We start from the raw sequence: 46,471 nt of genomic DNA on the forward strand, positions 1-46,471 counted from the left end.
GCGAGGAGGTTCTCAAAAAGGCCGAGTTCACGGAGAGATTCAGCTACGGTTATCCGCCTAACAACTCTGCCGACTGGGCTTGGATACAGCACATGCTCGCGAGCGCGAAAGAGAACGGCAGAATAGGGATAGTCATAGACAACGGGGCACTCTTCAGGGGCGGGAAGGAGAAAAAGATAAGGGCGAAGGTTCTCAACGAGGATCTCCTTGAAGCGGTAATTCTCCTCCCCGAAAAGCTGTTCTACAACACCGGAGCACCGGGGGCAATAATGATCTTCAACAGGGCGAAGCCGGAGGAGAGGAAGGGAAAAGTCCTCTTCATCAACGCCTCGCGGGAGTACGAGCAACACCCTGAGGTCAGGAAGCTCAACCGCCTCGGGGAGAAGCACATCGAGAAGATAGTTGAAGCTTACAGGGGGTTCAAGGAAATTGAAGGCTTTTCAAGGGTTAGGAGTACAGAGGAGATAAAGGAGAACGACTACAACCTCAACGTGACGCTGTACGTCTTCCCGATGGAGGAAGAGGAGGAGATTGACGTTAAAGCCGAGTGGGAGGAGCTGAGGAAGATTAACGAGGAGCTTGCTAAGGTAGATGAGAAGATTGAGGGGTATTTGAGGGAGCTGGGGTATTGAGGTGATATTATGGAAACTATTAATGCTCCTCTCGCCTCTTTCTTTGAACTCTCTGACTCGGATATTGTTGTTATCTTGGACACAAACATTCTACTTGACATCTTAGAGAAGAGAAACAAAAAAGTCACTGATTTCTATAAAAAATGCCTTCTCCCCTTTAACAAAAAAGGAATAATCACCCTCGGAACCACTATCTATAACATCGCCGAAGTTTTAGACAAAGAACTCGAACTTAACTTTCAAATGGAGCTTCTCAAGAGACGGCTGACTGCTGATGAAATCATAAGGACTTCAAGGAACAGGCAACAGCTATCCCGAGAAATTAATAACATGAACGAGGAACTTAGGGAGAAGTTCTATAAAAAAATTAACAATAAGCTTAGGACAATATTGAGAAATACGAAGATTTTTGGGTTAGATGAGATTACTCCAGATGACTACGCGATTTTACACGACTTAATATTAAATGGTCATCTTCAATCACAAGATGCCATGATAGTACTTACTACATACAAAGCAAGAGAGTACAGCTCCATTTCGTCATTGATAACAAAAGATGGCTATTTAGTGGATTCACCCCTAGTAAACCGCTATATTGAAGTGTACCACCCACTTCGTAATAAGGACGTGGAATCGTTCTTGGAGGCTATTTCAACTATTAAGGCGGATCAGCAGACACTAAAGATGGTCGAGAAAATAAAAAGATCCCTGGAGGTTTTAAAATGACAAGATTCAAGAAAACTCCAATCGGTGAGATTCCCGAGGATTGGGAGGTTGTAGAGCTAGGAGATCTCTTGGATTTGAAAAATGGAAAAAGACCGATATTTTCAGAAAAAGGCTCAATTCCGGTGTATGGAGCAAATGGAATTATGGGATACACTGATACTCCCCTTGTTAAAAAGGGCAAAGTCCTGATAATTGGACGTGTAGGAGCCTCTGGTGAAGTACATCTTGCAGAAGGACCCGTGTGGATAAGTGACAATGCAATGTATTCTAGTAAAATAGAGAGTAAACTTGTTGATATTGAATATCTTGGGGCACTGCTAAAGTATATCAACCTCCAAAAACTAGCAACAAAAAATGTTCACCCATTAATAACAAAAAAGATTTTAATGCCCTTTAAAATCCCCCTCCCACCTCTCCCCGAGCAGAGGAAAATCGCCGAGATACTCAGAACGGTTGATGAGGCCATCGAGAAGACCGACGAGGCAATAGAGCGGACGGAGCGCCTAAAGAAGGGCCTGATGCAGAGGCTCTTGACCAGGGGTATCAAGCACGAGCGGTTCAAGAAGACCGAGCTGGGCGAGATTCCAGAGGAGTGGCAAGTGGTAAGGCTTGAGGAAGTAGCTGAAAGAAGAAATGAAACAGTAAAACCGGATAGTATAGAAGAAGTTCCTTTTGTTGGTCTAGAGCACATTGAACCAGGAAGAATTAAACTGTCTCAATGGGGAAGCTCAAGAAATGTTAAAAGTTTAAAGTCAAAATTTCATTGTGGAGACATTCTTTATGGTAAACTGAGGCCCTATCTAGATAAGGCAGTCATTGCAGAGTTTAATGGTATTTGCTCAACTGATATTATTGTGATAAGAACAAAGAGTAGCAAAACTATACCCGAATATCTAATTTGGATCATACATTCTAAAAGGTTCATTGAATACGCTAAAAAGACCATGAAGGGCGTTAATCACCCAAGAACTTCTTGGAACTCAATTAAACAATTTCAACTCCCCCTCCCACCCCTTGAGGAGCAAAAACAAATCGCCGAAATCCTCTCGACCGTTGATAAGAAGCTCGAACTCCTGAGGCAGAGAAGGGAGAAGCTTGAGCGCGTTAAGCGCGGGCTGATGAAAGATTTACTGACGGGAAGGAGGAGGGTAAAACATTACGGTGACCAAAAAATTTAAATATACTACATGGAAAGGTTATATCAGTCCCGGTGGGTTTCCTCCTCTTGATGACAAAAGGCATGCTGCCCCCAGCAATAGTTACAGCATTGGTGGAGGTGACAGACATGGTTTTCAAAGTTACAGAGAACGTCCCGAAAGTGGGGGCGGCCCTCCTCCGGGTTGTGGGGGCGTAGGGACCAATGCTTTCGAGGGGGAAACCCAGGGCTACAGCCCGGGAGGGCTGTCCCTAGGAGGGCGTGGTGATAGGGGTTCGAATCCCCCCGCCCCCACGAAAAAGTTTTAGGGGAAAAATTTATTTTTCAGGACCCCCATTCAGTTAATTTTAAGCTCAATAAATTCAATGATTTCTCAACCTCTTCTATAATACGTTGTCTGGTCTGCACAATCAAATGCCTAAACCCCTCCAAAACCTTAAATTTCTCAAGAATAAAATTCCTTACGGTGAGATGAATATAGACTACAAAAAGCTAAGGGGCGTATACTATGAGTTCCTTTGATATTGAACATCATCCTGCACTTAAGCCTTTGTGGGACTTTGTGCAAAATATTGAAGAAGTTGTCTCTTCATCAGATATTGGTATAAGTTCCTCATCTACACTTAAAATAATGAGTCAGTTTGAGATACTTAAGGAAATTGTTGAACTCGAACTAAAGGGTGAGCCAGGGGGTCAAGTAAATACTGAAATTCTAAACGAGATAGAGATTATTAAGGGGAGACTTGAGGCTATCCTTTCCATAGCTGAGGATAAGCATGATCTCCACTTAAAAGCCATTGAATGTGAGCACCTGAGAGAGCTTCTAAGATTTACAATAGTGCTTATAATAATGTTAGCGGGCCTAATTGGTGGTATTAAATTGATCTTTGGGTGATCCCATGCCTGCTCAAACCCCCGAATACCTCCAGTGCGAGAAGCCCATCCTCGAGCGGTTAAAGGAAAAAGGCTGGACTTACAGGAGGGGCATTGAGGTCCTCGAAGATGAAAACGAGCCCCTTCTAATCTCAAGGTTAAAGAATGCGATAGTGAGGATAAACGGAGTTAGCGAGAGGGAAGCGGAGGAGGCAATCAACCTCCTTAAAGCTACTCCTTTCGGCGTTGAAGGTTCCCGCAGGGTTCTCGACTACCTTAAGAACGGTGTTCCCGTGAAGGATGAGGAAACCGCTCAACCGAAAAGGCTGATGCTCATTGATTATGAAAACCTCGGAAACAATGAGTTCCTCGTTGCCAATCAGGTCGGCTATCCGTTTAAGACCAAGATACCCGACATAGTTCTCTATGTTAACGGCATCCCGCTGGTCATAATCGAGTGCAAAAAGCTCAACGTGAGCTGGAAAAAAGCATACGAGCAGATTAAAAGCTATGAGAAGGAGATGCCCGAGCTCTTCAAGTACGTACAGATCGGCGTTGCGGTTGGGGATAAACCCGTCTATTTCCCAATAGTGCCGTGGCTCAGCAGTGTTCCAATCTATGAATGGAAAGGGAAAAGCTTTGATGATCTGGACAACCTGGTTGAGCTTTTAAAACCTGAGACCATCCTTGACGTCCTCCGTTACTTCACATTCTACCGCGAGAGCGGTGGAGCTTTTACAAAGGTTCTGCCGAGGTATATGCAGTACCGAGCGGTTAGAGAGATCGTGAATATTGCCGTCGGTTACGCGAGGGGCGAGACGGAAAGAAACAGGGGTTTAATCTGGCACTGGCAGGGAAGTGGAAAAACCTTGACCATGATATTCTCCGCATATAAAATCAAGCGCCTGCTCGGCAACCCCACGATTTTCTTCGTCGTTGACAGGAAAGAACTTGAGAGACAGCTGAGCAATGAACTCAAAGCCGTGGGGCTGAGCTTTGAAGTCATAGATTCAATCGAGAAGCTCAGGGAAGTCCTAACTCACGCCGATGGAAAGAGAGGAATATTCATAACGCTCATCCATAAGTTCCGCGCCGAGGATCTCAATGAGGTGATGGAGAACCTTAGGAGGAAAAGCAGGAGAAGAAAGACGATAATGAACCGTAAGGACGTCGTGGTTCTCATAGACGAAGGCCACAGAACCCAGTATGGCGAGCTTGCTTCGACTATGCGCTCGATACTCAAAAGCGCGTCTTTCTTTGCCTTTACAGGAACTCCAATAGCAAAGAAAGGGCGTGACACCTACGCCACCTTCGGCTATAAGGACAGGCCCTACCTCGACAGGTACTTCATAACGCAGTCCATAGAGGACGGCTTTACCGTGAAGATAGCCTACCAGGCGAGGCTTGAGGAGGACGTTCACCTAAAGAGGGAGCTCCTTGAAGCATTTCTCTCATCGAAGCTGGAGGAAATCCCGGAGGAGTACCGCGGAAGGGTAGAGGAGAAGCTCAAGAAGAGGCTCAACGCGATAAAGGTGTTCCTGAAAAACCCGAAGAGGATCGAAACCATAGCCCGGGACATAGCAGAGCACTATAAGGGGAGCGTGGAGCCGTTTAAAGCAATGGTGGTAGCGGTTGACAGGGAGTCCTGCGTCTTATACAAGCGCGCTCTCGACAAGTATCTGCCAACGGAGTACACAGAGGTCGTGATGACGTTCAACCGGGACGACAGTGATGTTATTAAGGAGTATCAAAAAGAGCTTGAAGAGCGTTTCCCCGGAAAAGACATGGCTGAAATCCGCGAGAGAATTCGCAAGGATTTCAGGAACAAAAGCTTTCCAAAAATCCTGATCGTTACAGATATGCTCCTCACGGGTTTTGACGCCCCCATCCTTCAAACCATGTATCTGGACAAGCCACTCAAGGAGCATAGGCTCCTTCAGGCAATAGCGAGGACCAACAGGCCCTTCATCAAGAACGGCGAGAACGTCAAACCCTTTGGCCTTATTGTAGATTACGTGGGCATATTCAAGGAATTAAAGAGAGCGCTGGAAATCTACGACGAGGCTGACATCGAAGGAGCAACATACAGCGTCGAAGAGATAAAGAAAGAGCTCAGGAAAAAGATCTCCAAGGCCATGGGATACTTTGATTACCTCGAGCCGAGAAGAGATAGAGAGACGATAATGAACGCGGTTGAGACACTGTTTAGAAACAACAAGGGCGAGGAGTTCGGGAGGCTGTACAGGGAGATAAGGAACTACTACAAGCTCCTCAGGGAGGACAGGGACGAGTTCAGAGAGGCCTTCAAATGGCTCACGGAGGTTTATTATGCATACAGGGCTAAGGTTGATGGTGTTCCGCCGGAAGTTGAACTCAAAGCCGACGAATTCTTCAGGGAGGCCCTTAGGTTCATACACAAGACGGTGGACATAGGGAAGATAAAGGCCGACTTTCCAATAATCGAACTTGACGAAGAGTTCCTCAAGAAAGTAATGAGGGAAAGGGATAAGCGGAAGGCATTTACTAACCTCCTATTCTCGGTCAGACACTACGTAAACACTCACAAGGGACCTTTAACGGAGGACTTGGTTGAGCAGGTAGAGAGGATAATTGAAGCCTGGAGACACAAGAAGGAAGAAATCGAGAAGCTCTACGGTGAGCTCCTTGGAATAGCCGGGGAAATAGAAAAGCGCTCGTGGGAGCAGAAAAAGCTCGGTTTGAACGAGCTCGAATACGCCCTCCTGATGGTGCTCAAGAAGCACGTAAAGACCAATACCAACGAGTTGATCAAAGGGGTCAGAAAGTTGCTCAAGGAGACTGAAGGGCTTAGGTTCTCCCGTTGGAGGGAGAAAACCGAGATCGTCAGCGAAGTCTCGCGGAAAATTATGCTCTTCATTGTAAGGGAATATAAGGAGGAATGCGATGACATCATCAAGACGCGCAACGAGCTCCTAGAGGTGCTCAAACGGTGGGGATAAAGTACCGCGTAATTCGGAGGAACGTTAAGTATCCCCGCATCGAGATAAGCCCCCTTGGGGATGTTAAGGTAATAGTCCCGCCAAATGTGAATCCCGAAGATCTTGTGGGGAGAAAGAAAGGATGGATAGAGAAGAAGCTAAGGGAAATCGAAGAAGCCAGAATGAAGTTTCTTCCGCTTTCCAATAAGCTCCTACTTGACGGTGAATTCTACGAACTCATTGAGTCAGAGGAGTTCGGGGTTAATCCAAAGTTTCACGTGGTTCTCCTGCCCAAGGACGATTTGGAAACCCTAAAAAGATGGCTGAAGACTCAGCTGAGAGAAGAGCTGGAATTTAAGGTGAGACTCTTCTCATCGGTCTTCGGAGTAAAGTACAGAAAAATCTACATCCGCTTTCAGAAGACCAAGTGGGCAAGTTGCTCTGAGAAAGGAAATCTAAGCTTTAACCTGATGCTTATGGCATTACCCGAAGAACTCAGAGACTACATCATAATCCATGAGGTGGCCCACCTCAAGTTCCAAAAGCACTCTCGCAAGTTCTGGGAACTCGTAAGACAGTATTACCCCGACTACAAACATGCCCAGAAGGGACTCAGGGAGTACTGGCTTGCGCTTCAGTACAATAAAATCTGGAATAAACTGAGAGAAATTGCTTAAAGTTTTTATCCCCTTCCCTTCTTATTCCTCCGGTGAGCCGGATGGATGAAAAGCTCAAGGCCTGCAAAAACTGTCGCTGGTTCGGGCCGATTGACTCTTACTTCCTCACCTACGGGATGTGCAGGAAGCACATGAAGACCGTCCACATGAACTTCGTCTGCTCAGATTGGGAACCGTTATGGGGCTCAGAGGGGAAAGGACGAGAAGAGTAAGTACAAATGGCAGATTACTACCTCTTATACACCCTCACGTCCACGACAACGTGCCAGACTCCGGGGGCGTAGCGCTTGATTACCAGCTCCTTCAGCTTCTCCGCCTCGTAGCCATACTCTCTCGCTATTCTTCTGAAGGTCGCGAAGGGTTCCTCGGGCATCAGCCTCTCTGGAACAGTGTTGTGGTAGTGTATTATTGCCTCGTCCTTTGCTATGCTCAGGGCCTTGGGTATGAATTCGGCCGTTTTAACGACGTAACCCATCAGAATTCTGTCCGCGATGTTTTCCGCCGGGAAGTTGCGGTTGTCTATATTGTAGGGCGTGACCAAATCCTGGACTTCGTTGAGCCAGATGCTCTCGACCAGGAAGCGGAAGGTGTAGGGGTCCTTCTCGATGGCTATAACCCTGGCCCTTTTGTGGACCGCCATCGGGAGGCTCAAATGTCCGATTCCAGCGAACATGTCAACGACGAGCTCCCCCGGTTTGGCAACTTCCGCCATTCTCACGCGCTCCTTAACGTTCGCCGGGGAGAACATGATTCTTGCCACGTCGAGCTTGTACTTCACGCCGTTTTCAACGTGAACCGTTACAGTGTCATCACCGTAGAGAACCTCGTAGTCCGGCTTTCTCGTCTCGCCGTGGATGTGCCCCTTTCTGAGGACGGTCTTTACCCCGAGAACCTCCGCGTAAACCTCCGCTATTCTGCGCTTGTAGGGTTCGAGCTCCTTCCTCAGGGGTAGAATCAAAACGTCTCCTATCTGGACCCAGTGCTTGGGGAGTAAGCTGACCAGCTCAGGCGGAAGCTCTCTAGAAAGTATCTCCCTGATGAGGGGTTTTATGACCTGAGTTCTTTTGGCCCCCATTTTTGTCCCTTCGTCAAAAAGCGATAAGAAAGCCTTAAAAACTTAAAGGGAGGATTTAAGATGAGAACCATCGGAGGTTGATGACGAAGATGGAGGAGGAGCCCCCGAATAGTGGGCTGTTTTCAAGGCTCTTTGGTAGAAAGGAAGAGGCACTTCTTGAGCAGAAGCTGAGTGATGAGGCGTATGAAGACTATCGCAGGCTTTTGATGAGGGCACGACCCGAAGTTGAGGGGTCAAAGTTGACAATTAGACTCGCCGAAGGAATTGTTGAGCTCGACAAAGGCATCCTACGAGTCAAGGCTAAAGATAAAAAGTCAGCCGAGAAGATTTTGAGGAACCTGCACCACTACGAAGGTCCTCCGAGCATATGGCCGGCCTACGGGCTGAGCTACTCGATTAAGAGGAAGAGGCGTATGATTCTCTAACCAAACGGAAGCTTTAAATTCTTCCCTCTTTTAGTTTCCTCCGCGGATGACGACCCTTGCCCAGTCTGAACTGTGATGACGTCGGTATTAGCTGACGCAGGGGCGGGGAGGTTCTACCCATGAACCGCCCCTCTGGAGGGAAAGACCATGAGCAGTGAGGACAACGACGGATTCATCGAGTTCTACGCCAGCGAGGCCCTGACCTGCCCGAGGAGGATATACTTCAGGCTTAAAGGCTATCCCCAGAGGTGGCCCGAGAACATGAAAGTAAGGCTCAACCAAGGCGTTAAAACCCACAGAATTTTTGGGGATATTCTCAGAGAACGCTTCGGCTTCGAGCTTGAGAAACACCTGGTTCTGCGCTCAAGGAAGCTCGGCTTTGAAATCCACGGCAGGATTGACGCCTTTCGGGATTTTCCGATAGAGATTAAGGGAAAAACGAGCCTGCCGAAGGTTCCCTATGATTATCACATTGCCCAGCTCAACGTCTATTTAAGGTGGGCCGAAGCGGAGTATGGATACCTGTATTATATCAAACTCCACGACGAGCCGGCGAAGATAATAGGGAAGCTCGACATGTCCAGCTTCCCGGTTATTAAAGGGCCGAACTTCAGGGCTTTCGAGATTCCCTACGATGGAAAGCTATTCAAAGAGACGCTAAAGCATTTTTACTCCGTTAAAAAGGCCTACGAGAATGGAAAACCGCCCGATGGCTGGAGAAGCTATGCCTGTCGCTTTTGTCCCTACCGGTACCTCTGCTATCCGGGGGAGGAGTAGCTTAGTCCCGGGTTAATCATGAGAGTCAAACTGCCGGGCATTAGTTGGCGGAACCACCGGTTTTCTAACATGATGCAACAATCGGAGAAGTTAGAAGAACCCAACAAATGGTTCGGATATTGAGAATTGGAAGGGAAGAAAGAGAATCAGACGTGCCTGGCGTAGAGGGTCTTTCTGCCCTCGGCCTTTGCCCTCTTCACGGCTTTCTCGACGAGGGCCTTGATTTCCTCCTCAAGGGCGTCGTAGAACTCAGGGCTGACCCTCATCTCCGGGTCAATGCTCTTAACAAGTTCCTTAACCTTGGACTTAACTATCAGCTCGGCCATTTTACACACCTCCTTGTTGGCCTTTGAGGCCGTTCTTAGTTTGCCGTTCCCCTTTATAACCTTTCTCCTCGGAGAGTGTCCCATAGCGGGGAAAAGATTAAATTAACTTGAGGTTACCTGTTCTGAGGTGAGGTAATGAAAAGGCTCGCCCTAATCGACGGCGAGCACTATCCACCGGTAACGCGCTGGGCCATGGAGAAGCTCGGCAACGTATGCTGCGCCGTCTTCCTCGGGGGTAGTGAGAAGATAGGCTCACCCAAGCGACTTGAGGGGGAGCTGGGAGTCAAACTTTACCTCGACCGGGACCCGCTGAAGGCCCTTGAACTGGCCCTTCGCGAGAATAATGTTGATGAAGTCGTTGATTTGAGCGACGAGCCTGTCGTTGACTACGAAATTAGGTTCAGGATAGCGTCCCTCTGCCTGAGACACGGCGTGGTTTACAGGGGGGCGGATTTCGAGTTCAGGCCCGGGGAGCTGATAAAACCATCAAAGCCAACGATAAGTGTTCTCGGCCTCGGAAAGCGCGTCGGAAAGACCGCCATAGGAAGTTTTGTCGCGAGGGTTCTAAAGGAGAGATACCGCCCCGTCGTGGTTACGATGGGCAGGGGCGGTCCTGAAAAGCCCGAGCTAATAGACGGCGAAAGGGAAAAGCTGACACCGGAAAACCTACTCAAGCTGGCGGAGATGGGCAAGCATGCCGCCTCCGACCACTATGAAGATGCCCTCGTTGCAGGAGTCACGACGATTGGTTGCCGTCGCTGTGGTGGCGGTATGGCCGGCTTCCCCTTCTTCCACATCGTTCACGAGGGGATAAAACTCGCCGAAGGGCTTCCTCACGACATCATAATCGCCGAGGGAAGCGGGGCAACGATTCCACCGGTTTTGGCGGACGGCTACATCACAGTTCTGAGCGCACTCCAGAGGGAGGAAAACGTTAGGGGCTTTTTCGGGCCCTTCAGGATTGGGCTAGCTGACATAGCGGTAATCACGATGGCCGACTTAAACCCCGAACGGGCGGAGGCCTTCAAGGACTTGGTTGAGAGAATCAATCCTTCCGCGGATGTGCATCTCGTTGCCTTTAAACCCCGCCCCCTCGGGGATGTTTCGGGGAAGAGGGTTGCCCTCTTTATGACTTCCAGCCGGGCGCTCGACGGTGCCAGGGAGAAAATTGAGAGCCTGGGGGCAGAGGTGGTATTTACCAGCGGAAACCTCGCCAACAGGGCGGTTCTTTCGAAGGAACTCGCTGAACTTGAAGGAGTTTCATTTGATGCAGTTCTCGTCGAGCTCAAGGCGGCGGCCGTTGATACCGTGACGCGGTGGGCCCTCGAAAGGGGACTGGAGGTAATATACCTCGCCAGCGAGCCGGTAAACGTTGACGGAAAGAGCCTGAGGGATGCCGTTCTGGACCTGGCGGAGAGGGTGATGGGGGAATGATAATCGTCACCGACCCAGAGCGGAGGATTCAGTTGCCCTTCTCAAGGGGAATCCTCACGCGCTCGATAACCCTGGCCGGAGTTGACGTTGGTATAGCCTACATAATAGCCAGCGAGGTTCAGAAGGAGCTCGTTGGGAGGAAGAAACGGGTCGTGAGCACGGACGAGATACGGGAGCTCACCTACCGGAAGCTCCTCGAGCACGGGCTCAAGAAGGAGGCAGAACGCTACCTATTCTGGCGCGAGTTCAGGAGGAAGAAAATACCCCTTGTTGTGCTCCTTGGGGGAGTTACGGGCGTTGGGAAGTCCACGATAGCGACGGAACTGGCCTTCAGGCTCTCGATAAGAACCATAATCGGAACCGACACCGTCAGGGAGGTTATGAGGAAGATAATAGCGAGGGAACTCCTCCCGGATTTGCACGCGTCGTCCTTTCTGGCGTGGCGCGAGCTGAAGGCCAACAGCCTCATCGAGGGCTTTGAGAGCCAGGTAAGGCACGTCTCGGTAGGTGTTAAGGCAGTTCTTGACAGGGTTCAGCGGGAGGGCATGAACGCGATAATCGAGGGAATCCACCTCGTTCCGGGCTTTGTTGAGACGGGACAGAATGCATTCATGTACATCCTGACAGTAAGCGACAGAAAAGCCCTCGAGGCCCACTTCTACGAGCGCTCCCGCTACAGCAAGAGGCCGGCCGATTATTACATAGAGCATATCGACGAAATCCTCTGGCTTCAGGATTACATAGTCAGGAAAGCTAAAGAACACGGGGTCAAGGTCATAGAGAACATCGAACTCGAAAGGACGGTAAACGAGATAATGGAGGACCTCATGAAGCGCCTGCGCGAGGGCCTTTGAACTTCCAGACGCCGAGGAGCCTTCTGCTTCCCCACGTTGCCTGAACCTCGAAGGCTATGACCATGCAGGGGTAAACGTCTATCACGTTGAAGCTGTTGCCGAAGGGGTTCCTGTGGAGCTCCCAGCTGACGGAACCGGCGTTTATGATAACGGTGTTCTCGACCTTAACCGCGAAGGCGTTGCCACCGTGTCCCGTTAAAACAAGCTCGACTTCCCTCTCGGTCAAGAGCTTAAGCACGTCTCCAGCGTCCTCAAGAAAACCGCGCTCCCTGCTCCTTGGAATCGGGACGACGTTGTGGTGCATGAAAACGACCCGAAAGTTCTCGGCGTTCTCTATTTCCTCGGCGAGCTTTCTCTGGCCGAATCTTCCAACCACGCCTATTTCGGTTTCGTACTGTGGCGTCGAGACCGGAATGAACGTGAAGCCGTCGAAGGACATCTCTTCCGGCTCGCCGAAGTACTCCGGAAAGAGCTCGTAGCCGAGGTAGGTCATGTCACTATGACCCGGAACGACGAGCTTTGGAACTCTAATCTTCTCCCAGAAGGTCAAGGCGCGCTCGAAGTTCCTCTCGATTCCCATATCTACGACGTCGCCGTTGTGGATTACGATATCGGGCCTCAGCTTCTCGTTTATCAGGTTTATCACGTTTTCAAGGACCTTTTTCCTGAAGTAGACCCTGTCCGAGACCTTGCTCTCGCTGAGCTGGACGATTCTGAGCAACCTTTCTCCCCTCGGGACGAAGAGCTTCGGCCTAACCGCTCTGTGCTCGGCTTTAACCTCCTCTCCTGTAACGCGTCTTATCGTTACCTCAACCCTACCATCGTCGTGAATTGTGACGATGTTGTAGCTGTTGACGTCACCGCGCCTCGTCTTCCTGCAGGAGGTACAGCCCGCGTTGTCAACGACCAAATCCTCCACGCGGTAGACGTTGGGAACGTGCTTGTGACCGCAGAGGTACAGAGTTACATCGTTCCTGAGGAGCAAATCGAGGACGTCTCCCGCGTTAAACAGGACGTTTCTCTCCCTGCCGGTGTTGGGGAGTGGAACGAGGTGGTGGTGGGCTGAGACTATCTTTACCCTCCTGTCGGAGTACTCCTCAAGCTTTCTCTTCAGCCAGCGGAACTTGTGCTTTCCAATCCTGCCGTCGCTTAAATCCGGAATCGTCGAGTCCACCCAGATGAGAACGCCATCCTTGAACTCATAAACCCCGTTGAGGGGCCCTATGAAGGTCTCGAAGAGGTCGTAACCAACGTTTCTCACGTCGTGATTGCCGGGAACAACGATTAGGGGCTTCTGAATCTTCCTGAGCTCGTATTCGGCCCTCTCATACTCCTCCCTGAGGCCGTTGTTGGTCACGTCGCCGGTGTGCACGACGAAGTCGAAGTTGAGCCTGTTGATTTCGTTCGCTATTAAATCGTAGGCATAGCCCTTGTAGGCGCTCTCGCCGGTTATGTGGGTGTCGCTTATGTGGGCAATCCTTATCATGGCCATCACTCCGCCGCTATGGCCGTTTCGAGCTTCCTCCTGCTGGCGGTTAGCAGGTCGCTGAGGCTGAATATCCCGACTATCCTCCTGTTCTCGCTGACGAGCATGTGCTTTATCCCCTTCTTGGCCATTATGTCAAGAACCTCGCGGAGCGGGGTGTTTGCGTCAACTGTCACGAGCTCCCGCGTCATTATCTCCCTGACCGGGGTCGTGTTGGGCTTCCCAGGAATCACGACGCGCCTTATGACGTCCGTTTTTGTGAAAAAGCCAACGACCTCGTTTTCCTCCACCACAACGAGCGAACCTATGTCGAACTCCATCATTACCTCGCAGGCCCTTTTCACTGTATCGTCGGGGGAGACTCCGATAAGTTTCCTGGTCATGTAGACCCGAATCGGGGCGTTCTCGTCCATGCCATCACCCCAGGGAGAGGCGTTCGATTTTATCTGAATCAACCAGATACGCTGTGCTATTTGGAATCGTCTTCCAGTCTGCCCTGTGGTATAGCTCAAGCGTGGAACTAGCAACGGCGAAAACATCACCGTCGAGCTCAATGAGCCTCGCGTAGTCCCTGTGAAGGGGATTTTCCCAGTATTCCTTCGTCATGTAAGCCGTCATGAAGGCCCTCCAGCCTCCATCCGGGAAGAGAAAGAGGGTCGCGGTGTTGAAGGTCGTCCTTGTGAGGGACACCCCAAGGGAGTAGTGCCTCAAAAGTTCCCCCATCTCGGGCCTTTCTAGGGCCCTGCAGAGATAGGCGGAAAAAACGTAGCTGTCGGAAGAATCTCTTAGGTCGTTCCCTTCGAAGCCCGCCAGCCCTATTACTTTTTCCTTGTCGAGGTCGCCGTTGTGAAGGAACCAGAAGGAAAAGCCCCTCCTCGTCGAGAACGCGAAGGGTTGGACGTTGAAGAGACCGAGCGAGCCCTGAGAAGACGCTCTCGCGTGGGCTAGAAGAACGGCTTTCCCACCCTCTCCTAGTAGGCCCAGAAGTTTCGAGAATCCCCCTTCGTCTTCAAAGACGGCCTTTGATGAGCGGTAGTGATAAACCTCGCCGTCCCTCAGGAGAATGTAGCCCCAGCCGTCCGCGTGTTGCCTTTTACCGCTCCTTCTGGCCCTGTAGGGGTCGTTCTCGGCGGACTTCCTGAGGGCCTCGATTAAAGGCACAATCCTCTCCCCCGGTCCCCTCGCAAAGAGTATTCTGCACACGGTTTCCACCTTATGTGTCTAGGCCATCAAACCCCAAAAGCTTTTAGGTGGCCCGACGAAAGAGAAGCGGTGGGTTGATGGAGCGCGCGGTTCTCAACGTAATGTCCCGCATCGGCCAGCACAGAAAACTCTACGAAAGAAACGAGGAGGCGGTAAAGCAACACCTCATAGGCGAGATTATGACCGCCCTCGGCTGGGACTGGAGCAATCCCGAGGAGGTAAGGCCCGAGGAGAGGACAGAAGATGGAAGAGCCGACTACGCGCTCCTACTCAACGGGGAGATTGTCGCCTTTCTCGAGGCAAAAAACCTCTCTGTGAACGTCATAAAGCGGGACGAACCCCTCAGACAGCTCGCCCGCTACTGCTTCAGCAGGGGCGTTAAGTACGGAATCCTCACTAACGGTGCCAAGTGGGTCGTCATCAAGGCCTTCGCCGAGGGAACTTCCCTCAGGGATCGCGTCCTCTTCACGGTGGATTTGGAGGAGGAACCCCTTGAGCGGGTTCTCGTCAAGCTCTCGCTCCTCTCGAAGGAGCGCATAGGGAAGCTGGAGCGACTCGCGACCCTTCTCAGTGCCCTTGAGATTGCCCACAAGAGCCTGCTAAACGAGGGTTTTGCCGAAGAGTCCCTCCTGAACTACCTCCGGTCAAGGAGCGGGCCTTCAATAGTGCCCGTTGATAAACTGTCCGGCGTTGAGGTTCCAAGGACCCTCTACGTTTATGAGAACGGCTGGAAGCCAATTCCCCTCCGGGATAGGAGTCTAAAGGGCGTCCTGATGGCGGTTCTCGACTACCTTGAGGAAAGGTCAAGTGGCGATAAGAAAGATGAAGTTAGAAGGGCCAGAAAACTGCTCTCGAGAATGGAACTGCCCCCCGAGAAGGTAATCCTACTCCTCAGGGAGATAGAGCAGGAAGAGAGGATAAGAATTGGGGTGGAAGTGTAGTTTCTCACACAACCTTCCAGAGTTCGTCGCTTTCGGGTCTCCACGCGGGCCTTTCTTCACCGTTCTCAACTATGATGCGCTTGTCCTCAGCTAAAAACTCACCGATGATGCTCGCCGTTATTCCGTTACTTAACAGTTCTTCCACCGTCTTCCTTGCCAGATCCCTTGGAACTGAGGCAAGAAGAACCCCCGAGCTTATGAGCGCGAGGGGACTTATGCCGAGATAGTTGCAGAGGGTTTTGGTCTCCTCCCGGATGGGAATTCTGTCGGCGTAAACCCTGAATCCTAGACCGGAAGCATCGGCCATCTCGTGGAGGCCGTTGAGGATTCCGCCCTCTGTGGGGTCATGCATCGCGTTTGCCACATTCCGTAGAACCCGCGCCTCGGGCAGAACGCTGAGGTAATCGATAAGCGCCGAAGCCCTCTCCAGAAGTTCTTCACCAAGAATGGGGGAAAGCCTTTCGCGAAGTTCCTCGGCTATTATTGATGTGCCTTCAAGACCCGCCCACTTCGTCATTACTATCGCGTCCCCGGGCTTTGCCCCGTCGGGTCTGACGAGCTTCTCCGCTTCGCCGAGCATCGTTCCGAGCACTATCGGCCTGTCGAGGCCGGGCGTCACCTCTGTGTGACCGCCAACGACGGCAACGCCGAGCTTCTCAGCCTCTCGGGATATCTCGTCGATTATTTCCTCCAAAAGTTCCTCGCTGGAATCCTCGGGCAGGAGCACGGTGACCAGAAACCACCTAGGTTCAGCGCCCATGACCGCAACGTCGTTTGCGTTGACATGGAGGGCATAGAAGCCTATCCTCCTAGTTGCACCCGTTATCGGGTCACTCGATGCAACGAGCGTTCCCTCAACCTTTATTGCAGAGCCGTCTATCCCAACGCCGGGGCCGATAATTACACCCTTTCCCTTCGAAGGAACCCTTGAAAGAACGAGCTTTTCTAGGAGCTCTGGGGGAAGTTTCCCGGGCTTCATGCTCCCACCGGGAAAAGTTATCGGAAGAAAAGAAAAGCCTTTAGGTGTAGTAGTACTCACCCTTCTCTTTCTGCTCCCTGTCCTTAACGCTTCCCTCTTTGTTGGCCCTCGGCCTTCCGGTATCTGGGTCGCGCCTGAAGGTTATTCCCACCGAAGCCAAGAACCTGTTCATGCCCTCGCGCATGCCCATCGGCTTGCTGGCTCTTCCGAACCTGCCAGGCTGTCCCTCGAAGACTATCAGGCGGTCACTCAGGTAGTCAACCATCATTACGTCGTGCTCGACTATCAGAGCTGTTTTCTCGTTCTTGGCCATGAGCGAGCGTATCGCCTTTGAAACAGCCAGCCTCTGCTCAACGTCGAGATGAGCTGAAGGCTCGTCGAGTAGGTAGAGGTCAGCATCGCGTATCAGGCAGGCCGTTATGGCAACCCTCTGGAGTTCACCGCCGGAGAGCTCATTAACGTTCTTGTCGTAGAGGTCTGGAATGCCCAGGGGATTAAGGAGCTCGCTCTTGTAGAAACTGCTCATTAATTTACTCGCGTCGATTTTGCTCAAAAGCTCGTAAACCGTTCCCTCGTAGTCGGTCTTTATGTACTGGGGCTTGTAACTAACCGTTAGCGACCAGTCAACTTCCCCCTCAGTCGGTTTTTCAACGCCGGCAAGCATCTTCACGAAGGTTGTCTTACCGATTCCGTTCGGGCCGACTATTCCGACTACTTCGCCAACGTAGAGCTCTCCTCCCTCCGCCTCCAGCCTGAAGGAACCGTAGTCCTTAACCAGGGGAGAATATTCAACGAGTATTTCACCCTCCTGGCTCTTTCTTTCGCTCTTCTTGCTGAAGTTTATCTCGTAGGGCCTGAAGCGGACGTTTTCATCGCGAAGGTAGCCCCTGAGAAACTCGTTTATGCCGTTCCTCGTTGATTTCGGCTGTGAGAATATACCGTAGGCTCCGGGTTTACCGTAGACCACGTGAATTATGTCGCTCATGTAGTCGAGTATCGCCAAATCGTGCTCGACCGTTAGAACGTTCTTGCCCGAATCGGCCAGCCTTCTTATGATTTTGGCAATCCTGAGCCTCTGCCTTATGTCGAGGTAGCTCGAAGGCTCGTCAAAGAAGTAGAACTCGGCCTTCCTGAGGAGGGCGGCCGCTATGGCAACCCTCTGAAGTTCACCACCGGATAGTTGTTTTATGTCCCTGTCGAGTATGTCCTCGAGTTCAAGCTCTTTAACAACTTCCTCAAACCTTCCGCCCTCGTCGGCCCTCTTGAGGAGCTCGCGAACCTTGCCCTTAACGGCCTTTGGAATCAAATCAACGTACTGGGGCTTGACAACGGGCCTTATTTCTCCGTTTTTGAGCCTCTCGAAGTAGCTCTGAAGTTCGTTTCCTCGGAAGGCCTTTATCACGTTGTCCCAAGAATCGTTATCGGAGCAGAGGTTTGGAATCAACTGCCCTGAGAGGATTCTGACTGCTGTGGTTTTACCGGTTCCGTTGGGTCCGAGGATGCCAACTACCATTCCCTCCTTCACGACGGGGAGGCGGTAGAGGACGAAACCGTTAACTCCGTAGCGGTGGACGCAGTCCTCATCGAGCTGTTCGGGCAGGTTGACGATTGTTATTGCATTGAAGGGACACTTATGGACGCAGATTCCACAGCCGGTACAGCTAGCTTCTTGAATTACCGGCCTGTAGTTCTCCTCGTCTATGACTATTGCCTCACCGCCCATTCTGTTGACTGGACAGACTCGCTCGCAGAGAAAGTGACCGCACTTGTCGGGATTACACTTGTCGTAGTCGATGACCGCTATCCTTGCCATTCCCACCACCGGGTTAGGCTGATGGGGAGGATTTTAAAGGGTTGCGGGATTGTTGTCAAACTTAAACCCCTGGCATTGTTTCGGCTGTGATGCAAAATGACATCAACCCTCAAGCATAAATAACGCCCTCAGCCTTGCCCTCCCCTTCGTCCGCTCCCTCAAAAGCTCCATCAGACTCTCCGCTTCGCCCTTCCTCGTCTCGACGGTGAACTTCACAAGCTGGCCGTATTCCTCCCCCACAACCCTCCCGTCGGCGTCCTCAACGGTTTTCTTTACCGTATGGAAGAGGTTATAGGGGAAGGTAACCTCGAAGCGTTCCGTTTCATAGACCTCAACGATTCCCGCCTTCTCTATGGCCCTGCTTGCGGCATCGCTGTACGCTTTAACAAGCCCGCCGTAGCCGAGCTTTATGCCACCGAAGTAGCGCGTAACCACGACCACGACGTTGCTTAACTCCCTGTTCTGAATGACCTTTAGGATGGGCTTTCCGGCGGAGCCCTTCGGCTCGCCGTCGTCATCGTAACGGACAGCGAAGTTCCTGCCGTCGTTAATAACGGTCGTTAATAACGTAAGCCGAAACGTTGTGGGTCGCGTCGCCGTGGTGGTTTTTGATTTTTGCTATGAACTTCCTCGCTTCCTCCTCCGTGTTGGCCGGCGAGGCGTAGCCTATGAAGACTGACTTCTTGACGATGAGCCTGGCATTTCCAAAGCCCTTCAGCGTTTTGTAGCCCATTTCTCCTATCATCTCCTCAGGGTAGCGATGAGCTTCCTTTCATCGAGGAGCATCTCTATGGCGTCCTTAACGTCCCTGACAACTATGTCGCTGGCTAAAAGGGCATCAACCGTCGCACCCTCGTTACCAATCACGCAGAAAGCCAGCTCCGCCTTCTCGAGCATCGCGACGTCGTTGTTTCCGTTTCCAACCGCCACATAGGGAGCGTAACCATCCGCTATTTCGGCCTTCTCCGCACCGCTTGAGACCCTCTCTATCCTTATCGGAAGCCCCTTAAACTCCCTCTCCAGCGTCCCGAAGGTGTCCGCGCTGAGAACAACTACAGTATACTGGTCGGCAAGCTTCACAAGAAGTTCCTTAACGTCCTCGGGGACTTTCCCCTCCTTTCCCAGAGTCCCGTTCAGGTCGAAGAGAACAGCGCTAAATTCGAGCTTTCCATAGCCGGGAATCTCCATAATACCACCCCCTCAAAGTTAAGTGCAAAGTTTTTAAACGATTGGCTCTAACCCCTCTTGGATACATAGGAGACGAGTTAAAGTATTAACTCTGGGGGATAAGAAATGAACACATTCCTGGCAAGGCTTCGCGACAGGGATGTCCTCGTTCGGCTCAATGCTTTTATCCTCAGCTACTTCGGCTGGATAGCCTTCGGGGTTCTGTACGGATATATTGGAAAGTGGAGCGTTGACATAACAAAATACTTCTTGAAACTTCCGCTAACATCTAAGTCTCTCGTGATTGGGCTCTTGAGCTTTACAAAATCACTAACTCCTCTCTATGACCTGCTCAAGAGTATCTATTATTTCGGGTTCGCAGGTTCAATAGGGTTTATGGTCTTTTATGTTCTCTTATATTTGCAGGACTTTCAGACGTCCGATGAACTTCTCGCGAGGTACATAATGGCCTACTGCGGAGCGGGGGCAATTTACCTGGTTTTCCATACGTATGCCCCCCACTACATCTACCACATCCCCGGATATTCAATGGAGAACACCCTACTTACAAGGCAGGAGTTCGTCCTACCTTCGCTCCACAACACTTTCGCAGCGATAAATATAATGACAGTATGGAGGTATAGAAAACGCCTTGGGGGCAAAGTCTTGATAGTGATAAATACTCTTATTCCCTTTGCCACAGTTCTTCTCGGTCACCATTGGATATATGATGTCATAACAGGCTTTTTACTGGCCATAGCTGTGTCCAGAGTAACCAATGGATGGGCTATCAGGATACCCATGTTCATATACTCCCTCGAGCTCAAATCTCTAGAAGCAATCACAATGTTTAACATTGCCCTCGCAACCCTGATGTTTTTAATAGCTTTGGATCCACAAAAGTGGATTCTCCTCATAAGGAGTATTCTAAACCAACCCTGAGAAAAGCTTATAAATTATGGTTCTTTCCCATAGAACGGTGCCGGGGTAGCCTAGCTCGGTAGGGCGGGGGACTCGTAATCCCCAGGTCCCGGGTTCAAATCCCGGTCCCGGCTCCATCATTTTACAAGAAAACCGCTTTTTATCGTTATAGTTGCCTCTGTTTCTTTATCAGACAGGATAATCAAATAAAACTTACCCCCCTTAGGACTTCTCCAAATTTTCTTTGCGTTCTTGACGTTGGAAACATAGAAATAACAAAGAGCTTTGCCTCCTGTTTTGAGTCTTTCTAATCCAGTTGAGTCCGTTATGCATAAGGTGACTGGTTCTCGAGATGAAACGTCAATAGAAACGGTAAGAAAACTGCCATCAATTGAAAGAGACTTTGGATAATTTGGATATAAAAAGATATGATAGGTGGCGCTCGACTCAGTAGCCACTACGAAACCGATGAACACCACTGCTACCACTGAAAACGCAAAGAGCATCGCGGTCAATTTTTTGGTACCCCTCGCACTCCTTGTTACGTTGAACATACCACTGCCACCATTAGATAATTTGCAAAAACCCCTTATAAACCTTGAAGTTTAAACAATCCAAAACTAGACAGTAGTTACAAAGAAGGGCTGAAAGGCCATAAAATTGGAAGGAATCCAAAAAGTCGTTAAAGGTTGATTCTTTCAAGGACGTTCCTAGCTTTTCTGTTGAATTCTTCCTTATCCTGATATTCCCAGTAGTGCTCACCGCTTGGAAATTCTCCAGTCTTAACTTCGCGGTTGTAGTCCTGGAGGGCCTTTAAAATAACCCCGTTCAGGTTGGCGTAGCGTTTCGCGAAGGGCGGTGAGTTCTCGTAGATTCCAAGGACGTCGTGCCAGACAAGAACCTGCCCATCAACCCATGGTCCGGAGCCTATCCCTATAGTCGGTATCGAGACTTCCTCGGTTACAAGTTTTGCAACATCTGCTAGGGTAAACTCAAGGACAACGGCAAAGGCTCCCGCCCTTTCAAGGGCCTTCGCGTCCCTGAGAATCTCCTCTATTTCCTCTTCCGTCTCCCCCATAATCCTGTAACCACCGAGCCTGAGGTACCGCTGGGGCGTTAAACCCGTGTGCCCCATGACCGGGATTCCCATTCTCACGAGCTTTTTCACGAGCTTCTCATAATCAGCACCGCCCTCAATCTTCACCGCATCGGCTCCCGCCTGAATCAACCTTACGGCGTTCCTAACGCCTTCCTCAATGCTCACTTCATAGCTGGAAAAGGGCATGTCAGCCAAAACCAGGGCTCTCTTTACGGCTTTCGCGACTGCCCTCGTGTGGAATACCATCTGCTCCATGGTCACGTTCAGCGTGTTCTCATCGCCGTAAACAACCATCCCAAGGGAATCGCCCACGAAGACGATGTCAATCCCTGCCTTATCAGCCAGAAGCGCGGAGGGATAATCGTAGGCGGTAATCATCGTGATTTTCTCCCTTCCCTTCATCTCGCGGATTTTTTTCGGCGTTACCTCCCTCATGCTACCACCGGTGTCTTTTCGATGGCGGTCTAATTAACGGTTTCGATTGGTGGGGTTTATAAGCCAGATGGCGAGAACTAAACGGGGAAACCACGTGAATGAGGAGTGGAAGTTCTTTGAACCTATAAATGTTAATGGGATTTCACTCAGAAAACTCATCCGAGAGATGAGAGACGATAGAGAAAGGAGAATTATGGGTGAGGTGATGGAAATGAGAACCTGGGAGCATTACGAGCACACCGCTGACATAGGCGTTCGCGGTTACGGCTCAACCCTTGAGGAGGCCTTTGAGGCAGTGGCGCTTGGCCTTTTCGATGTTATGGTTGACGTGAGGAAAGTCGAACCGAAGGAATGCAGGGAGGTAGAGGTTGAGGAAGAGGACCTGGAGGCGCTCCTCTATTCGTTCCTTGAGGAACTCCTAGTGCTCCACGACATGGAGGGGCTTGTATTTGGAGACGTAAAGGTCGAGATAGAGAAGACAGAGAATGGGTATAAGCTCAAGGCTAAGGCCTGCGGTGAACCCCTGAGCGAGAAGCACGAGCCGAAGGAAGAAGTGAAGGCCATCACCTACCACGACATGAAGATTGAGAAACTTCCCGACGGCAGGTGGATGGCGCAGTTCGTCCCGGACCTGTGAGGTGGTTCCATGAGCGCGAGGGACGTCATTAAGGAGTCGAATCCCGAATTCTACGAGCGCTACTCAAAGCTCGAAGACACCGACGAGTTCTGGGAGTTTTTGATAAAGCCCCTCAGACAGAGCATAAGGGTGAACACCCTCAAGGCCCCGCTGGAGGTTGTCGTTGAGAGAATTAGTGAGGAGTTCGAGCTGGAACCCATCCCCTGGGTGAGAGAGGGCTTTTTCATCAACGTAGACAACCTCGCGAAGGTTCCGGAGCACGGTTTGGGGCTGATATTCGGTCAGGAGGCAAGCTCGATGATTCCGCCCGTTGTCCTTGAGCCAAAGCCGGGTGAACTTGTCCTTGATATGGCCGCGGCGCCCGGCTCCAAGACGGGGCAAATAGCACAGTACATGGAAAACGAGGGGTGTATAATAGCCAACGACCCGAACAGGGACAGGGCAAACGTTCTCATAGCGAACCTCAACAGGATGGGAGTTCTCATAGCGAGGGTCACAACCCGGGACGGGGCAAAGTTTGCGCGCTTTGAAAATGCCTTCGACAGGGTTCTTCTAGATGCCCCCTGCTCCTCGGTGGGAATGATAAGGAAGAGCTGGCGCTTCCTGAGGGAGTGGCGGGAAAAAGCGGTCATCAAGTACATGAACATCCAGAAGAGGCTTATCCTGGCTGGATACAAAGCCCTAAAACCCGGTGGAACCCTCGTTTACTCCACCTGCACGATAGACCCTCTCGAAAATGAAGAAGTCGTTGATTACCTGCTCAGGAAGACCGATGCAAGGCTTGAGCCCATCAAACTTCCCGTAAAGACCAGCGAGCTCGTTCTGGAGTGGGAGGGAAAGGAGTATTCGCCCGAGCTGAAGAAGGCCCTACGAATCCACCCAAACGACAACGACACGGAGGCATTTTTCATAGCGAAGATAGTCAAGCCGGGTGATGGAAATGGGTGAGAACCCGAGGGAAGGGATAGGAAAGACTAGCGACGCTGAACTCGTTAAAAAGCTTCTCCTTGAGAACTACGGCTACGCCCCCGAGTTAATCTACAAAATCAGGGGTAATCACCAGAAGGTCTATGCCTACAAGCCCTGTGAGTTGCAGATAAGCGATACCGGGCGGAGGGGTGTTTACTTTGCTAGGATTGAGAGCGACGGTATAAGGCTGACCATCGAGGGTGCCTTCCTCGTCGGGCCCAAAGCAACAAAAAACGTGGTTGAGCTCGATGATGAGAGGGCAAGGCGTTATTTAGCCGGAGAAAGCGTTGAAATAGACGAGAACATTTACGGCTGGGTGATAGTCAAGTGGCGCTCCTATTTCCTCGGCTCGGCAAAGGCCAAGAACGGAAGGTTGCTCAACTACGTTCCCAAGGAGAGGAGATTAAGAATGGAGTAACATTTTCGTCCCTCGAAACATTAAAATAAATCTTAGGGTCACCTAAGAAGGGGGTGAGAAAATGGTACCGCTGAAGAGGATTGACAAGATAAGGTGGGAGATTCCCAAGTTCGACAAGAGAATGCGCGTTCCGGGGAGGGTTTACGCTGACGACCAGCTCATAGAGAAGATGCGCCAGGACAGGACACTGGAACAAGCAGCGAACGTTGCGATGCTCCCGGGAATCTACAAGTACTCCATCGTAATGCCCGACGGACATCAGGGCTACGGCTTCCCGATTGGAGGAGTGGCGGCTTTTGATGTAAAGGAGGGCGTAATAAGCCCCGGAGGCGTGGGATATGACATCAACTGTGGCGTCCGTCTCATCAGGACAAACCTCACCGAGAAGGAGGTAAGGCCTAAGATTAAGGAGCTCGTCGATACTCTCTTCAAGAACGTGCCGAGTGGTCTTGGAAGCAAAGGCCGTGTGAGGCTCCACTGGACTCAATTGGACGATGTTCTCGCCGATGGAGCGAAATGGGCGGTTGACAACGGCTACGGCTGGAAAGAGGATTTGGAGCACCTCGAGGAAGGCGGAAGAATGGAAGGGGCTGATCCAGAAGCGGTAAGCCAGAGGGCAAAACAACGCGGAGCGCCCCAGCTCGGTTCTCTCGGCTCAGGAAACCACTTCCTTGAGGTTCAGGTCGTTGACAAGATATTCGACGAGGAGATAGCGAAAGCCTACGGCCTCTTCGAGGGACAGGTCGTTGTCATGGTTCACACAGGTTCGAGAGGTCTCGGCCACCAGGTGGCGAGCGACTACCTCAGGATAATGGAGAAGGCCAATAGAAAGTACGGCATTCCATGGCCCGATAGAGAGTTAGTGAGCGTTCCCTTCCAGAGCGAGGAGGGGCAAAGATACTTCTCGGCTATGAAGGCCGCGGCAAACTTCGCCTGGGCCAACAGGCAGATGATAACACACTGGGTGAGGGAGAGCTTTGAAGAGGTCTTCAAGAGAAAAGCCGAGGACATGGAGATGAGCATTGTCTACGATGTTGCACACAACATAGCGAAGGTTGAAGAGCACGAGGTTGATGGAAAGAAAGTGAAGGTCGTCGTCCACAGGAAAGGAGCAACGAGGGCATTCCCCGCCGGCCATCCGGATGTTCCTAGAGCTTACCGCGACGTCGGACAGCCCGTCCTCATTCCGGGCTCGATGGGAACGGCCAGCTATGTCTTAGCGGGAGCCGAAGGCTCAATGCGCGAAACCTTTGGCAGTTCATGCCACGGTGCCGGAAGACTCCTCAGCAGGAAGGCCGCGACGAGGCAATACCGTGGCGACAGACTTAGAAACGAGCTGTTGAAGAGGGGCATTTACGTCCGCGCGGCGTCGCTCCGCGTTGTTGCCGAGGAGGCTCCGGGAGCGTACAAGAGCGTTGACAACGTCGTTAGCGTCGTCCACCAGGCAGGAATAGCCAAGCTCGTGGCTAGGATGAGACCCATGGGTGTTGCGAAGGGATGAGTTGCTTTTCTTCTTGTTTCATTGCTTTTTTCTCCAGGCATATCGACATTTTAGGGGTCCCTAGTGCAAAAATTGAAAAGACTACCTGAGGTCGCTGGTCAAAAAGCGGGCATAGGCGAGGGCAAAGGGCAGGAGCAACATCACCAGAAGAACCGCTAGGTTGTTGAAGCCGTAGGTGAATGAATCGCCGAGGGGTACGTAATAGTTTGTGAACTCATCCCCGGCGAAGATGTAGCCAACGAGCTGGACGTAGTGGTGGGTTGGATTTATTGAATGAAGCCTTGAAACCCAGAGGTTGAGCTTTTCCTGCCAGAGTTGATGGGCAACCGTCCCCCACGGAGGCTCAGGACCGACTATTTTCGGCGCTATTATCTCAACGACTATGCCGTAGAAGATGGTTAGAAAAATCGCTAGACCAATTCCTATGAGCATCGATGTTTCTGGCTTCTTTGAGAGGGTCGAGAGAAGTAATCCAATGGAGAGAAAAACGAAGGTGTATAGGATCGTCACTAGCATCGCTACAAAGCCCCTCAAGAGGGAATCGCCGTCCAGGGGTATGCCGAGGATGAGCATTACCGCAACCATAACAACGTAGGAGACGATGTAAGTTAAGGCTATCAGCGCTCCCATCCCCGAGAACTTGCCATTGATTATCTCGTCCCTGTAAACTGGATGGCCGAGGAGGACTTTGATTGTTCCACTTTCAACTTCCCTGTTTACAGTATCAGCCCCTAGGGCAGCTCCCAGAACGGCCCCGAGAACACTGATTATCGTCATGTTTATCATGAAGAGCATCGCAAAGGGGGTCTGGTATATCTTTCCCTCAACGCCCCAGAGGGGAAAGCTATTGGAGCTAACCCTCGGCGTTCCCATCTGTATCAGGTAGTCCTTGGTCGAGTAAACGGCTAGAGCAAAAATCAGGAGATAGATAAAAATTGTCACGCTGAACCTCTTGCTTTTCACCGAAACGTACAGTTCCTTGAGGGCTATGTTCAAGATTGAACTCATCTCCTGCCGACCCTCCTCATCAGCCATACAACTATTCCAAACGCCGCGATGAGGAGAACGATACCTACCCATGCCCCACTGGAACCCTGGGTTACCCTGACTGTTATTACGGTTTGAGTCTTAGCTTGGTCGCCTGCGGCCGTTATAGTTACAGTATAGGTTCCTGCGGGCGTTGATTTGGGAACTCTTATTCTAACCTCTGCCCTTACAGGACCTTGGGAAACCACAACGTTTCCATTCATCTCAGGACCAACGCGAGGTATCATCTGGGGAACCACTTCCACATCCCAGCCGTTTGGAGCCTGAACGCTGAACTTGACGTTTGTGACCGGGCCGTCGGAGTCAACCCAAAGCGCTGTCGCGGTTGTCTCACCCGCTCTAACAGTAAGCAGGGGATTATCGACGTTTAGTGTGAGTGTCGCAGGGTTTTCAACCCGAACTGTAAGGGGAATAGTTTTCCTAAGGGTTCTTCCAGAGACAACGACTTTGACCTTAAGTTCCTCTGAACCAACGTTGAAAGGAGGTATGATAATGAGGTACAGGGTGGTGCTTTCACCGCTTCCCACTTTAATGCTCTCAACTGGAGATTCTCCCCTCGGGTCTTGGCTGATCAAATAGTTCCATCCCGAAGGAAGCCCCTCAACGGTTATCGTGTACTTATCCTCCTTCGAGCCAAGGTTCTGGATTGTTATTCTTGTACTCCCCCCAGTCCCGGGCTTTAGTGTTACCACATCGCTTTCTAGTTCGATCTTGAAATAATAGTCGGCCCGCTGGAGTGTGATCTCGAGTGTTTTCTCTTCTCCGTCGGATAGCTTCAACTTCTCGGTTTTCTGGGAGCAACCCTCACATCCTGCTATCAACGTGTATTGCCCGGGCTTCAACTCAAAGCTGACCGAACCGGCTGGCGATGCCGTAAGGTTCTTCCCGGCTATGGAAACCCATCCCCTGACGGGGTTGCCGTTCTCATCCCTTAAGACAACCACAAGCTTCGCTGGTTGGCCGAGGTAAGTTTTGTAGATGTAGATGTTAAGAAAATATGGCTTTCCGTTAATTAACAAGCCAATTTTGTGGTCGCCAAGCGTCGCGTTCCTGGGAATAGAGACCACCAACGTTGCTGTAGAGCTTCCATCAACCTCAAAAGTCCTGACCCTGTATCCTCCAGCTTTCAGGTAAACATCCCAGCCGGGAGTGGTGTTGAAGGTGGAGAACTCGACAATACCATTGCCCTCAAAGGAAATAGGAATCTGAATTACGTTTCCCGCCTCCGCTTCAATGCCTCTGTAGGGTATTAAAACCTCTATCCCCCTATATCTCACGTGGATTCTTCCAAGAAAGTCTCCAACCGAAAATTGAAGGGTTCCATTGGAAGAGGGTTCAACGTGAAGGGTTAGTGTAATTGTTCCCTTTGGGGGGACCGATATTCTAGAGACTTCGACGCCATTATAAAAAAACCCTGCTTTCCAGTTGGGGGGTAAGAACACGCTGAGATTAAGAGTTAGCTCCTCCTCCGAGAGGCTTTCAACGGTTATGGGAACGTCAAAAGGCCCGGAAACCACAACGTCCTCGTAAGGACAAAATACCACATAGCGGGGATTTTTTACTTCGGAAACTTCTGGAATAGCGTAGATGCTGAGAACTGTTCCATTGTACTCAAGGACAAGTTTTCCAAAGATTAAGGTTTTGTTTGTCTGAACGGATTTCAGCGTTCCATTTATGGATACCTCCATACTGTGGTTGTCAACACCGACAACCTCAATGATTGCGCCATCGACGCTAGCTCTAGCCCCGATTTCGGGTTTTAGGGAAGTGAGGAACCTTGGTTTCACAGAGACTACAAGAAATCCTCCTTCCTCTGTATAACTGCCCATGAGGATTTTAATGCCGTCTTTTTCCATCAGTGAGCCAAAGGAGAAGGGTTTTAGGCCAACGATATCATTCCCCAGTTTCAGCATTAGGTAGGGACTTCCGTTTATGGATTGAACTATGGTTATCGTGTAGTTTTCAACCTTAAGCATCTGTCCAGGTGCGAGTCTGCTCTCAAAAACAGTTACGTAAGGCTGTGCACTTACAGTCTGAACTATCAGAAGGAAAAGGAGCAACACGACGAAAAAGCGCCTCATCGTTCACTCCTCCTGTATATTGTCTTCAAGAAAACGTCCTCAAGGCTGGGTTCCTTAATCTCGAGACTCATTATCGTCACTCCTCTGGAGGCAAGATAACGGGAAAGCCACTCCCTTATGTCGGAGCGGGCGAAGATTATTGCCCTGTTCGGAGCCATCAGCTTGATTTCAGTTATATCATTGTGTTCAATTTCTGGTAGCTTCTCTTTGGTTTCAACAACTATTTCAAAGCCTTCCAGACTCATAAAGCGCCTTTTTATCTCATCGAGCGGTCCGAGAGCCTTAAGCTTTCCTTCAACTATTATACCCACCCTATCGCTAAGCTCCTCCACTTCACTCAAAACGTGGCTTGAGAAGAAAACTGTCCTTCCGCTCTCTCTGAAATCCCTTATGACCTCCTTTACGAGATGAACGCCTTCGGGATCTAGACCACTGGTGGGTTCGTCTAAAATCAAAAGCTCGGGGTCGTTTATTAACGCCTGAGCCAGTAACAGTCTCTGCTTCATTCCTTTTGAGAAGGTCTTAACGGGCCTATAACGCACTTCCCAGAGACCCACAGTTTTGAGCACCTCGGTTATTTTTTCTTCTCTTTCCAGCTTCCCCATCCTGTAGAAGTTTGCAAAGAATTCTAGGTTTTTCCAAGCCGTTAGCTCACCGTAAAGGGTGGCGTTCTCTGGGAGGTAACCTATTCTCTCCTTAGCCTTTATCGGCTCCCTCATAACGTCCGTTCCTAGTATTTTAATCGTCCCGCTGTCGGGTATAATTATGCCAAGCATACTGAGAATCGTTGTGGTTTTACCCGCACCGTTTGGGCCGAGAAATCCGAAGACTTCGCCTTCAAATACCGAAAAGCTGAGGTTATCCACGGCTTTGAAGTTTCCATAAGTCTTTGTAAGTCTCTGAACTACTATTGCTTCTTTCATTCAGGAACACCCCGGAGGTAGTTAAAATAATCAAATTGTGTTATAATAGGTGAGGCATGACTTTTAAGGATTTTGATTGAGTTTTTGGTGGAGGGAATAAAGATGAAACTCACTCACGTTGACGAAAAAGGCGTTAAAATGGTTGAAGTTGGACACAAGAGGGAGGTTTTCAGAAAGGCCGTAGCGAAGGGCCGAATCTACCTCAGGCCCGAAACCATCGAGCTCATAAAGGCCGGAAAAACGAAGAAGGGCAACGTGATAGCGACCGCACAGATAGCGGGGATTCTGGCCGTGAAGAAAACACCAGAGCTTATCCCCCTGTGTCACCCGATACCCTTAACTGGAGTAGACATAACCTTCGAGTTCGGCGAAAACTACATCGAGGCCACCTGCGAGGTTCGCGCGGTTTATAAGACAGGTGTTGAAATGGAGGCCCTCACGGGCGTTAGCGTAGCGCTCCTTACGATATGGGACATGGTCAAGGCCGTTGAGAAGGATGAAAACGGCCAGTATCCAGTGACGAGGATAGAGAACATCCACGTCGTGGAGAAGATTAAACAGGAATGACCAAAAAGGGTTATAAATGACACCCGTCAAGCGACAGTCGGTGAGTGCCATGTATCAGGTGAAGAAGAGCAAATCCGGTTACATCTTTGACCTCCCAAGGGAGAGAATAGCCTTCATGTTTCTCAAGGATGGGACCTACATAATGTTCCACGACGAAGAGTTCCTCTGCTACTCGCCGAAACCCGTTGAAATCTCAAGGGAGGAACTGGAGAGGTTCGAGAAAACCGGTGAGATGCCGGAACTGGTAAGGCGCGTTAAGGCCCACGACTTTCCGGAGGAATGCGTCGTCAAGAAACTTCCCCCGATTGACGAGGACTTAAAACCCTTTAACCCGAACAGGAAGTGTGTCGTTATCTTCACCGGCTTCCAGGACACGGTCATAGACTACATAGAGAGAGACGGTATAACCTACGCGGTTGCGAGGCTCGTTGATGATCCTGAAAAAATCTGCAGGTTCGTAGGGAAGGGCAACTACAAGGTTGCTGCAGTGAAACTTAAGAGGAACGAAAAATGCCTGACAAGGGAAGAGTTCCTGAAAGAGCTAGAAAAACTAAAAGGATAAGGCCTCAGATGTTCCCTATTCGCTGGAGAACCATCCCCTCTATTCTTATGGGCTCCGTTCTCCTCGCAAGGACTATGGCCTGGTCGAGCCTCGCCTCGTGTTCGGCGTGAATCGTGAATAGCGGGTCGCCCTCCTTAACCTTCTCACCAACCTTAACGTAGAGCTCCAGGCCAGCACCTTTGTCTTCCGGCGCTCCCGCGGCCCTCGCTATTGCCGTTATCGCCCTGTTGTCTATTGCCGTTACATAACCGCTCGTCGGGGCGGTGAAGGTGTAGGTCTTGTCACCAATCGGTATCTCCTCGGGCTTGATGTTCGGGTCTCCGCCCTGGGCCTCGATGATTTCCTTCATCTTCTCCCAGGCCTTTCCGCTCTCAAGGATTTCCCTGGCCATTTTCTTGCCCATCCCTGCCGGGGCAACACCGCCCATCTCAAGGAGGATTCCTGCCAGACCGGTGGCCTTCTCTATAAGGCTTCCGGGGCCTTTGCCGGTCATGAGGGCGGAAAGAGCTTCTCTAGCTTCGAGGGCGGGACCAACGGTGTGGCCTATCGGCTGACCACCGTAGGTTATGGCAACCTCAACGTACTGGCCGAGCCTCTTACCGAGCTCTATGAAGTCCCTTGCAAGTGCTCTAGCCTCATCAACAGTTTCTACTTTAACTCCCTTCCCCGTTGGGATGTCGATGAGCACGTACTGACTTCCCATGGCATACTTCTTTGACATTATGCTCGCTAGCATAAGACCAGGTGGATCAACGCTGAGAGCACGTTCTGATTTTATTGTTATATCGTCAGCGGGAGCAAGGTTCAAGGCTCCGCCCCAGACGAGGCACGCTCCAACCTTCTCCACTATCCTCTTTATTTCGTCGAGCGTAAAGCTGACGTTGGCGAAGACTTCAACGACGTCGGCAGTTCCAGCGGCGCTTGTTATTGCCCTTGAGCTGGTCTTGGGTATTGTAAGACCAGCGGCGGCCACTATCGGGACGACAAGGATGTTGGTCTTGTTTCCGGGGACACCGCCAATGCTGTGGACGTCCATTATGGGCTTCCTGTCGATGTCAAGCATGTCACCGGTCTCTGCCATTGCTATTGTCAGGGCCGCTATCTCGTCCATGTCGAGACCGTTTATCTCAAGGGAGGTCACGAAAGCACTAATCTCTATGTCGCGGAGCTTCCTGTCAACGATGTCCCTCACTATTGCCTCAATCTCGACCTTCCTCAGCTTTTCACCATGCATCTTCTTCTTTATATAACGGACGCTCTCCGGTGTTCCGGCAGGAATAACGGCAACTGTCTCTCCTTCAGAGAAATTATGGAGCTCTAAGATGTCTTTACTAACGCCAACCTCACCTTTGCCAACTAAGTTGCTTATTACAACGCTTCCATAAACTGTCTTCTTGCCTGCCTCGAGCTTCACGAGGTCGTCTGGATGGAGCTTTGCTTCTTTGGCGTCCTCCTCGTTTATGAGAACCGAATATCTACCGCTGTACAGGTCGAGGATTCTTACCTTCGCTTTCATTCTCTCACCCCCGGTGAATTTATCTTTTCTTTCATAACTTACTTAAATGTTTTCGAGAAAAGCAAGCCAAAAGAATAACGGACAAAACTGAACAATAAGCAGAGACGTGTAGAATTATTCAGACAAGCTCTCTCCGTATTGGACTTTTGAATGAACGACTGTCTCGAAGTCACCGGTTTTAAGAAGTAATCGAATAACATCTTTACTGATCTCTCGAATCGCCTGTGGAAGAACACCAGAGCCAAACAGATAATACCTAACAACCTCTCCAAGGGGGGCGGTATACAGCTTTCCATCAAACACATAAACTTCCTCCCCTACTATTCCCACAAGCTTATTTTTGTAGCCCAGCTTCGCTTTCATCGCCCCCCACCTCCAGAATAGAAACCACAACTTATGTTTTAAAATTTAACGGCCGATAAAGATTTAGTAACAATAAGTTAAACAACAAAAATAGGATATCAAAGGTTTCTAACTTCCTCATCTATTGACTCTTCCAGCGTTTTTTCCCAGTCTTCAACATCAAACTGCTCTAGTTCTCCTTCAAGCTCCTCCTTGAGGCTCATAACTCGTCTCTTTAGAGCAGATTTAGTTTCTTCGTCATAAACCACATAGTATGGGTTGTTTTTTGCTGAGATGTAAAGTATCGCTAGGATTATTACTAGAATGAAAAGGATTATAACAAGCCCATAAAGAATTATCTCCGCCATCATCTCTTCCCCCCGAATATTGCCTTGAAGACCCTCTTAATTGGGCTCTCCGGCTCGGGAGGCTTCCACTTAATTCCCGCAAGTTTGGCCGCGAGCTGTTTGATAGCAATAGCTGCCGGGCTTGTTGGATTCTTGATGACGAGTGGCACACCATAAGCAGAGGCACGCTTAACTTCCGGATCCTCTGGAATCATCGCTAGAACAGGAACCTCAAGGATAGCCTCGATTTCCTCCTTGCTGAGCTCGGTCTTCTCGTTGGTGACCCTGTTGAGAACGACACCGAGAGGAAGTGTTCCAAGTTTTTCTGCTATGAGCTTAGTCTTGAGAGAATCTGTGATCGCAGAGATTTCTGGGTTCGTGACGATTATGAGTTCCTTACCTATAAGCAACGCTGTAACTGAGGTCATCTCGAGTCCAGCGGGGGCATCGATAAGGACAAAATCTGCCATCTGGCTGATCTCTCTCATGAGCTCCCTTAATCTCTCGGGTTTAGCTTTTTTGACTTTCTCGAGGCTTAGTCCACCGGGAATTACTTTTACTCCAGCAGGTCCCTCGTAGATAGCGTCCTTAAGATCGGCTTCTCTAGCAAGAACATCATGAAGTGTGATTGGAATGTCTTCCATTCCAAGTACGAGGCTAAGGTTTGCCATTGTCAAATCTGCATCGAGGAGAATTACTTCCTTGCCGAACTGGGCCAATGCAACACCGAGGTTTGCAACGGTTGTGGTTTTACCCGTTCCACCCTTTCCAGATGCAAAAACTATTGAACGCCCTTCCAAAGCCGACACCTCCGGTAAAATCATGATAGGCATGCACTAATTTAAGGCCTACTGTATATTGCGATTATCGCTTAAGAAACAAATGCTTTTAGCTTTTACGGTAGAAATAAAAAGGAAGAAATTGTCAAAGATGTTCATTCAGCTTTTTTACCGGCTTCTCCCTCAACTTTGGCAGTATATGCCCTAGCAGCATCACCGACGGCCTGGAAAAGTTTCAGCATCTCCATCGGGAGTGGTAGGACGATGACGTTGCTCTTATCGCTGGCTACGTCGCTGATTGTCTGTAGAGTCCTAAGCTGGAGCGCCATGGGATGCTCGCTGATTATTTCAGCGGCCTCACGGAGCTTCTCGGCGGCCTGTCTCTCCGCCTCAGCAAGGAGAATCCTTGCCCTTCTCTCCCTCTCGGCCTCAGCCTGCTTCGCCATAGCCCTCTGCATTCCCGCTGGCAACTCGACGTCCTTTATCTCCACGGTTGTGACCTTTATTCCCCACGGGTCAGTTGCCTCGTCAATGATTTTCTGGAGTTGTAGGTTTAACTTTTCCCTCTCACTGAGGAGCTCGTCAAGGTGAGCCTGACCTATGACACTCCTCAATGTTGTCTGGGCTATCTGGCTGGTGGCCATTATGTAGTTGCTGACCTGAGTTACGGCCTTAATCGGGTCAACAACGCGGAAGTAAACAACGGCGTTGACCCTGACTGGAACGTTATCCTTGGTAATGGTTTCCTGAACCGGGACATCGAGGACTCTGGTACGGAGGTCAACTATAACGGCCTTTTCAAAAATCGGGATTATGAAGAACAGACCAGGGCCCCTTGCTCCAACGACCCTACCGAGACGGAAGATAACGGCTCTCTCATACTCCTTGACTATTTTTATGGCACTGGCCAGTATAATCAAGACAAAAAGCAAAACGATTCCCAAAACTATTGTCCCAACCGCCATCAATTACCACCCCTAACCTTTTCGACGACGAGCGTCAATCCCCTCATCTCAACAACCCTAACCATTTCACCGACCTTAATGGGAGACCCATCCTTAGAGACAGCCTTCCAGAGCTCTCCGTGGATTTTTATGACTCCTTCTGGGGTTAGGTCTTCAACGACCTTTCCAATCTCCCCGATGAGTTCTTCCTTTCCCGTTTCAGGCTTTCTACGGTGGGCCCTGACCACTGCCGCCATTCCAAAGAGGAAGAACAGCGCCAGCAGAACACCCGTGACTATTATGGCAATCCTGAGGGTTTCGAAGGTTGATGAGTTCACGAGGTAAACACCCCCTCCTTTGCCAAAGAGCAGTAGCCCTCCCAAAACAAAGCTGACCAGTCCGGCGATTGTGAAAAGACCGAAGGTCGGAGTTAGCGCCTCCGCTATGAAGAAAATCATTCCGAGGATTATTAGGACAAGGCCGGCATCGTTGTAGCCAAAGTAACCCATGCCGATTACACCCAGAACGAGGAGTATCGCTCCAAGGGTTTCGGGAACGTGCCATCCCGGCGTCAGGAACCCGAAGACTAGTCCGAGCATTCCGACGACGAATAGAAGGTACGAAACCGCGGGATTCGCAAGGAACGTGACTATTCTGTAGCTGATAGAGGGGCTCAGTTCTTCGACCTTAACGTTGGTGAAATTGAATGGGACATAACCTTTTCCTGCAACGGGAATCTTCGTCCTCATGCCGTTGGCCTTCTTGAGAAGGTCGGGAACGCTATCCGCGATAACCTCTATAACGTGGGCCTTCAGGGCCTCCTCGGGGGTCAGGCTCAAATCCTCCATGACGAACTTCTCGGCGGCGGTAACGTTCCTTCCGCTTTCTTCTGCAAGAGAACGCATGTATGCTGTGTAAAAGTTTCTGATTTTCGCGGGAGCGCGTATTATACTGCCATTGGCGGCGTAGCCGAGTATAGGCTCGCAGGCCCCTATGCTCGTCCCAGGGGCCATCGCTATCAGATGAGAAGCCATCGCTATGTACGTGCCGGCTGATGCCGCTATCGCTCCTCTGGGGTAAACGTAGATTATAACTGGAACTGTTGAGTTCTGGATTAGCGAGACTATTCTCATCATGGCATCTCCCTGGCCACCGGGGGTGTTTAGCTCTATTATGAGCGCCTCGGCGTTGTGCTCCTCGGCAGTCTTTATGTAACTCGCGAACTGGTCTGCGGTGTACTGGGTAATCGTCCCGTCTATCTTGCCAACGTAGACGACTTTCTGGGGCTCCCGCTGGGCAGATACTGGGGGAATGAGCAACAGGGCAATCAGAACTATCAGCAGGGCGCGCCTCATGAGTCTCATCACTCCTAGATACCACTCAAACGTTAAAAGCCTTTTGTCCCCAACGGGAGTTAGGAAAGCCATTTATACGTGGAGCCACTAAGCACGATTATGCTCGTCGAAACCTACAAGCGCTTTCGCATTGCAAAAAATGGGGAGAAGGCTAAACTTGCAAACCACCTCATAAGGGAAGTGGCAAAGCTCTCCCATGAAGAGCCCTTCTGGGAAGCCGTCAAAAAACTCGGCCTAAAACCTGAGGCCGTAAAGGAAGCCATGCTCTACCTCGAGGGAAGGGGAGAGATTGAAATAAAACGTTCCTCAGATGGAAAGAGGTTGTGGGTTTTGACCCTAAGGGATATAAGGAAAAATCCCGTAAGGCTGGACCGATGGCTGGGGTTGACATCGGGAAGACGAGCGGAGAAATGATACGAAATGGCACGTGGGCCTTTAAGGACGGGACATTCTATCAGGCCCTCAGGCTGGAAAGCGGAAGGGCCGGGATAGTTGCCTACGATGGGGACTTTCACTTTCCTGAAGACTGGAACAGGGCCGAGAGAAAGGAAGCTAGAAAGAAAATAATCTTTATCTTAGGTCTGAACACGGATTTGGACTCCTTTTATGCCCAGATAAGCGATTCGCCCTTTGAGTTTCTCATTGAGGAGTTTTATGGACTGAGTGCTCCTGCCTCCCCAAGTCCCTACCAGGCCCTTGTCGAGGTTATAGCCCAACAGCAGGTTAACTTCGAGTTCGCCCAGAGGACGATTGGAAACCTCGTCAAGCTGGCTGGAGAACCGGTTGAAGGGCTCTACCTCTTTCCCACCGCGGAGAAAATTAATGAGTTGGGTGAAAGGCTTAAGGAGGCAAAGCTTGGTTATAGAGCCGGCTACATAAAGTCCCTCACGGAACTTTACCTTGAGGGAAGGCTGAACCTCAAACTCTGGGACTGGGAAATAGATAGGGCAATCGGATACCTCACCAAATTCAGGGGCATAGGAAAGTGGACCGCGGAGCTGTTTCTGGCCTATGGGTTGAGGAGAAACGTTTATCCAGCCGGTGATCTTGGTCTCAGGAGAGGAATAGCAAAGATTTTCGGAAAGCGCCTGAAGGAAGTCAGAGAAAAGGACGTTCGGGGGATTATAGAACCATACGGGAAGTGGAAGGGGCTTTTGGCCTTTTACATTCTCTGCTACGACCGAAAAACGGAGATGGAGCGGAGAAAAAGATGAGTAGTGTTGTCATAATGCTTGATAGGGAAAAATTCAAGAATGTTAAAAACAAGGATATAGTTTCGCTCATCGAAGAAAGCCTCCCAAAAGTTGAAGAAACCCTGAAGGCCGAGAGGGAAGAGTTTCTCCGCGAAAAAATTGCAAAACTTGAAGAAAAGCTGGAAAAGATGAGTTCCGAGATTGAAGAGCTCAGGGAGTTCTACGAAAAGGCGCTAAGGGACAAGGGATTGATGATGGCTGAAAAGAAGAAGCTGAGAAAGGAAAACGAGGAGCTCAGGGCAAAGCTAGAGGAAAAGCGGAACAAGGCAGGCCAGATTCACAAATTGTGAACAAATTGTTCACGGAGCGTGAACGAAAATGAAGCTCCTTATCAAACCCAATAGGGGCTTTGGAAAAATTGAGGTGGAGCTTGACGAAACTCTGTGGGAGAGAATTGAAGAGCTTGCCGAGCGCTACAGCCTTTCCCCTGAGAGAGTGGTTGAGATTGCACTGAAGGGGGAGTTCAAAGAACCCCGGGGAGACCTCGAAGAACTTGAGGAAAAAGTAAAGGAACTCGAAAGAAAAGTCTGGAAACTTGAGATGGAATACGCCCCGCTCAGGTATAAGGCATACGGTCTGAGCGAGGACAACAAAATCCTGGCAATTGAACTCTCAGGTTTAATAGCCGAAAACAACCAGCTGAGGCGCTTCCTTAGGCTTCCCCCGAACAGGAATATAGAGCTGAGAAAGCTTATATCCTACTACCTCCAAGGCTAAAACGCGGATGATGACAGCGAATTGCACTGATGTTGATGACGAGGACTGGCCCTGACGCCGTCCCGGACGGGCTGTGAGGAATCCAAGACGGGATGAGTAAAGGCGATGATATACCCTATGAGCGCCGAGCCTGTCCGGGGCGTTGGACAATCAACAACTTTTGAAAAAACTTATAAACAAGAATGCTCTTTTATTGACACTAACCAACGGAGGTGTCCCTTATGAGGAGGTTTAGTCTCCTGATAATATTCCTCCTCCTGCTCTCTGCCGTGCCGATTTTCAGTGCAAGTTATGTTGGTGCAGTCCAGACAGACCTGAGTGGGCATACTATTTGTGTCGACGCTGGGCACGGAGGCAGTGACCCGGGAGCAGTTGCCAATGGCGTTGAGGAAAAGAACATTAACCTTGCAATAGCCCTCAAGGTTGCAAAGCTCCTGGAAGAGGACGGAGCAAAGGTTGTCCTAACTAGGGACGGCGATTACTACGTTTCACTCTCGGATAGGGTCAAAATAGCCAACTCAAACAACTGCGACATATTCATCAGCATACATGCCAACGCGGCCAGTGACACCTCGGCCAGTGGGTTTGAGGTGTATCACTACTACGGTTCAACAAAGGGAAACGAGCTGGCAACCTACGTTGATGAAGAAATCGCCAAAGTTATACCTCTCAAGAACAGGGGTGTTAAAGAGGCTGGCTTTTACGTTCTCAAATATACCTCAATGCCGGCAATCCTCATCGAGACGGGTTTTGTGACCAACACTTATGATGTTGGAATAATAACTGACGAAAACTATCAGTGGCGCTATGCTTACGCGATTCTTCATGGAGTCCAGAGGTACTTCGGCGTTCCAGTCCACGACCCACTGCCGACCGTGACGGATATAAGGTTTGCAGACCATGGGGACTACTTCAGAGTTGTACTTGACGTAAGCCAGAGCACAGAGTATGAGACGTTCTATTACTACTATGGCTATTACATTGTCATCGAGGTTCCAAACGCAACGCTCGCTGACCTGGGCTGGAATTCCGATGGAACGTGGCAGTATACTGAAACGGGCTCCTCAAGTGTGCCCTACATCTATGCAACGGAGTATGAGGGGACTGTCTACGTGGTTCTGGCACTTGGCTATCCATATCAGGGCTACAAAGACTTCACGCTTGAGAACCCCTACAGGATAGTCGTTGACGTCTACAGCTAAACTGCCCCCACGCTCTCCAATATTTTTGGTATCTCACCGGGCTCAAGGGCGCTCTCGACCATATACCCCTTCTCCACGAGGATTCTCGAAATCAGCTCTTCTCTAGTGTAACCGTCGAGCGTTCTATCCCCGTAGAACATCAGCTCCGGAAGGAGAATAAGACCGAGTTCAACCTCCGGAAGGCTTCTAACGGTTCTCAATACGTCTCTGCCAGTAAGCAGTCCGGCGGTTCCGATGTTCCCGCCGAAGAACTCGTTTTTAACGGCGATGACAGGAATCTTTGGAAATATCCTCCTCAGCTCGGGGTAGGCCAGCTCGCCTGTGAGGATGTAAGTTTTTATGGCCGGCTCTATCTCAAAGGGTCCAACTTCGAGCCTCAGCTCGCCGAGGAGGGCTTTGAAAATCGGTGGAATCACAACTTTTATTCCCGTTTCCTTTCCAGCTTCGAGTGCAGTCTCCTTGACGAAGACGAGCTCTTCCCCCGTTAATGGCCTGACGTCCCTGTTGTACCTCGTTACACCGACCGGGAAGAGCCTTACTTCGGCAACTTCCATCGAGGCCAAATCCCCTATTATTTCCCCGATGTCGTCAACGTTGTAGCCGGGGGTGAGGATTATGTCCGCTATGACCCGGAAAGTCCTGGCAACCAGCGGGAGAAGGTCTATCAGCTTACCGGCGAGGGGGCTCCTCATGAGTGCAATCCGCTTTTCCCTCTTTGTTGTGTGAACCGAAATCTGCATCTCATCGAGACCTGCTTTTTGGAGGCTTTCAATTCTCTTCTCATCGAGCCCGACGTTTCCGGCCGTGTCTGTAACCCGAATCCAGAGCTCTGGGTAGTGTTCGCTCACGTAGGCGATTCTTTTCTCAAGTTCGGGGTCGTTGAGCGTATCATGGAAGGAAACCCTGTAAATCATCTCCTTTGGATTTTGACGAAGGTAACAGAAGAGGCAGTAGCTCCCGCAGGGACCGGCTTTACTAGAGGGCGGAATAACGACCAAATCTTCTCTCTCATCGACTCCATCGAGCTCGTACTTCGTTATCTTCCTTAGCCTGAAGTCCTCGGTGAACTCATACATGCCTCGATGTTGGAGCAGGCTTTTTAAAAGATTAGCGTAAGAGTTCCGGGGATTGGTATGATAATAGCGGTAACCGGAACTCCCGGGGTTGGAAAAACGACAGTCTCAAAGCTTTTGGCAAGAAAGCTCGGCTACGAATACGTTAGTTTAAGGGATTACGCGATGGAAAGGGGAATCGGTGAGATGAAAGGCGATGAGCTGGAGGTTGAGGTGGACGAGTTAGCTTATAACTTCGAGAGGGACTTCGCCGGAAAAAACGTCATCGCTGACGGTCACTTGAGCCACTTTCTCAAGGCCGACCTCGTGGTGGTTCTGCGCGCCCATCCAAAGCTTGTAGGCGAGAGGTTGAAAGCCAGGGGTTATTCAAAGGAGAAAATTGGGGAGAACGTTGAGGCCGAGCTCGTTGATGTAATCCTTGTTGAGGCCCTCGAGGAGAACGAGAACGTTATTGAGGTAGACACGACGGGAAAAACGCCCGAAGAAGTCGTTGATGAAATTCTCAGGCTGATTCAGAAGGGCGTTAAAAGAAGGGTAGGCATTGTTGACTGGAGCGAGGTTTACGACGAGGTGATACCATACCTAAGGTTGTGAGAGAAAATTTTTGAAGAGCCGAGTGGAATGATAGTCTGTTCTCTTTGGAGAGTGGTAGATATGATGGGACTCTCAGAGATTGAGAGAAAAGCATTTGATTTAATGGCAAGTTCCATCGTAAGATACAAGCCCCTGGATATATGGGAATTCGAGGGAGCCAAGATCACATTGCCTTTTCAACAGAAGGCATTTCCCGGAGATCTTTTTCTGTTTTCCAGGGAAATCAACGTTCCCAATGATGACCTTAAATGGTTTTTGAAAGTCTCGATGGAAGGAAACGCTCTGGTAAGACTTGATGGAAGGGCTTATGGGACTATCGATGACGTCCACACGTACATCCCAATACGTCCCGGAAAACATAGGCTCGAACTTACGGTTTCACCGCTAACAATGTTCGGTTATCACAAGTGGAGAATTAAAATTGACTACGCAATGCTCATTGGGATTATGTGGGAACCTTACGTTCTAGCCCAGAGATTACTGGATTTGGTCAGTTTTATTGAGGTGCTGGAAGAAAATGACCTTAGGGAGGCCCTTATAAAAGAACTCTCCGATATTCTCATAGGAGTTAAAAGTGTTCCCAACATAAAACAGATCACCCTTCTTAGAATGCTTCTGTACGATGGCGGTTTAGGGATTAAAGAGCTCAAAATAGGTAGATTCGACACGAGAGACGTTAGACCCGACTACATGTTTCTTTCGGCAGTTTATGGAACGGGGATCATGCAGGGAATATTCGATGATATTCCAAACCAAAGCAGAGAAAAGTACATAGAAGAAATTAATGAAATCCTCCAAAAGTTAGAAAAGGCCCTGGCGAAGCTGAGAAGGGCATTTCCAAAGATAGGTAAAGCCTACGCTTTTGCTCATTCTCATATCGATGCAGCATGGCTCTGGCCATACAATGAGACAAAACAGAAAATCCTGAGGACTTTCTCAACAATGGAGAGGCTAATGAGAAGATATGGGATTACGTACATTCAGAGTTCAGCACAATATTATAGATGGCTCGAGGAAATGGACAAGGAGCTCTTTGAAAAGGTTAAACGGTACGTAGAGGAGGAAAAATGGATACTGGCCGGAGGAATGTGGGTAGAGAGTGACGTTCAGCTAATAGATGGAGAATCTCTCGTTAGGCAGTTTCTCTACGGCCAAAGATACTTCCTTGAAAAATTTGGTAGGATTTCTAAGATAGGTTGGCTTCCAGATACCTTTGGTTTTTCAGCCTCATTGCCACAGATAATGAAAAAGAGCGGAATCGAGATGTTCGCAACGTATAAACTCCTCTGGAATGAGAGGAATGAATTCCCATATCACGCATTTATATGGAGGGGAATTGACGGAACAGAGATTCCCGTTCACATTATGATGAGTTACAAATCTTCAATGACCACCAAGAGCTTGTATAAACAGTGGAAAAGATACAAAAACAAATATGAGGTCCCGTTTCTACTCTATGCCTATGGATATGGTGACGGTGGGGGAGGAGTTACCTGGGAAATGGTTGAAATGATGAAATACATGAACAAAGTTCCATATATTCCAAAAATAACAAAGGGCCAAGAAAAAGAGTACATTTCAGAGCTTAAATCATGCACAGAAAAGATGCCAGTATGGGAAGGTGAACTCTATGTCGAGGTGCATAGGGGAACATACACAACAAACCTCCGGATGAAAAAATTAATGGCAACCGCCGAGTCAACTCTTAGAAGTGCAGAAATTTGGAGTTCAATCGCCGAGATGCTGGGATTACTTGAATACCCAAAAGAGAAGCTTGAGGAAATGTGGAAGAGGGTCTTATTGCATCAATTCCACGATGTCCTTCCGGGTTCTTCAATAAGGGAGGTCTATGAAGAAGCTACCAAAGATCTGGAAAAGATAATTCAAGAAGGGAAAAGAATAATAGAAAGTTCACTACTAACGATTGCTGAAAACAGCGGTTGTTCTCTGGTCTTTAACGATCTTCCATGGGAAAGACGAGAAGTTATTGAAGTTAATGGGGAACATTATCTTGTGGAAGCTTCGCCGATGGGATGGAAACCCTTTAGACCTATTTCTTCAGAAAATGGGGTCACAGTCAAGAATAATGGCGATACAATAATCCTTGAGAACGAATATTTAAAAGCTGTGATTAACGAAGACGGAGAGCTAGTATCACTATACGACAAAGAAAACAAAAGAGAAGCCCTAAGAGGTCCAAGCAATGTCATCATGGCCCACGTGGACACACCCGGAATGTGGGACGCATGGGATGTTAATGAAGACTTTCTGATTCAGGGAGAGAAACTAAAAACAAGAGAAAAAGCAAAGATAATCTATAAGAGCCCTCTTATTGCAGTAGTAAAAGTTGTCAAAGAATACAGAAATTCATTGGTAACTCAGCTAATAAAGCTTCGCAAGGAATCAAAACTCCTCGAATTCGAGACAGAAGTTGATTGGAACGACAAAGAGGTTCTACTTAAAGCATGGTTCAACTTCAACACTCACAACTGGAGCTCTTTTTACGACATCCCCTACGGAGTGATAGAAAGGCCTGCCGTGAGAAACACACCATGGGAACAAACAAAATTCGAAGTTCCTGCATTAAGATGGGCTGACGTGTGCGATGGGGAATATGGAGTTGCAATCATATGTACCTCTCGCCACGGATATTCAAACTGGGATTCAAAGATTGGACTGAGTCTACTGAAATCCCCTATTTATCCCAACCCTTGGAGTGACATAGGAAAGGGGCAATTTACCTATTACCTCTATCCACATAAAGGAGACTGGTTTGATGGAGAAGTGTACAAGAGGGCTTTAGAAGTATGGTCTAAGCTGAGAGTCGTCAAAACGAAGAAAGACCGTTGTTCTGGGGAGTTCAGTTTCATGAAAACCGACGCAGTTGTAGGGGCACTGAAAAAAGCTGAAGACAACAATGGATACATTTTGAGACTCTATAATCCATCGGGAGAAGAAATTGAGGTAACTCTACCAAAAGAGGGAACTGAGCTCGACATGATTGAGGTAAACAGTATTGGGAAAACAGGGAAGAAAATTAGACTGAAGCCCTTTGAAATAAAGACGATCAGAATCTCTTAGCTCTCTTAGATTTTCTTTTTGGAACTAACCTAACAGGGCTTCCGCAGTCGGGACAGACTCCTTCTGGAGGCATCTCCCTAAAGTGCTTTCCACACCCTATGCAGACGTAGTTCCAGCGGATTACCCTTTTTATGCCCCGCTTTAGTGTTCTGAACTCTATGCCAAGAGTTCTGGCTATATTCTGGAGGTTGTAGTCGTCGGTGAGAAGGATTCCTTTGAGCTCGTAGGCCAGCGCGAGAACCTCAACATCGGCCTCGCTCAGCTCGTTCAGCTCGCCCGTTCTTCTCGCGGCGTCTTTAACGGCCTCGATGCTCTTTAGCGATGGGGCTAAAACCCTAACCTTGCCCGCGCTGATTAATCCTTCCAGGAAAAGCTTTGATTCCGGGTCCTTTACCTCCTCAACGACCTTTGGAGTGGTTACGCCTTCAACATCAACACCCTGTATAAAGATGGCCGTGTCTATTACCTGAACTTTTCCTCCCATGGCCCTAACTTGGAGAAACCCTTTTTTAGATTTCCGTCGAAAGGAATGCGGTGGGAACATGAAGGTTGACCTCAACTCCGATTTGGGGGAGAGCTTCGGCCGTTATAAGCTTGGCCTCGATGAGGAGGTAATGAAGTTCATAAGCTCGGCGAACGTCGCGACGGGTTGGCATGCCGGCGACCCGCTGGTGATGAGGAGAACCGTGAGGCTCGCAAAGGAGAAGGGCGTTGCCGTTGGTGCGCACCCGGGTTATCCGGATTTGCTTGGCTTTGGAAGGAGATACATGAAGCTTTCACCGGAGGAGGCGAGGAACTACATCCTCTACCAGATTGGGGCGCTTTACGCCTTTGTTAGAGCTGAGGGGGTTGAGCTACAGCATGTCAAGCCCCATGGGGCACTCTACAACGCCCTTGTGAGAGAAGAGGAACTGGCCAGGGCGGTGATAGAGGGGATAGCGGACTTCGATAGGAACCTGATATTCGTAACGCTCTCCGGCTCACGGCCCGCTCAGATAGCGGAAGAGCTTGGCGTTAATGTTGCCCACGAGGTTTTTGCTGATAGAGCTTACAACCCGGACGGAACGCTCGTCCCACGCTCCAAACCCGGGGCGGTAATACACGATAAGGAAGAAATAGCGGAGCGCGTTGTTTCGATGGTCAAAGATGGCGGGGTTAAGGCGATAAACGGCGAGTGGATCGAGCTGAAGGTAGATACAATCTGCGTCCACGGCGACAATCCGAAGGCTGTGGAGATAGCAAAGCACGTTAGAGAAGTCCTCGAAAGAGAAGGCGTCAAAATAGTTCCGATGATAGAAATCGTTCGGTGAGACCATGAAAATCAAACCCCTCGGTGACTCCGCCCTTCTGATTTCCTTTGGTGAGACCATAGACGAGGAAATAAACGAAAAGGTTCACGCTCTCACAAGGACCATAGAGCAGGCTAACTTTGAATGGCTCGTCGAAGTTGTTCCTGCATATTCTTCCCTCGCGGTAATCTATGACCCCACTTTGGTGGACTTCGAGAGCGTTAAGCGGGCCATTGAGGGAATAGAGATTGCCTCAGAGCGCTTTGAGGGAAAACTTGTGGAAGTTCCCGTCGTTTACGGTGGCAAATACGGCCCGGATTTGGAGTTCGTTGCAAAATACAACGGTTTGAGCGTTGATGACGTTATCGAGATTCACTCGAGGCCGGTCTACCGCGTCTACTTCCTTGGCTTTCTCCCAGGGTTTGCTTACCTCGGCGGAATGGACGAGAGGATAGCGACACCTCGCTTAGAAAAACCCCGCTTGAAAGTTCCAGCGGGTTCAGTTGGGATAGCTGGAAAGCAGACCGGAATTTACCCGCTCGAAAGCCCCGGCGGCTGGCGACTCATTGGGAGGACGCCGTTGAGGCTCTTCAACCCGGCAAAAGACCCTCCGACCCTCTTTCGGCCAGGTGATAGGGTGAAGTTCGTACCAATAGATGAAAGCGAGTTTATGGAGTGGGGTGAAGGCGTTGATTAAGCTCCTCCGCGTTCCCTCGTTGCTGACGATTCAAGATGCTGGAAGGCCAGGTTATAGAAAGCTCGGTGTCCCGGTTTCCGGTTTCATGGACGACTATTCCGCGAGGATTGCCAACTACCTCGTCGGAAACCCCGGGGACGCTCCGCTTTTAGAGTTTCTCCTCAGGGGGCCGGCTCTTCGCTTCAAGTCTTCTGCGGTTTTTGCCGTCGCCGGGGACGTTGATTTGAGGCTCAACGGCGTTCCTGTTGAGCCGTGGACGAGCCACTGGGCCAAGAGAGGCGATGTCCTTGAGGTTGGGGCCTTGAAAACGGGCCTCTACGGATACATAGCCTTCGCTGGCGGAATAAAGTGCGAAAAATTACTCGGGAGTTGCTCCGCCTATCCAAGGGCTGGGCTTGGAAGGCCACTAAAGGAGGGAGATGAACTAACCTTTGGATACTCAATCCTGACTGGAAAGGAGGGAAAATACCTTTCCGAGGAGCTTAGACCGGATTATTCCAGAAAAGAAATAACCGTTAGCGTTATCCTCGGCCCGGATTTGGAGCACTTTACTGAGAGGGGAATTGAAACCTTTCTGAGCGAGGCGTACACCGTAACGCCTGAATCCGACAGAATGAGCTA

51 protein-coding genes, 1 tRNA gene and 1 pseudogene are annotated in these 46,471 nt (G+C 49.9%); 31 read left to right on the top strand and 22 right to left on the bottom strand.

Going from position 1 to position 46,471, the window contains the following annotated elements:
* From MVG27_RS09890 to MVG27_RS09925, 8 genes are all read left to right on the top strand, one after another.
* A partial coding sequence (locus MVG27_RS09890) for an N-6 DNA methylase (RefSeq protein WP_297556592.1) occupies positions 1-632 on the top strand: 632 nt, incomplete at its 5' end.
* A gap of 9 nt (positions 633-641) precedes the next feature.
* Positions 642-1,358, top strand: coding sequence for a hypothetical protein (locus tag MVG27_RS09895; protein ID WP_297556594.1), 717 nt, complete (start codon positions 642-644; stop codon positions 1,356-1,358).
* The gene (locus MVG27_RS09900; RefSeq protein WP_297556596.1) at positions 1,355-2,536 is read left to right on the top strand and encodes a restriction endonuclease subunit S; all 1,182 of its coding nucleotides are present in this window, start codon (positions 1,355-1,357) and stop codon (positions 2,534-2,536) included. The genes MVG27_RS09895 and MVG27_RS09900 overlap by 4 nt, the downstream gene beginning before the upstream one ends.
* A 32-nt stretch (positions 2,537-2,568) precedes the next feature.
* A complete protein-coding gene (locus MVG27_RS09905) occupies positions 2,569-2,712 on the top strand; it encodes a hypothetical protein (protein ID WP_297550857.1) in 144 nt (47 codons plus the stop codon).
* A gap of 310 nt (positions 2,713-3,022) precedes the next feature.
* Positions 3,023-3,409: a hypothetical protein gene (locus MVG27_RS09910; RefSeq protein ID WP_297550859.1), complete on the top strand. Its 387-nt coding sequence runs from the start codon at positions 3,023-3,025 to the stop codon at positions 3,407-3,409.
* Between the two features lie 4 nt (positions 3,410-3,413).
* Entirely contained in the window at positions 3,414-6,365 is a 2,952-nt protein-coding gene (locus MVG27_RS09915) for a type I restriction endonuclease subunit R (RefSeq protein WP_297550861.1), read from the top strand.
* Positions 6,356-7,021: a SprT family zinc-dependent metalloprotease gene (locus MVG27_RS09920; RefSeq protein ID WP_297550863.1), complete on the top strand. Its 666-nt coding sequence runs from the start codon at positions 6,356-6,358 to the stop codon at positions 7,019-7,021. Before MVG27_RS09915 ends, MVG27_RS09920 begins: the two co-directional genes overlap by 10 nt.
* A gap of 32 nt (positions 7,022-7,053) precedes the next feature.
* Entirely contained in the window at positions 7,054-7,233 is a 180-nt protein-coding gene (locus MVG27_RS09925; protein ID WP_297550886.1) for a hypothetical protein, read from the top strand.
* A gap of 17 nt (positions 7,234-7,250) precedes the next feature.
* Here the strand turns inward: MVG27_RS09925 and MVG27_RS09930 are convergent, their stop codons facing one another.
* Complete coding sequence (locus MVG27_RS09930; protein ID WP_297550865.1) at positions 7,251-8,096, bottom strand: class I SAM-dependent methyltransferase family protein; 846 nt, start codon at positions 8,094-8,096, stop codon at positions 7,251-7,253.
* 89 nt (positions 8,097-8,185) lie between these two features.
* On the opposite strand from MVG27_RS09930, the gene MVG27_RS09935 reads away from it, so the two are divergent.
* Positions 8,186-8,521: a hypothetical protein gene (locus tag MVG27_RS09935; RefSeq protein WP_297550882.1), complete on the top strand. Its 336-nt coding sequence runs from the start codon at positions 8,186-8,188 to the stop codon at positions 8,519-8,521.
* A 147-nt stretch (positions 8,522-8,668) separates the two neighbouring features.
* Positions 8,669-9,298, top strand: coding sequence for a CRISPR-associated protein Cas4 (gene cas4, locus MVG27_RS09940; RefSeq protein ID WP_297550867.1), 630 nt, complete (start codon positions 8,669-8,671; stop codon positions 9,296-9,298).
* Between the two features lie 146 nt (positions 9,299-9,444).
* Here cas4 and MVG27_RS09945 read toward each other — a convergent pair whose 3' ends face one another.
* A complete protein-coding gene (locus MVG27_RS09945) occupies positions 9,445-9,624 on the bottom strand; it encodes a histone-like protein (protein WP_297064127.1) in 180 nt (59 codons plus the stop codon).
* A 135-nt stretch (positions 9,625-9,759) separates the two neighbouring features.
* Between MVG27_RS09945 and MVG27_RS09950 the strand changes: the two genes are divergently transcribed.
* Entirely contained in the window at positions 9,760-11,058 is a 1,299-nt protein-coding gene (locus tag MVG27_RS09950) for a 2,3-diphosphoglycerate synthetase (protein ID WP_297550869.1), read from the top strand.
* Entirely contained in the window at positions 11,055-11,912 is an 858-nt protein-coding gene (locus MVG27_RS09955) for a 2-phosphoglycerate kinase (protein WP_297550871.1), read from the top strand. Before MVG27_RS09950 ends, MVG27_RS09955 begins: the two co-directional genes overlap by 4 nt.
* Here the strand turns inward: MVG27_RS09955 and MVG27_RS09960 are convergent.
* Genes MVG27_RS09960 through MVG27_RS09970 form a run of 3 tightly spaced genes read right to left on the bottom strand, consistent with a single transcriptional unit; the run spans position 11,884 to position 14,601 of the window.
* Entirely contained in the window at positions 11,884-13,398 is a 1,515-nt protein-coding gene (locus MVG27_RS09960) for a metallophosphoesterase (protein ID WP_297550884.1), read from the bottom strand. The genes MVG27_RS09955 and MVG27_RS09960 overlap by 29 nt on opposite strands.
* 5 nt (positions 13,399-13,403) lie before the next feature.
* The gene (locus MVG27_RS09965) at positions 13,404-13,811 is read right to left on the bottom strand and encodes a CBS domain-containing protein (RefSeq protein WP_297467128.1); all 408 of its coding nucleotides are present in this window, start codon (positions 13,809-13,811) and stop codon (positions 13,404-13,406) included.
* A gap of 4 nt (positions 13,812-13,815) precedes the next feature.
* Complete coding sequence (locus MVG27_RS09970) at positions 13,816-14,601, bottom strand: class II glutamine amidotransferase (protein WP_297550873.1); 786 nt, start codon at positions 14,599-14,601, stop codon at positions 13,816-13,818.
* Between the two features lie 77 nt (positions 14,602-14,678).
* Between MVG27_RS09970 and MVG27_RS09975 the strand changes: the two genes are divergently transcribed.
* On the top strand, positions 14,679-15,542 hold the full coding sequence (locus MVG27_RS09975) for a type I restriction endonuclease (RefSeq protein WP_297550548.1): 864 nt from the start codon (positions 14,679-14,681) through the stop codon (positions 15,540-15,542).
* Between the two features lie 4 nt (positions 15,543-15,546).
* Here the strand turns inward: MVG27_RS09975 and MVG27_RS09980 are convergent, their stop codons facing one another.
* The 4 genes and pseudogenes from MVG27_RS09980 to MVG27_RS09995 all read right to left on the bottom strand — a co-directional run bounded on the left by MVG27_RS09980 (position 15,547) and on the right by MVG27_RS09995 (position 19,522).
* The gene (locus MVG27_RS09980; protein WP_297550538.1) at positions 15,547-16,521 is read right to left on the bottom strand and encodes an AIR synthase family protein; all 975 of its coding nucleotides are present in this window, start codon (positions 16,519-16,521) and stop codon (positions 15,547-15,549) included.
* Positions 16,522-16,561: 40 nt separating this feature from the next.
* A complete protein-coding gene (locus MVG27_RS09985; protein WP_297550550.1) occupies positions 16,562-18,334 on the bottom strand; it encodes a ribosome biogenesis/translation initiation ATPase RLI in 1,773 nt (590 codons plus the stop codon).
* A gap of 102 nt (positions 18,335-18,436) precedes the next feature.
* Positions 18,437-19,067: pseudogene (locus tag MVG27_RS09990) on the bottom strand (YigZ family protein).
* Between the two features lie 8 nt (positions 19,068-19,075).
* Complete coding sequence (locus tag MVG27_RS09995) at positions 19,076-19,522, bottom strand: HAD family hydrolase (protein ID WP_297550540.1); 447 nt, start codon at positions 19,520-19,522, stop codon at positions 19,076-19,078.
* Positions 19,523-19,627: 105 nt separating this feature from the next.
* On the opposite strand from MVG27_RS09995, the gene MVG27_RS10000 reads away from it, so the two are divergent.
* Together MVG27_RS10000 and MVG27_RS10005 are read left to right on the top strand one after the other, a co-directional pair.
* Positions 19,628-20,443, top strand: coding sequence for a phosphatase PAP2 family protein (locus MVG27_RS10000; RefSeq protein ID WP_297550542.1), 816 nt, complete (start codon positions 19,628-19,630; stop codon positions 20,441-20,443).
* 39 nt (positions 20,444-20,482) lie between these two features.
* A tRNA-Thr gene (locus MVG27_RS10005) sits at positions 20,483-20,559 on the top strand.
* Here MVG27_RS10005 and MVG27_RS10010 read toward each other — a convergent pair.
* Complete coding sequence (locus MVG27_RS10010; protein WP_297550544.1) at positions 20,560-20,976, bottom strand: hypothetical protein; 417 nt, start codon at positions 20,974-20,976, stop codon at positions 20,560-20,562.
* A 128-nt stretch (positions 20,977-21,104) separates the two neighbouring features.
* Entirely contained in the window at positions 21,105-21,956 is an 852-nt protein-coding gene (panB, locus tag MVG27_RS10015) for a 3-methyl-2-oxobutanoate hydroxymethyltransferase (protein ID WP_297550546.1), read from the bottom strand.
* A 211-nt stretch (positions 21,957-22,167) separates the two neighbouring features.
* On the opposite strand from panB, the gene MVG27_RS10020 reads away from it, so the two are divergent.
* The 4 genes from MVG27_RS10020 to MVG27_RS10035 all read left to right on the top strand — a co-directional run bounded on the left by MVG27_RS10020 (position 22,168) and on the right by MVG27_RS10035 (position 25,481).
* Entirely contained in the window at positions 22,168-22,593 is a 426-nt protein-coding gene (locus tag MVG27_RS10020) for an archease (protein ID WP_297550552.1), read from the top strand.
* Positions 22,594-22,602: 9 nt separating this feature from the next.
* A complete protein-coding gene (locus MVG27_RS10025; RefSeq protein ID WP_297556599.1) occupies positions 22,603-23,541 on the top strand; it encodes a tRNA (cytosine(49)-C(5))-methyltransferase in 939 nt (312 codons plus the stop codon).
* On the top strand, positions 23,534-23,980 hold the full coding sequence (locus MVG27_RS10030) for a hypothetical protein (RefSeq protein WP_297551115.1): 447 nt from the start codon (positions 23,534-23,536) through the stop codon (positions 23,978-23,980). The genes MVG27_RS10025 and MVG27_RS10030 overlap by 8 nt, the downstream gene beginning before the upstream one ends.
* 61 nt (positions 23,981-24,041) lie before the next feature.
* The gene (locus MVG27_RS10035) at positions 24,042-25,481 is read left to right on the top strand and encodes an RtcB family protein (protein WP_297551103.1); all 1,440 of its coding nucleotides are present in this window, start codon (positions 24,042-24,044) and stop codon (positions 25,479-25,481) included.
* 81 nt (positions 25,482-25,562) lie between these two features.
* On the opposite strand, the gene MVG27_RS10040 is transcribed toward MVG27_RS10035, so the two are convergent.
* Genes MVG27_RS10040 through MVG27_RS10050 form a run of 3 tightly spaced genes read right to left on the bottom strand, consistent with a single transcriptional unit; the run spans position 25,563 to position 29,532 of the window.
* Entirely contained in the window at positions 25,563-26,516 is a 954-nt protein-coding gene (locus MVG27_RS10040; RefSeq protein WP_297551101.1) for an ABC transporter permease, read from the bottom strand.
* On the bottom strand, positions 26,486-28,609 hold the full coding sequence (locus MVG27_RS10045; RefSeq protein ID WP_297551099.1) for an NEW3 domain-containing protein: 2,124 nt from the start codon (positions 28,607-28,609) through the stop codon (positions 26,486-26,488). The genes MVG27_RS10040 and MVG27_RS10045 overlap by 31 nt, the downstream gene beginning before the upstream one ends.
* Positions 28,606-29,532 (bottom strand): ABC transporter ATP-binding protein, encoded by a 927-nt coding sequence (locus tag MVG27_RS10050; protein ID WP_297551097.1) that lies wholly within the window; start codon positions 29,530-29,532, stop codon positions 28,606-28,608. Before MVG27_RS10050 ends, MVG27_RS10045 begins: the two co-directional genes overlap by 4 nt.
* A gap of 102 nt (positions 29,533-29,634) precedes the next feature.
* On the opposite strand from MVG27_RS10050, the gene moaC reads away from it, so the two are divergent.
* Both moaC and MVG27_RS10060 read left to right on the top strand, forming a co-directional pair.
* The gene (gene moaC, locus MVG27_RS10055; protein WP_297551113.1) at positions 29,635-30,099 is read left to right on the top strand and encodes a cyclic pyranopterin monophosphate synthase MoaC; all 465 of its coding nucleotides are present in this window, start codon (positions 29,635-29,637) and stop codon (positions 30,097-30,099) included.
* Between the two features lie 49 nt (positions 30,100-30,148).
* Positions 30,149-30,661 (top strand): hypothetical protein, encoded by a 513-nt coding sequence (locus MVG27_RS10060; RefSeq protein WP_297551111.1) that lies wholly within the window; start codon positions 30,149-30,151, stop codon positions 30,659-30,661.
* A gap of 4 nt (positions 30,662-30,665) precedes the next feature.
* Here MVG27_RS10060 and MVG27_RS10065 read toward each other — a convergent pair whose 3' ends face one another.
* The 6 genes from MVG27_RS10065 to MVG27_RS10090 form a co-directional block, all read right to left on the bottom strand.
* Complete coding sequence (locus MVG27_RS10065) at positions 30,666-32,177, bottom strand: AMP phosphorylase (RefSeq protein ID WP_297551095.1); 1,512 nt, start codon at positions 32,175-32,177, stop codon at positions 30,666-30,668.
* A gap of 114 nt (positions 32,178-32,291) precedes the next feature.
* Positions 32,292-32,540, bottom strand: coding sequence for a hypothetical protein (locus tag MVG27_RS10070; RefSeq protein ID WP_297551093.1), 249 nt, complete (start codon positions 32,538-32,540; stop codon positions 32,292-32,294).
* A gap of 98 nt (positions 32,541-32,638) precedes the next feature.
* The gene (locus MVG27_RS10075; protein ID WP_297551109.1) at positions 32,639-32,887 is read right to left on the bottom strand and encodes a hypothetical protein; all 249 of its coding nucleotides are present in this window, start codon (positions 32,885-32,887) and stop codon (positions 32,639-32,641) included.
* Positions 32,887-33,666 (bottom strand): cell division ATPase MinD, encoded by a 780-nt coding sequence (gene minD / locus MVG27_RS10080; RefSeq protein ID WP_297551107.1) that lies wholly within the window; start codon positions 33,664-33,666, stop codon positions 32,887-32,889. Before minD ends, MVG27_RS10075 begins: the two co-directional genes overlap by 1 nt.
* Before the next feature lie 134 nt (positions 33,667-33,800).
* Entirely contained in the window at positions 33,801-34,610 is an 810-nt protein-coding gene (locus MVG27_RS10085) for a slipin family protein (RefSeq protein WP_297551091.1), read from the bottom strand.
* Complete coding sequence (locus tag MVG27_RS10090; RefSeq protein WP_297556600.1) at positions 34,610-35,953, bottom strand: nodulation protein NfeD; 1,344 nt, start codon at positions 35,951-35,953, stop codon at positions 34,610-34,612. The genes MVG27_RS10085 and MVG27_RS10090 overlap by 1 nt, the downstream gene beginning before the upstream one ends.
* 90 nt (positions 35,954-36,043) lie before the next feature.
* On the opposite strand from MVG27_RS10090, the gene MVG27_RS10095 reads away from it, so the two are divergent.
* From MVG27_RS10095 to MVG27_RS10115, 5 genes are all read left to right on the top strand, one after another.
* Positions 36,044-36,358 carry a hypothetical protein gene (locus tag MVG27_RS10095; RefSeq protein WP_297551089.1) on the top strand — a complete coding sequence of 105 codons (315 nt, stop codon included), beginning with the start codon at positions 36,044-36,046 and terminating at the stop codon, positions 36,356-36,358.
* A complete protein-coding gene (locus tag MVG27_RS10100; protein WP_297551087.1) occupies positions 36,319-37,158 on the top strand; it encodes a DNA-3-methyladenine glycosylase in 840 nt (279 codons plus the stop codon). Before MVG27_RS10095 ends, MVG27_RS10100 begins: the two co-directional genes overlap by 40 nt.
* Positions 37,155-37,487, top strand: coding sequence for a hypothetical protein (locus MVG27_RS10105; RefSeq protein ID WP_297551085.1), 333 nt, complete (start codon positions 37,155-37,157; stop codon positions 37,485-37,487). Before MVG27_RS10100 ends, MVG27_RS10105 begins: the two co-directional genes overlap by 4 nt.
* A gap of 28 nt (positions 37,488-37,515) precedes the next feature.
* Entirely contained in the window at positions 37,516-37,914 is a 399-nt protein-coding gene (locus MVG27_RS10110) for a hypothetical protein (protein ID WP_297551083.1), read from the top strand.
* 221 nt (positions 37,915-38,135) lie between these two features.
* Positions 38,136-39,116: an N-acetylmuramoyl-L-alanine amidase gene (locus MVG27_RS10115; RefSeq protein WP_297551081.1), complete on the top strand. Its 981-nt coding sequence runs from the start codon at positions 38,136-38,138 to the stop codon at positions 39,114-39,116.
* On the opposite strand, the gene MVG27_RS10120 is transcribed toward MVG27_RS10115, so the two are convergent.
* Positions 39,113-40,192, bottom strand: coding sequence for a DUF512 domain-containing protein (locus MVG27_RS10120; protein WP_297551079.1), 1,080 nt, complete (start codon positions 40,190-40,192; stop codon positions 39,113-39,115). The two genes, MVG27_RS10115 and MVG27_RS10120, sit on opposite strands and share 4 nt — an antisense overlap.
* A 57-nt stretch (positions 40,193-40,249) precedes the next feature.
* On the opposite strand from MVG27_RS10120, the gene MVG27_RS10125 reads away from it, so the two are divergent.
* On the top strand, positions 40,250-40,783 hold the full coding sequence (locus MVG27_RS10125) for an adenylate kinase family protein (RefSeq protein ID WP_297551077.1): 534 nt from the start codon (positions 40,250-40,252) through the stop codon (positions 40,781-40,783).
* 63 nt (positions 40,784-40,846) lie between these two features.
* Positions 40,847-43,864 carry an alpha-mannosidase gene (locus MVG27_RS10130; RefSeq protein ID WP_297556603.1) on the top strand — a complete coding sequence of 1,006 codons (3,018 nt, stop codon included), beginning with the start codon at positions 40,847-40,849 and terminating at the stop codon, positions 43,862-43,864.
* Here the strand turns inward: MVG27_RS10130 and MVG27_RS10135 are convergent.
* Positions 43,851-44,348 (bottom strand): type II toxin-antitoxin system VapC family toxin, encoded by a 498-nt coding sequence (locus MVG27_RS10135; RefSeq protein WP_297556605.1) that lies wholly within the window; start codon positions 44,346-44,348, stop codon positions 43,851-43,853. The genes MVG27_RS10130 and MVG27_RS10135 overlap by 14 nt on opposite strands.
* A gap of 58 nt (positions 44,349-44,406) precedes the next feature.
* On the opposite strand from MVG27_RS10135, the gene MVG27_RS10140 reads away from it, so the two are divergent.
* From MVG27_RS10140 to MVG27_RS10150, 3 genes are all read left to right on the top strand, one after another.
* Positions 44,407-45,174: a 5-oxoprolinase subunit PxpA gene (locus MVG27_RS10140; RefSeq protein WP_297549346.1), complete on the top strand. Its 768-nt coding sequence runs from the start codon at positions 44,407-44,409 to the stop codon at positions 45,172-45,174.
* A 4-nt stretch (positions 45,175-45,178) separates the two neighbouring features.
* Positions 45,179-45,850: a 5-oxoprolinase subunit PxpB gene (pxpB, locus tag MVG27_RS10145; RefSeq protein ID WP_297556607.1), complete on the top strand. Its 672-nt coding sequence runs from the start codon at positions 45,179-45,181 to the stop codon at positions 45,848-45,850.
* Positions 45,843-46,471: biotin-dependent carboxyltransferase family protein (locus MVG27_RS10150; RefSeq protein WP_297556609.1), on the top strand; the 629-nt coding region annotated here is incomplete at its 3' end. The genes pxpB and MVG27_RS10150, both read left to right, overlap by 8 nt.

Source organism: Thermococcus sp., assembly GCF_027011145.1.
GTDB lineage: Archaea > Methanobacteriota_B > Thermococci > Thermococcales > Thermococcaceae > Thermococcus.

Coding starts and splice junctions, on each gene's coding strand:
- MVG27_RS09915 (WP_297550861.1), top strand. CDS start 3,414: ATGCCTGCTCAAACCCCCGAATACCTCCAGTGCGAGAAGCCCATCCTC.
- MVG27_RS09945 (WP_297064127.1), bottom strand. CDS start 9,624: ATGGCCGAGCTGATAGTTAAGTCCAAGGTTAAGGAACTTGTTAAGAGC.
- cas4 (WP_297550867.1), top strand. CDS start 8,669: ATGAGCAGTGAGGACAACGACGGATTCATCGAGTTCTACGCCAGCGAG.
- MVG27_RS10140 (WP_297549346.1), top strand. CDS start 44,407: ATGAAGGTTGACCTCAACTCCGATTTGGGGGAGAGCTTCGGCCGTTAT.
- MVG27_RS10025 (WP_297556599.1), top strand. CDS start 22,603: ATGAGCGCGAGGGACGTCATTAAGGAGTCGAATCCCGAATTCTACGAG.
- MVG27_RS10060 (WP_297551111.1), top strand. CDS start 30,149: ATGTATCAGGTGAAGAAGAGCAAATCCGGTTACATCTTTGACCTCCCA.
- panB (WP_297550546.1), bottom strand. CDS start 21,956: ATGAGGGAGGTAACGCCGAAAAAAATCCGCGAGATGAAGGGAAGGGAG.
- MVG27_RS09960 (WP_297550884.1), bottom strand. CDS start 13,398: ATGATAAGGATTGCCCACATAAGCGACACCCACATAACCGGCGAGAGC.
- MVG27_RS10105 (WP_297551085.1), top strand. CDS start 37,155: ATGAGTAGTGTTGTCATAATGCTTGATAGGGAAAAATTCAAGAATGTT.
- MVG27_RS09935 (WP_297550882.1), top strand. CDS start 8,186: ATGGAGGAGGAGCCCCCGAATAGTGGGCTGTTTTCAAGGCTCTTTGGT.
- MVG27_RS10090 (WP_297556600.1), bottom strand. CDS start 35,953: ATGAGACTCATGAGGCGCGCCCTGCTGATAGTTCTGATTGCCCTGTTG.
- MVG27_RS09930 (WP_297550865.1), bottom strand. CDS start 8,096: ATGGGGGCCAAAAGAACTCAGGTCATAAAACCCCTCATCAGGGAGATA.
- MVG27_RS10075 (WP_297551109.1), bottom strand. CDS start 32,887: ATGGCGGAGATAATTCTTTATGGGCTTGTTATAATCCTTTTCATTCTA.
- MVG27_RS10070 (WP_297551093.1), bottom strand. CDS start 32,540: ATGAAAGCGAAGCTGGGCTACAAAAATAAGCTTGTGGGAATAGTAGGG.
- MVG27_RS09995 (WP_297550540.1), bottom strand. CDS start 19,522: ATGGAGATTCCCGGCTATGGAAAGCTCGAATTTAGCGCTGTTCTCTTC.
- moaC (WP_297551113.1), top strand. CDS start 29,635: ATGAAACTCACTCACGTTGACGAAAAAGGCGTTAAAATGGTTGAAGTT.
- MVG27_RS10045 (WP_297551099.1), bottom strand. CDS start 28,609: ATGAGGCGCTTTTTCGTCGTGTTGCTCCTTTTCCTTCTGATAGTTCAG.
- MVG27_RS09900 (WP_297556596.1), top strand. CDS start 1,355: ATGACAAGATTCAAGAAAACTCCAATCGGTGAGATTCCCGAGGATTGG.
- MVG27_RS09985 (WP_297550550.1), bottom strand. CDS start 18,334: ATGGCAAGGATAGCGGTCATCGACTACGACAAGTGTAATCCCGACAAG.
- MVG27_RS09950 (WP_297550869.1), top strand. CDS start 9,760: ATGAAAAGGCTCGCCCTAATCGACGGCGAGCACTATCCACCGGTAACG.
- MVG27_RS10065 (WP_297551095.1), bottom strand. CDS start 32,177: ATGAAAGCGAAGGTAAGAATCCTCGACCTGTACAGCGGTAGATATTCG.
- MVG27_RS09975 (WP_297550548.1), top strand. CDS start 14,679: ATGGAGCGCGCGGTTCTCAACGTAATGTCCCGCATCGGCCAGCACAGA.
- MVG27_RS10020 (WP_297550552.1), top strand. CDS start 22,168: ATGAGAACCTGGGAGCATTACGAGCACACCGCTGACATAGGCGTTCGC.
- MVG27_RS10010 (WP_297550544.1), bottom strand. CDS start 20,976: ATGTTCAACGTAACAAGGAGTGCGAGGGGTACCAAAAAATTGACCGCG.
- MVG27_RS10085 (WP_297551091.1), bottom strand. CDS start 34,610: ATGGCGGTTGGGACAATAGTTTTGGGAATCGTTTTGCTTTTTGTCTTG.
- MVG27_RS10110 (WP_297551083.1), top strand. CDS start 37,516: ATGAAGCTCCTTATCAAACCCAATAGGGGCTTTGGAAAAATTGAGGTG.
- MVG27_RS10050 (WP_297551097.1), bottom strand. CDS start 29,532: ATGAAAGAAGCAATAGTAGTTCAGAGACTTACAAAGACTTATGGAAAC.
- pxpB (WP_297556607.1), top strand. CDS start 45,179: ATGAAAATCAAACCCCTCGGTGACTCCGCCCTTCTGATTTCCTTTGGT.
- MVG27_RS10125 (WP_297551077.1), top strand. CDS start 40,250: ATGATAATAGCGGTAACCGGAACTCCCGGGGTTGGAAAAACGACAGTC.
- MVG27_RS09895 (WP_297556594.1), top strand. CDS start 642: ATGGAAACTATTAATGCTCCTCTCGCCTCTTTCTTTGAACTCTCTGAC.
- MVG27_RS10120 (WP_297551079.1), bottom strand. CDS start 40,192: ATGTATGAGTTCACCGAGGACTTCAGGCTAAGGAAGATAACGAAGTAC.
- MVG27_RS10095 (WP_297551089.1), top strand. CDS start 36,044: ATGCTCGTCGAAACCTACAAGCGCTTTCGCATTGCAAAAAATGGGGAG.
- MVG27_RS10030 (WP_297551115.1), top strand. CDS start 23,534: ATGGGTGAGAACCCGAGGGAAGGGATAGGAAAGACTAGCGACGCTGAA.
- MVG27_RS10130 (WP_297556603.1), top strand. CDS start 40,847: ATGGGACTCTCAGAGATTGAGAGAAAAGCATTTGATTTAATGGCAAGT.
- MVG27_RS09980 (WP_297550538.1), bottom strand. CDS start 16,521: ATGAAGCCCGGGAAACTTCCCCCAGAGCTCCTAGAAAAGCTCGTTCTT.
- MVG27_RS10135 (WP_297556605.1), bottom strand. CDS start 44,348: ATGGGAGGAAAAGTTCAGGTAATAGACACGGCCATCTTTATACAGGGT.
- MVG27_RS10115 (WP_297551081.1), top strand. CDS start 38,136: ATGAGGAGGTTTAGTCTCCTGATAATATTCCTCCTCCTGCTCTCTGCC.
- MVG27_RS10035 (WP_297551103.1), top strand. CDS start 24,042: ATGGTACCGCTGAAGAGGATTGACAAGATAAGGTGGGAGATTCCCAAG.
- MVG27_RS10000 (WP_297550542.1), top strand. CDS start 19,628: ATGAACACATTCCTGGCAAGGCTTCGCGACAGGGATGTCCTCGTTCGG.
- MVG27_RS09965 (WP_297467128.1), bottom strand. CDS start 13,811: ATGGACGAGAACGCCCCGATTCGGGTCTACATGACCAGGAAACTTATC.
- MVG27_RS10040 (WP_297551101.1), bottom strand. CDS start 26,516: ATGGCTGATGAGGAGGGTCGGCAGGAGATGAGTTCAATCTTGAACATA.
- MVG27_RS09910 (WP_297550859.1), top strand. CDS start 3,023: ATGAGTTCCTTTGATATTGAACATCATCCTGCACTTAAGCCTTTGTGG.
- MVG27_RS10100 (WP_297551087.1), top strand. CDS start 36,319: ATGGCTGGGGTTGACATCGGGAAGACGAGCGGAGAAATGATACGAAAT.
- MVG27_RS09955 (WP_297550871.1), top strand. CDS start 11,055: ATGATAATCGTCACCGACCCAGAGCGGAGGATTCAGTTGCCCTTCTCA.